At 70.6% G+C, this 55,921-nt stretch carries 54 protein-coding genes, 3 tRNA genes and 2 pseudogenes (2 of these 59 only partly in view); 35 read left to right on the top strand and 24 right to left on the bottom strand.

Annotation, left to right across the window (positions count from 1 at the left end; all coding sequences use genetic code 11):
• Positions 1-1,111, top strand: the 3' portion of a protein-coding gene (locus tag ACGFK0_RS23875) for an amidohydrolase family protein (RefSeq protein WP_392908219.1). 335 nt of this gene lie to the left of the window's left edge; only the last 1,111 of its 1,446 coding nucleotides appear in the window; its start codon lies beyond the left edge, outside the window; the stop codon is at positions 1,109-1,111.
• A gap of 120 nt (positions 1,112-1,231) precedes the next feature.
• On the opposite strand, the gene ACGFK0_RS23870 is transcribed toward ACGFK0_RS23875, so the two are convergent.
• Both ACGFK0_RS23870 and ACGFK0_RS23865 read right to left on the bottom strand, forming a co-directional pair.
• The gene (locus tag ACGFK0_RS23870; RefSeq protein WP_392908217.1) at positions 1,232-2,068 is read right to left on the bottom strand and encodes an undecaprenyl-diphosphate phosphatase; all 837 of its coding nucleotides are present in this window, start codon (positions 2,066-2,068) and stop codon (positions 1,232-1,234) included.
• A gap of 258 nt (positions 2,069-2,326) precedes the next feature.
• A complete protein-coding gene (locus tag ACGFK0_RS23865) occupies positions 2,327-3,442 on the bottom strand; it encodes a 5-methyltetrahydropteroyltriglutamate--homocysteine S-methyltransferase (RefSeq protein WP_392908215.1) in 1,116 nt (371 codons plus the stop codon).
• 359 nt (positions 3,443-3,801) lie between these two features.
• On the opposite strand from ACGFK0_RS23865, the gene ACGFK0_RS23860 reads away from it, so the two are divergent.
• The 5 genes and pseudogenes from ACGFK0_RS23860 (at position 3,802) to ACGFK0_RS23840 (ending at position 5,349) form a co-directional block, all read left to right on the top strand.
• Positions 3,802-4,080: a hypothetical protein gene (locus ACGFK0_RS23860; RefSeq protein ID WP_392908213.1), complete on the top strand. Its 279-nt coding sequence runs from the start codon at positions 3,802-3,804 to the stop codon at positions 4,078-4,080.
• Between the two features lie 87 nt (positions 4,081-4,167).
• A pseudogene (locus ACGFK0_RS23855) lies at positions 4,168-4,573 on the top strand (roadblock/LC7 domain-containing protein).
• Positions 4,570-4,758: a hypothetical protein gene (locus tag ACGFK0_RS23850; RefSeq protein WP_392908210.1), complete on the top strand. Its 189-nt coding sequence runs from the start codon at positions 4,570-4,572 to the stop codon at positions 4,756-4,758. Before ACGFK0_RS23855 ends, ACGFK0_RS23850 begins: the two are co-directional and overlap by 4 nt.
• 4 nt (positions 4,759-4,762) lie before the next feature.
• Positions 4,763-5,077 (top strand): annotated as a pseudogene (locus ACGFK0_RS23845) (ATP/GTP-binding protein); the annotation flags it as partial.
• Between the two features lie 11 nt (positions 5,078-5,088).
• Positions 5,089-5,349 carry a hypothetical protein gene (locus ACGFK0_RS23840; RefSeq protein WP_392908208.1) on the top strand — a complete coding sequence of 87 codons (261 nt, stop codon included), beginning with the start codon at positions 5,089-5,091 and terminating at the stop codon, positions 5,347-5,349.
• 243 nt (positions 5,350-5,592) lie between these two features.
• Here the strand turns inward: ACGFK0_RS23840 and ACGFK0_RS23835 are convergent, their stop codons facing one another.
• A complete protein-coding gene (locus ACGFK0_RS23835; RefSeq protein ID WP_392908206.1) occupies positions 5,593-5,985 on the bottom strand; it encodes a nuclear transport factor 2 family protein in 393 nt (130 codons plus the stop codon).
• 173 nt (positions 5,986-6,158) lie between these two features.
• On the opposite strand from ACGFK0_RS23835, the gene ACGFK0_RS23830 reads away from it, so the two are divergent.
• Positions 6,159-7,004, top strand: a complete 846-nt coding sequence (locus tag ACGFK0_RS23830; RefSeq protein ID WP_392908204.1) for an LLM class F420-dependent oxidoreductase — start codon at positions 6,159-6,161, stop codon at positions 7,002-7,004.
• Between the two features lie 13 nt (positions 7,005-7,017).
• On the opposite strand, the gene ACGFK0_RS23825 is transcribed toward ACGFK0_RS23830, so the two are convergent.
• The 4 genes from ACGFK0_RS23825 to ACGFK0_RS23810 all read right to left on the bottom strand — a co-directional run bounded on the left by ACGFK0_RS23825 (position 7,018) and on the right by ACGFK0_RS23810 (position 10,052).
• Positions 7,018-8,019: a S1C family serine protease gene (locus ACGFK0_RS23825; RefSeq protein WP_392908202.1), complete on the bottom strand. Its 1,002-nt coding sequence runs from the start codon at positions 8,017-8,019 to the stop codon at positions 7,018-7,020.
• Between the two features lie 86 nt (positions 8,020-8,105).
• Positions 8,106-9,041, bottom strand: a complete 936-nt coding sequence (locus ACGFK0_RS23820; protein ID WP_392908199.1) for a sigma-70 family RNA polymerase sigma factor — start codon at positions 9,039-9,041, stop codon at positions 8,106-8,108.
• 13 nt (positions 9,042-9,054) lie between these two features.
• The gene (locus tag ACGFK0_RS23815) at positions 9,055-9,492 is read right to left on the bottom strand and encodes an ATP-binding cassette domain-containing protein (protein WP_392908196.1); all 438 of its coding nucleotides are present in this window, start codon (positions 9,490-9,492) and stop codon (positions 9,055-9,057) included.
• Positions 9,489-10,052 (bottom strand): hypothetical protein, encoded by a 564-nt coding sequence (locus ACGFK0_RS23810; protein ID WP_392908194.1) that lies wholly within the window; start codon positions 10,050-10,052, stop codon positions 9,489-9,491. The genes ACGFK0_RS23815 and ACGFK0_RS23810 overlap by 4 nt, the downstream gene beginning before the upstream one ends.
• A gap of 431 nt (positions 10,053-10,483) precedes the next feature.
• On the opposite strand from ACGFK0_RS23810, the gene efeO reads away from it, so the two are divergent.
• Genes efeO through efeU form a run of 3 tightly spaced genes read left to right on the top strand, consistent with a single transcriptional unit; the run spans position 10,484 to position 13,744 of the window.
• Complete coding sequence (gene efeO, locus ACGFK0_RS23805; protein ID WP_392908192.1) at positions 10,484-11,626, top strand: iron uptake system protein EfeO; 1,143 nt, start codon at positions 10,484-10,486, stop codon at positions 11,624-11,626.
• Between the two features lie 10 nt (positions 11,627-11,636).
• Complete coding sequence (gene efeB / locus ACGFK0_RS23800) at positions 11,637-12,890, top strand: iron uptake transporter deferrochelatase/peroxidase subunit (protein WP_392908190.1); 1,254 nt, start codon at positions 11,637-11,639, stop codon at positions 12,888-12,890.
• Positions 12,890-13,744, top strand: a complete 855-nt coding sequence (efeU, locus tag ACGFK0_RS23795) for an iron uptake transporter permease EfeU (RefSeq protein WP_392908188.1) — start codon at positions 12,890-12,892, stop codon at positions 13,742-13,744. Before efeB ends, efeU begins: the two co-directional genes overlap by 1 nt.
• 66 nt (positions 13,745-13,810) lie before the next feature.
• On the opposite strand, the gene ACGFK0_RS23790 is transcribed toward efeU, so the two are convergent.
• Positions 13,811-14,794, bottom strand: a complete 984-nt coding sequence (locus ACGFK0_RS23790; protein ID WP_392908186.1) for a phosphoglycerate dehydrogenase — start codon at positions 14,792-14,794, stop codon at positions 13,811-13,813.
• Between the two features lie 85 nt (positions 14,795-14,879).
• Between ACGFK0_RS23790 and ACGFK0_RS23785 the strand changes: the two genes are divergently transcribed.
• The 7 genes from ACGFK0_RS23785 (at position 14,880) to ACGFK0_RS23755 (ending at position 22,751) form a co-directional block, all read left to right on the top strand.
• Positions 14,880-15,614 carry a GntR family transcriptional regulator gene (locus tag ACGFK0_RS23785; RefSeq protein ID WP_392908184.1) on the top strand — a complete coding sequence of 245 codons (735 nt, stop codon included), beginning with the start codon at positions 14,880-14,882 and terminating at the stop codon, positions 15,612-15,614.
• On the top strand, positions 15,611-16,732 hold the full coding sequence (locus ACGFK0_RS23780) for a tartrate dehydrogenase (RefSeq protein WP_392908182.1): 1,122 nt from the start codon (positions 15,611-15,613) through the stop codon (positions 16,730-16,732). The genes ACGFK0_RS23785 and ACGFK0_RS23780 overlap by 4 nt, the downstream gene beginning before the upstream one ends.
• 239 nt (positions 16,733-16,971) lie before the next feature.
• Positions 16,972-18,084, top strand: coding sequence for an ABC transporter substrate-binding protein (locus ACGFK0_RS23775; RefSeq protein WP_392908180.1), 1,113 nt, complete (start codon positions 16,972-16,974; stop codon positions 18,082-18,084).
• A 100-nt stretch (positions 18,085-18,184) separates the two neighbouring features.
• Complete coding sequence (locus tag ACGFK0_RS23770; RefSeq protein WP_392908177.1) at positions 18,185-19,924, top strand: ABC transporter permease; 1,740 nt, start codon at positions 18,185-18,187, stop codon at positions 19,922-19,924.
• On the top strand, positions 19,917-21,011 hold the full coding sequence (locus tag ACGFK0_RS23765; protein ID WP_392908175.1) for an ABC transporter ATP-binding protein: 1,095 nt from the start codon (positions 19,917-19,919) through the stop codon (positions 21,009-21,011). The genes ACGFK0_RS23770 and ACGFK0_RS23765 overlap by 8 nt, the downstream gene beginning before the upstream one ends.
• Positions 21,012-21,022: 11 nt before the next feature.
• A complete protein-coding gene (locus ACGFK0_RS23760; RefSeq protein WP_392908173.1) occupies positions 21,023-22,411 on the top strand; it encodes an acyclic terpene utilization AtuA family protein in 1,389 nt (462 codons plus the stop codon).
• On the top strand, positions 22,404-22,751 hold the full coding sequence (locus ACGFK0_RS23755) for a DUF4387 domain-containing protein (RefSeq protein WP_392908171.1): 348 nt from the start codon (positions 22,404-22,406) through the stop codon (positions 22,749-22,751). Before ACGFK0_RS23760 ends, ACGFK0_RS23755 begins: the two co-directional genes overlap by 8 nt.
• Before the next feature lie 86 nt (positions 22,752-22,837).
• Here the strand turns inward: ACGFK0_RS23755 and ACGFK0_RS23750 are convergent, their stop codons facing one another.
• Complete coding sequence (locus tag ACGFK0_RS23750; RefSeq protein WP_392908169.1) at positions 22,838-23,374, bottom strand: gluconokinase; 537 nt, start codon at positions 23,372-23,374, stop codon at positions 22,838-22,840.
• Between the two features lie 33 nt (positions 23,375-23,407).
• Here ACGFK0_RS23750 and ACGFK0_RS23745 point away from each other — a divergent pair, with 33 nt between their 5' ends.
• Positions 23,408-24,115 (top strand): FadR/GntR family transcriptional regulator, encoded by a 708-nt coding sequence (locus ACGFK0_RS23745; RefSeq protein WP_392908167.1) that lies wholly within the window; start codon positions 23,408-23,410, stop codon positions 24,113-24,115.
• An 11-nt stretch (positions 24,116-24,126) separates the two neighbouring features.
• On the opposite strand, the gene ACGFK0_RS23740 is transcribed toward ACGFK0_RS23745, so the two are convergent.
• The 8 genes from ACGFK0_RS23740 to ACGFK0_RS23705 form a co-directional block, all read right to left on the bottom strand.
• Positions 24,127-25,518 carry a GntP family permease gene (locus tag ACGFK0_RS23740; protein WP_392908164.1) on the bottom strand — a complete coding sequence of 464 codons (1,392 nt, stop codon included), beginning with the start codon at positions 25,516-25,518 and terminating at the stop codon, positions 24,127-24,129.
• 169 nt (positions 25,519-25,687) lie between these two features.
• Positions 25,688-26,554 carry a discoidin domain-containing protein gene (locus ACGFK0_RS23735; protein ID WP_392908162.1) on the bottom strand — a complete coding sequence of 289 codons (867 nt, stop codon included), beginning with the start codon at positions 26,552-26,554 and terminating at the stop codon, positions 25,688-25,690.
• On the bottom strand, positions 26,551-28,230 hold the full coding sequence (locus ACGFK0_RS23730) for an alkaline phosphatase D family protein (RefSeq protein WP_392908159.1): 1,680 nt from the start codon (positions 28,228-28,230) through the stop codon (positions 26,551-26,553). Before ACGFK0_RS23730 ends, ACGFK0_RS23735 begins: the two co-directional genes overlap by 4 nt.
• A gap of 319 nt (positions 28,231-28,549) precedes the next feature.
• Positions 28,550-28,624, bottom strand: a tRNA-Val gene (locus ACGFK0_RS23725).
• A gap of 12 nt (positions 28,625-28,636) precedes the next feature.
• A tRNA-Cys gene (locus ACGFK0_RS23720) sits at positions 28,637-28,707 on the bottom strand.
• 27 nt (positions 28,708-28,734) lie between these two features.
• Positions 28,735-28,807, bottom strand: a tRNA-Gly gene (locus tag ACGFK0_RS23715).
• Positions 28,808-28,848: 41 nt separating this feature from the next.
• Complete coding sequence (locus ACGFK0_RS23710) at positions 28,849-29,814, bottom strand: CHAP domain-containing protein (protein WP_392908157.1); 966 nt, start codon at positions 29,812-29,814, stop codon at positions 28,849-28,851.
• Positions 29,815-29,985: 171 nt separating this feature from the next.
• Positions 29,986-30,801, bottom strand: a complete 816-nt coding sequence (locus ACGFK0_RS23705) for a universal stress protein (protein WP_392908155.1) — start codon at positions 30,799-30,801, stop codon at positions 29,986-29,988.
• Between the two features lie 173 nt (positions 30,802-30,974).
• Here ACGFK0_RS23705 and ACGFK0_RS23700 point away from each other — a divergent pair, with 173 nt between their 5' ends.
• The 13 genes from ACGFK0_RS23700 (at position 30,975) to ACGFK0_RS23640 (ending at position 44,454) form a co-directional block, all read left to right on the top strand.
• A complete protein-coding gene (locus tag ACGFK0_RS23700; protein WP_392908153.1) occupies positions 30,975-32,069 on the top strand; it encodes an LLM class flavin-dependent oxidoreductase in 1,095 nt (364 codons plus the stop codon).
• On the top strand, positions 32,066-32,710 hold the full coding sequence (locus tag ACGFK0_RS23695) for a CE1759 family FMN reductase (protein WP_392908151.1): 645 nt from the start codon (positions 32,066-32,068) through the stop codon (positions 32,708-32,710). Before ACGFK0_RS23700 ends, ACGFK0_RS23695 begins: the two co-directional genes overlap by 4 nt.
• A gap of 46 nt (positions 32,711-32,756) precedes the next feature.
• Positions 32,757-33,158, top strand: coding sequence for an ArsR/SmtB family transcription factor (locus ACGFK0_RS23690; protein ID WP_392908147.1), 402 nt, complete (start codon positions 32,757-32,759; stop codon positions 33,156-33,158).
• Positions 33,155-33,787 carry an SRPBCC family protein gene (locus ACGFK0_RS23685; protein WP_392908145.1) on the top strand — a complete coding sequence of 211 codons (633 nt, stop codon included), beginning with the start codon at positions 33,155-33,157 and terminating at the stop codon, positions 33,785-33,787. Before ACGFK0_RS23690 ends, ACGFK0_RS23685 begins: the two co-directional genes overlap by 4 nt.
• 133 nt (positions 33,788-33,920) lie before the next feature.
• Positions 33,921-36,212 (top strand): carbamoyltransferase HypF, encoded by a 2,292-nt coding sequence (gene hypF / locus ACGFK0_RS23680; RefSeq protein WP_392908142.1) that lies wholly within the window; start codon positions 33,921-33,923, stop codon positions 36,210-36,212.
• A gap of 151 nt (positions 36,213-36,363) precedes the next feature.
• Complete coding sequence (locus ACGFK0_RS23675; RefSeq protein ID WP_392908139.1) at positions 36,364-37,380, top strand: hypothetical protein; 1,017 nt, start codon at positions 36,364-36,366, stop codon at positions 37,378-37,380.
• A gap of 91 nt (positions 37,381-37,471) precedes the next feature.
• On the top strand, positions 37,472-37,945 hold the full coding sequence (locus ACGFK0_RS23670) for a carboxymuconolactone decarboxylase family protein (protein WP_392908137.1): 474 nt from the start codon (positions 37,472-37,474) through the stop codon (positions 37,943-37,945).
• Between the two features lie 286 nt (positions 37,946-38,231).
• On the top strand, positions 38,232-39,269 hold the full coding sequence (locus ACGFK0_RS23665) for a LacI family DNA-binding transcriptional regulator (RefSeq protein ID WP_392908134.1): 1,038 nt from the start codon (positions 38,232-38,234) through the stop codon (positions 39,267-39,269).
• Between the two features lie 62 nt (positions 39,270-39,331).
• Positions 39,332-40,552, top strand: a complete 1,221-nt coding sequence (locus ACGFK0_RS23660; protein ID WP_392908132.1) for an extracellular solute-binding protein — start codon at positions 39,332-39,334, stop codon at positions 40,550-40,552.
• 109 nt (positions 40,553-40,661) lie between these two features.
• Complete coding sequence (locus tag ACGFK0_RS23655; protein ID WP_392908129.1) at positions 40,662-41,849, top strand: ABC transporter ATP-binding protein; 1,188 nt, start codon at positions 40,662-40,664, stop codon at positions 41,847-41,849.
• On the top strand, positions 41,839-42,768 hold the full coding sequence (locus ACGFK0_RS23650; protein ID WP_392908126.1) for an ABC transporter permease: 930 nt from the start codon (positions 41,839-41,841) through the stop codon (positions 42,766-42,768). The genes ACGFK0_RS23655 and ACGFK0_RS23650 overlap by 11 nt, the downstream gene beginning before the upstream one ends.
• Positions 42,765-43,637: an ABC transporter permease gene (locus ACGFK0_RS23645; RefSeq protein WP_392908125.1), complete on the top strand. Its 873-nt coding sequence runs from the start codon at positions 42,765-42,767 to the stop codon at positions 43,635-43,637. Before ACGFK0_RS23650 ends, ACGFK0_RS23645 begins: the two co-directional genes overlap by 4 nt.
• A gap of 61 nt (positions 43,638-43,698) precedes the next feature.
• Positions 43,699-44,454 (top strand): SDR family NAD(P)-dependent oxidoreductase, encoded by a 756-nt coding sequence (locus tag ACGFK0_RS23640; RefSeq protein ID WP_392908123.1) that lies wholly within the window; start codon positions 43,699-43,701, stop codon positions 44,452-44,454.
• 66 nt (positions 44,455-44,520) lie between these two features.
• Here the strand turns inward: ACGFK0_RS23640 and ACGFK0_RS23635 are convergent, their stop codons facing one another.
• On the bottom strand, positions 44,521-45,597 hold the full coding sequence (locus tag ACGFK0_RS23635; RefSeq protein WP_392908121.1) for a DUF2637 domain-containing protein: 1,077 nt from the start codon (positions 45,595-45,597) through the stop codon (positions 44,521-44,523).
• A gap of 428 nt (positions 45,598-46,025) precedes the next feature.
• Between ACGFK0_RS23635 and ACGFK0_RS23630 the strand changes: the two genes are divergently transcribed.
• The 3 genes from ACGFK0_RS23630 (at position 46,026) to ACGFK0_RS23620 (ending at position 49,051) form a co-directional block, all read left to right on the top strand.
• The gene (locus ACGFK0_RS23630) at positions 46,026-47,438 is read left to right on the top strand and encodes an erythromycin esterase family protein (RefSeq protein WP_392908119.1); all 1,413 of its coding nucleotides are present in this window, start codon (positions 46,026-46,028) and stop codon (positions 47,436-47,438) included.
• Positions 47,439-47,482: 44 nt separating this feature from the next.
• The gene (locus tag ACGFK0_RS23625) at positions 47,483-48,271 is read left to right on the top strand and encodes a DUF427 domain-containing protein (RefSeq protein WP_392908117.1); all 789 of its coding nucleotides are present in this window, start codon (positions 47,483-47,485) and stop codon (positions 48,269-48,271) included.
• A gap of 75 nt (positions 48,272-48,346) precedes the next feature.
• Positions 48,347-49,051, top strand: coding sequence for a Crp/Fnr family transcriptional regulator (locus ACGFK0_RS23620; protein ID WP_392908115.1), 705 nt, complete (start codon positions 48,347-48,349; stop codon positions 49,049-49,051).
• Between the two features lie 16 nt (positions 49,052-49,067).
• Here ACGFK0_RS23620 and ACGFK0_RS23615 read toward each other — a convergent pair whose 3' ends face one another.
• Positions 49,068-50,285 (bottom strand): RNA polymerase sigma factor, encoded by a 1,218-nt coding sequence (locus tag ACGFK0_RS23615; RefSeq protein ID WP_392908113.1) that lies wholly within the window; start codon positions 50,283-50,285, stop codon positions 49,068-49,070.
• Entirely contained in the window at positions 50,282-50,620 is a 339-nt protein-coding gene (locus ACGFK0_RS23610) for a YciI family protein (protein ID WP_392908111.1), read from the bottom strand. The genes ACGFK0_RS23615 and ACGFK0_RS23610 overlap by 4 nt, the downstream gene beginning before the upstream one ends.
• 115 nt (positions 50,621-50,735) lie before the next feature.
• Here ACGFK0_RS23610 and ACGFK0_RS23605 point away from each other — a divergent pair, with 115 nt between their 5' ends.
• The gene (locus tag ACGFK0_RS23605; RefSeq protein WP_392908109.1) at positions 50,736-51,293 is read left to right on the top strand and encodes a TetR/AcrR family transcriptional regulator; all 558 of its coding nucleotides are present in this window, start codon (positions 50,736-50,738) and stop codon (positions 51,291-51,293) included.
• A gap of 24 nt (positions 51,294-51,317) precedes the next feature.
• Here the strand turns inward: ACGFK0_RS23605 and ACGFK0_RS23600 are convergent, their stop codons facing one another.
• From ACGFK0_RS23600 to nrfD, 4 genes are all read right to left on the bottom strand, one after another.
• Positions 51,318-53,000: a cytochrome bc complex cytochrome b subunit gene (locus tag ACGFK0_RS23600; protein WP_392908107.1), complete on the bottom strand. Its 1,683-nt coding sequence runs from the start codon at positions 52,998-53,000 to the stop codon at positions 51,318-51,320.
• 230 nt (positions 53,001-53,230) lie between these two features.
• On the bottom strand, positions 53,231-53,872 hold the full coding sequence (locus tag ACGFK0_RS23595) for a hypothetical protein (protein ID WP_392908105.1): 642 nt from the start codon (positions 53,870-53,872) through the stop codon (positions 53,231-53,233).
• A 163-nt stretch (positions 53,873-54,035) separates the two neighbouring features.
• Entirely contained in the window at positions 54,036-55,649 is a 1,614-nt protein-coding gene (locus tag ACGFK0_RS23590) for an alpha-amylase family protein (RefSeq protein WP_392908103.1), read from the bottom strand.
• A 162-nt stretch (positions 55,650-55,811) separates the two neighbouring features.
• Positions 55,812-55,921, bottom strand: the 3' end of a protein-coding gene (nrfD, locus tag ACGFK0_RS23585; protein WP_392908101.1) for an NrfD/PsrC family molybdoenzyme membrane anchor subunit. The gene runs 934 nt beyond the window's last position; 110 of the gene's 1,044 nt are visible here — the last part of the coding sequence; the start codon falls outside the window, past its right edge; its stop codon occupies positions 55,812-55,814.

Here is a 55,921-nt window from a genome sequence, read left to right as displayed (position 1 = left end):
CGCGGGCAACGTGCTCGCCGCGCTGGAGGCCGTCGACGCCGGCGTCACCACCGTCGTCGACTGGTCCCACGGCCTGCAGACCCTCGACCACGCCGACGCCGCGGTGGACGCGCTGCGCTCGGTCCCCGGACGCTTCGTCCTCGCCTACGGTAACATCCAGGCGCCGCCCGCCGAATGGACCGGGACGCCGGAGTTCCGCGACTTCGCCGGCAGGCTCATCGGCGGCGACCTGCTCGGCTTCCAGATCGCGTTCGACGTGACCGGCGACCCGTCCTTCCCGGAGAAGCCCGCCTTCGAGGTCGCCCGCGACCTGGGCGTCCCCGTCACCACCCACGCCGGCGTGTGGGGCGCGACCAGCGACGACGGCATCAAGCTCATGCACGACCACGGGTTCATGACGCCCGAGACGGTGTACGTGCACGCCGCGTCCCTATCCGCCGACTCCTACCACCGCATCGCCGCCACCGGCGGATCCATCTCGGTCTCCACCGAGAGCGAGCAGAGCGCCGGGCAGGGCTACCCGCCCACCTGGGTCCTGCGCGCCCACGACATCCCGGTGTCGCTGTCGATGGACACGAGCGTCTGGTGGAGCGGCGACCTGTTCTCCGCCATGCGGACCACGCTCGGCGCCGACCGCTGCCGCATGCACCTGGAGGCGCACAACAAGGGCGAGACCGTCACGCACTGCAACCTGCGCGCCGACCAGGTCGTCGAGTGGGCCACGCGCGGCGGCGCCCGGACGATCGGCCGCGACGACCTCGGCAGCCTCGAACCCGGCAAGAAGGCCGACGTCGTCCTGATCAAGAACGACCACTCGCCGGTTTCGTTCCCCGTCCTCAACCCCTACGGGCACGTCGCGTTCCAGGCGCAGCGCGGCGACGTCCACACCGTGGTCGTGGACGGGCGCGTCGTCAAGCACGAGCACCGCCTGGTGGACGCCGACCTCGCCGCAGCGCGCCGCGAGGTCGAGTCGACGGTCGAGTACCTGCGCTCGTCGATGGGGGACGAGGAATGGGCGGCCGGCATGAACCCGGACGTCCCCGAGACGAAGGTCCTCGACAACCCCTACACCTACACCGACTACCGCAGCGCTTCGACCCACACCCGCTGACCCGGTTCTCCAGATCCGCGGGTCTGCGTCACCGGCTCCGTGCCCTCGGAGGGGAGGTCACGGGGCCGGTGGCATGCCGGGCGAGACCCGTCCCGGCCCTCACCGCCACGGCCACGGAGCTCAGGCGTTCAGCGTCCCCGCGCCGAGGAGACCGAACAGGAGCAGCCCGATGACGATCCGGTAGATCACGAACGACGTGAAGCTGTGGCCGGCGACGAACTTGAGAAGCCAGGCGATGGACGCGTAGGCGACGATGAACGACACGGCGGTTCCGACGATCAGCGGGAGGGCGCCCGCACCCGACGTCAGCGCGGTGGGCAGCTCGTAGATCCCGGCGCCGGTCAGCGCCGGGATACCCATGAAGAACGACAGCCTCGTCGCGGCGACGCGGTCCAGGCCCAGCAGGAGGCCGGTGGAGATGGTCGCCCCCGAGCGGGAGAAGCCGGGGAACAGCATCGCGAGGATCTGCGAGCCGCCGATCAGCATCGCGTCGGTGAGAGACGTGTCGTCCTCACCGCGCTTGTGCCTGCCGTACCGGTCGGCGAGCCACATCACGACGCTGCCGCCGATCAGCGACCCCGCGACCACCCACAGCGAGGCGAGCGGGCCGTGGATGAGGTCGTCGGCGGCGACACCGACGGCGACGACGGGGATCGTGGCGTAGATGACCCACCAGCCGAACTTGTAGTCGTGGTGGTACCGCTCGTCCTTGTCGACGACGCCGCGTCCCCAGGCCTTGACGATGCGGACGATGTCGGAGAAGAAGTACACCAGCACCGCCGCGATCGCCCCGGTCTGGATGACGGCGGTGAACCCGATCACCGCGCGGTCCTCCACCGGGATGCCCATCAGGCCCTCGGTGATCTTCAGATGGCCGGTCGAGGACACCGGGAGGAACTCGGTCAGGCCCTCCACGATGCCGAGAACGATGGCCTGCCCGACGTTGATCCCGCTCAATGACCCGGTTCCTCTCCTGACCTGCACCCGTCCGCGGCGAGCCTACTGCGCGTCCGCGATCACGTTCGGTCATGGAGAGGAGAACTTCACCCGCCGTTAACCGGATGGCCGGCGTGCGGTGGTCCGTCCGCAACGGGAAACGCCGGCCGGCGCGTCGTGCCGGCCGGCGTGTCGGCCCGGGAGTGGCCCGCGGGGGAAGGTCGACCGGGGGAGTGGCCGACCGGAATGGCCTATCCGGAATGGTCCACCGGAGTGTGCTCAGCCCCAGACGTCCTCGGCGGTCTCGGCGATGAGGCGGAGCTTCGCCGCCTGCTGCTCGGCGGTCAGCACGTTGCCCTCGACCGTGGAGGAGAACCCGCACTGCGGCGACAGGCAGAGCTGCTCCAGCGGGACGTGCCGCGCCGCCTCGTCGATGCGGCGCTTCAGGTCGTCCTTGGACTCCAGTTCGCCGCGCTTGGTCGTGACCAGGCCCAGCACGACCATCTTGCCCGGGGGGACGAACCGGAGCGGCTCGAACCCGCCCGACCGCTCATCGTCGAACTCCAGGAAGAACCCGTCCACGTTCAGCTCGCCGAACAGGGCCTCGGCCACGAAGTCGTAGCCGCCCTCGGCCGTCCAGGACGACCGGAAGTTGCCCCGGCACATGTGGGTGGTGACGTTCATGCTCTCGGGCCGCCCGGCCAGCGCCGCGTTGATCTGCCGGATGTAGCGCAGGTGCAGGTGCTCGGCGTCGTCCCCGCGCTCGGAGATCATGGCCCGCTGCGCCGGGTCGTTGAGGTAGGCGAGGCTGGTGTCGTCGAGCTGCAGGTACCGGCAGCCCAGGTCGCCCAGCCGGCGCACCTGCTCGGCGTAGGCGGCGGCCAGGTCGTCCCAGAACTCCTCGATGTCCGGGTAGACCTTCGGGTCGATCGACGCCGGTCCGCCCCGGTAGTGGACCATGTTCGGCGACGGGATGGTCAGCTTCGGCGTCACCCCGTCCCCGGCGACGCTCTGCAGGTACGAGAAGTGGTCCGCGAAGATCGTGTGCTCCAGCCGGACCTTGTCGTGCACGCTCAGCGCCGCCGTGGTGAACTCGATGTCCCCGGCGTCGCTGTGGAACTGGACCTTGATCTTCTCGTCCGCCGGGCTGATCCCGCCGAGCTGGTAGATGAAGTCCATGTGCCACGAGGTGCGGCGGAACTCCCCGTCGGTGGCCGACCGCAGCCCGGCCTCGCCCTGCATCCGCACCACGTCGCGGATGGCGGCGTCCTCGATCTCGGCGAGCCGGGCGGCGTCGATGCGGCCCTGCGCATGATCCTCCCGCGCCGCCAGAAGCTCGGCCGGACGCAGGAGACTGCCGACATGGTCGGCCCGAAACGGTGGCTTGGTTCGCACGGACAAGGCTTGCTCCTCTTGCGGGCGGGACTTGGACGATGCCAATCTAGGCACTGTCGCGACGGCAATCAATAAGCTGCCTAAGATGCGGCGCGACCTCCCACGACCCCGTCCGCGCCGGGCGCCGGGCACGGGAACCGGTGGATCGCGCCGGCTCGCCCGCAAGCACGATCTGCGGGTCAGCTTCCGGCCGTCCTCGCGCGGCGGCATCGGCGTGATCGTGCTGATCCCCGCCAAGCTCGTGATCTACTCCCCGCAGCCCGACCCCGGGCACGCCCCCGACGGACGGGGCCACACGCGGCCCGGCCGTCGCCGTCCCCGCCGCGCGCCGCCCGGTGGCGCCACGGCAGGCGGCGGCGGTGGCCCCGCCGGACGACGCGGAGTCCGACGATCTCGTCCTGCCCAAACGCAACCGCGGCGCCGCCCTCGCGAACGCGCCCGCCGGGCCGCCCGCGGCTCGGGACCGCCTCCCCCGTGACACCGGGAGCCGGTTCGCCGCGTTCCGCCGGTCCGCGGCAGGGCATCCCCCCGTGTCCGCGCCCGGACCGGAGGACACCGGGACGGAGCGGACCGCGACCCGGGAGACCGCGACCCGGGAGACCGCGACCGGGGAGACCGGGCCCGGCGACACCGGCTGACAGTGCACGGACCCCGCGGGATCGACAACCAGCAGGAATCACAGATGGGAGGAGGGGCGTCCGGGCCACCGGCCGCCCCGGAAACCGATGAGCACCGATCAGCGTGATCTCGATTGGCTACTCGCGGGCCTCGTGGACCGCGCCGGGTGTCCGGCACGTTCTGGTGCTGTCCAGGGACGGCCTCAAGATCTGCTACACCGCCGGGCTCGACGAGGACAGGGCCGACCAGCTCGCCGCCGTCGCGTCCGGCATCCACTCGCTGAGCGCCTCCGGCGAGTTCGGCGACGCCCTGGGCACGGGCCAGTCGATGGTGGAGTTCCCCGGCGGCGTGCTGCTCATCGTGCCGGCGGGCGAGGGCGCCCACCTCGCCGTCGTCGCCGACGACATCGCCGACGTCGGCCTGGTGGGGCACTCCATGAACGAGCTGGTCGAGCAGATCGGCGGCTATCTCACGGCCGCACCCCGCAGATCCGAGCACGACGTCAGCGCATGAACTCCCGCCCTCTCGGCCGGGAGGACCCCGACCGGCTCTACACCGTGACCGGGGGCGGCCGCAGCGAGGCCGCCGACGACACGCTCGACCTGGTGGCGCTGATCGTCGCCGAGGACGAGCCGGTGTCCGGCATGCAGTCCGAGCACGCCGCGAACCGGACGCCGGTGCGCAGACCGGCGGGCTGATCGCTTCGGCCGCATCTCCCTCGACGAGCAGAAGGTGCTCTACCTGTTCGGGGCGCCGGGCCAGGAACGGTTCTGGTTCCTGTGGGACCAGTTGTTCTCCGGAAGCCTGGGCGCCATCGTCCTGGTGGACACGCGCCGGCTGGAGGACTGCTTCTACAGCCTCGACCGCCTGGAGGCGCACGCGATGCCGTTCGTCGTGGCGGTCAACCGGTTCGGCGACGGCCGGCGGCCGGCGCTCGACCGGGTCCGGGACGCGCTGTCCCTCGACGAGGGCGTCCCGCTGATCGACTGCGACGCCCGCGTCCGGGACTCGACCAGGCGCTCACCCAGGTGCTCTGGGAGGACACGCCGACGCAGAACTTCATCGGCCGCTGGGCCGTGCACGCCTGCCGGCTCGGCGGCCGCGACATCCGCTCCGGCGACCTGCTGGTCATGGGGCTCGCTGCGGCCAACACCGACCCGCAGGTCCGGCCGGCGGACCGCGGCGACATCGGCAACCGCGCCCACCTGTCGTTCGGGCACGGCGAGCACGGCTGTCAATTGACGGATGATCAAACTCGAAAAAGTCCATGCATCCCCTCGTGCCAGTGAAGCGGAGCCTTCTCCCGCAGGACCTCGTAGCCGCTGAAGGGGTCGGACGCGAAATCGTCCGACAAGATTTCGGGCAGCTCCGTACTCGTGGTCATGACACTCCCTGGAAAGCGATTCGGTGACTTCCGCCGAACCTGGGAATGAGCGGAGGGAAGGTCCAGGTACCCGCGGTTTCGGACATGTCAACTGACCGAACCGAAACATAAATCAACGCCGTAAATGCCAGGGAATGGCCGATCGCGGTCAGCCCGCCGCCAGTTCGCGCTCGACCTGCTCGAATTCCACGGCCATGGCGTCGGCCAGTGCCCGGGCCGCCGACAGCGGCCGGACCATGACCGTCAGGTCCTCGATCAGGCCGTCGTCGTTCGTCCTCAGGAAGTCGCAGCCGCTGATCGTCAGGTCGCCGACCCTGGCCTCGAAGAGCAGCGCGTGGTCGCGGCCGTCCACGTCGTTGATCTCCCGGACATAGCGGACGTCGGTGAAGACCCGCAGGACGGCGCGCAGGATCGCCGCCGTGACGGGCTTGCCTGAGTACGGCTTGAAGACGACCGGGCTGGTGAAGACGACGTCGTCGGACAGCAGGGCCTCGATCGCGTCGTGCTCGCCGGCCTCGGCGGCGGCTCGGAACGGATGCATGCGCTCACCTTGATAGTCATATTGTTGACTAGCCAGTAACCAGAATACTGGCGGGCCGCGACGCCGGGGACCACTAGCCGCGAAGAGTGCGTTCGTTCTCCCCCGGGTGAGCGTTCACCGTCCGCGGGGAGGGTCCTGGTCTGCCCCCTAGAACACGTTCTAGTATCGGGGGCATGCGCCATGGCATCGTGCTCTTCACCAGTGACAGGGGCATCACGCCCGCCGCCGCCGCGAAGGCCGCAGAAGAGAACGGGTTCCACACGTTCTACGTGCCTGAGCACACCCACATCCCGGTCAAGCGCGATGCCGCGCATCCCGGTACGGGTGACGAATCCCTCCCGGATGACCGCTACATGCGCACGCTGGACCCCTGGGTGTCGCTGGCGTCCGCGGCCACCGTCACGTCCTCCATCCGGCTCGCGACGGCCGTGGCGCTCCCCGTGGAGTCGGACCCGATCACCCTCGCCAAGGCCATCGCCACGCTCGACCACCTGTCGGGCGGCCGCGTCACGATCGGTGCGGGGTTCGGCTGGAACACCGACGAACTCGCCGACCACCACGTCCCGGCCGGCAAGCGCCGCACGGTGCTGCGCGAGTACGTGGAGGCGATGCGGGCGCTGTGGACGGAGGAGCAGGCGTCCTACGCCGGTGAGTTCGTGTCCTTCGGCCCGTCCTGGGCCTGGCCCAAGCCGGCCCAGCCGCACATCCCGCTGCTGATCGGCGCCGGCGGGGGCCCGAAGACGTTCGCGTGGATCGCCGCCAACGCCGACGGCTGGATGACCACCCCCATCGAGCAGGACATCCTGCCCAAGGCCACCGCCCTCCGGTCCGCCTGGGAGGACGCGGGCCGCGCCGGACGGCCGGAGATCTCCGTCCTGGCCGCCGCGCGCCCGTCGGCCGAGGACATGGCGGCCTGGGAGCGGGCGGGCGTCACCGAGATCATCTGGGGCCTCCCGGACAAGCCCGAGGAGGAGGTCGTCGCCTTCCTCGGACGCCACGCCGGCCGCCTCGGCCTCTGACCCGGCGGACGGGTCAGCGCAGGAGCCGCCGGGCCCCCTCCCGCGCCCGATCCGCGGGGATCGCGAAACCGATGCCGATCGAGCCGCCGCCCCCGCCGCGCATCAGCGTCGCGATCGCCGTGTTCACGCCGATGACCTCGCCGCGCGCGTTGACGAGCGGCCCGCCCGAGTTGCCGGGGTTGATGGACGCGTCGGTCTGCACGGCGGTGCCCGCGCCGCGGCCCTCGCCCAGCCGCACCTGGCGGTTCAGCGCGCTGACGATGCCGCCGGTGACGGTGCCCTGCAGGCCCAGCGGGGAGCCGAGCGCGATGACCGGGTCGCCGACCCGCACGTCCGAGAAGCGGCCGAACGCCAGCGGCTCCGGACCCCGCCCGGCGGGGATCGCGATCACGGCCAGGTCGAGGGCGCTGTCGGAGCCCACCACGCGCGCCGCGACCCGGCGCCGGTCGGCCAGCACCACGGTGACGCGGCCGCCGTCCTCGACGACGTGCGCGTTGGTCAGCACGTGTCCCTGCCGGTCGATCACGAACCCGGACCCGGTGCCGCTCGCGTTCCCCGCCTCCACCTCGATCGACACCACGCTCGCCTGCACCCGCGCCGCCACGTCGCTGAGGTCGCCGGACCCGGCGTTCACCGGCCCGGCGGTGGACTGCGCCGGGCCCGTGAGCGGGCCGCCGGCGGTCACCCGCCCGGCGACGGCCCCGGCCAGGCCGCCGGCCAGCAGCGCCGCGAGCACCGCGGCGACGACCGCCCGGCCGGAACCGCCCCTGCGGTCGCGGCGCGGCTCGTCGTAGCCGGGCGGCACCCAGGGGTCGGCCGGCGCCGGCCGCCTGAACGGATCGTCATGCGGCCACGTACGAGGGGGCGGAGGCGACAGGAAGTCGGTCCCGTGCGCATCGCCCAGGCCGTACCGGACGTCGTCGCCCAGGCCGTACCGGACGTCGTCGCGGAGACCGTACTGGGCAGTGTCCCGCCCCATGCCGTACCGGGAATCCGCCTGCGGTGGATAGCTCATGAGGCTCCTCACGCTCTTCTCTCCCCAGTGAGTACTCCGCTGCCCTGCGTTTCGTTCAGGAAGGGAGCCGGGGAAGGCGTGCGAAGTCAGCTGACCCAGGTGAGCAGCGGCTCACCGTGGCGCGGGTCGCGCAACTGCGCCAAAGCCTGCTTCTCGAGCTGGCGGACCCGTTCGCGGGTGAGACCGATGCGGTCGGCGATGTCCTGGAGGGTGTGCGGGCGGCCGTCGCCGAGGCCGTACCGCAGGGTGAGGATCATCGCCTCCCGGGGCGGCAGCCGGTCGACCATCGACCTCACCTCCACGGCCAGCTGCTGGAACTCCACCAGGTCCGGCGCCGCGATGGCGCTGGTGTCGGCGATCAGGTCGCCGACCCTGGTGTCCTCGTCCTCGCCGACCACCGTGTCCAGGCTGATGGCGTCGCGGCCCACCCGACGCAGCGCGACGATCTTCTCGACGGACTCTCCGGCCTCGGCCGCGACCCGCTCGTCGGTCGGCTCCGTGCCCGCCAGCTCCAGCCCGCGTTCGATCCGGGCGAGCTTGGACAGATCCTCGACGACGTGCGCGGGCAGCCGCACGATACGGGCCTTCTCGGCGAGGCCGCGTCCGATGGCCTGCCGGATCCACCACATCGCATAGGTGGAGAACTTGTAGCCCCTGGCGTAGTCGAACTTCTCGACCGCGTGGATCAGCCCGATATTGCCCTCCTGGACGAGGTCGAGGAACGACAGCCCGCGATGGGGGAACTTGCGTGCGGCCGCCACGACCAGCCGCAGATTCGCCCGGATCATGTGATCCTTGGCCAGCGTCCCGTCCCGGGCGATCGCCTCCAGATCCGCACGCCCGGCTCGTGTCTCCTCGCCGTCCAGCAGGTGACGGGCGTACACCCCCGCCTCGATCCGCCGGGCCATCTCGACCTCCTCGTCGGCGGTCAGCAGCGGCGTCCGGCCGATCTGGTTGAGGTACTGGCCCACCAGGTCGGCCTCGTTCTCCGGCCCCCGGGGCTCGGAACGGTGCCTCTTCATGATCTCAGCCGCCTCATGGCCTCCCCCTACGGCCGATGCGTCCGGCAGGATCAACCCCATACCCAATGGGACCGGTGACAATCCCGGCCGCGGCGTCACGGCCGCCTCGGAAGCCGTCCGTTCGCCTGCCGGGACGCCGGTGGAGCTCACAGGTCGCGGCGGCGCAGGAGGAGGCCCGCGGCGAGCGACCCCGCCGCGCCGCCGGGCAGCCACGCCTGGAGGGCGTCCACCCGGTCCAGCAGCGGCGCGGCCAGCCCCCAAGGACGCTGAGCGAGCCCGCGGTGGGGCGGACGAGCCCGAGCAGCATGCGCAGCGTCGTGGTCTTCCCGGCGCCGTTCGGGCCGAGGAACCCGTAGACCTCGCCGGTCCGCACGTGCAGGTCCAGGCCGTCCACGGCGACGAGGGAGCCGTACCGCCTGGTCAGCCCGCTGGTGGTCAGCGCCGTCGTCATCGGGGTCCGCCTCCCTTGCGGGCGACCCGGATCCGGCCCCACGGCTTGGCCACGGCGAGCACGGTCGCGAGCGTCAGCGTCGTCAGCGACACCGCCGGCGGGAAGAACAGGCCCGAGACGTCCAGTGGCTCGGGCACGCCGGTGCCGAGGCTGCGGCCGTACTCGCCGACCTCGTCCATCCCCGGTCGCAGCACCACCAGGATGAGGACGCACAGAGTGAGGTTGAGGGCGAGCTTGACGGCGACCCACCAGTAGCGCAGCAGCCCCCAGCGTGTGCCGAGCCCCAGGACGATCCCGGTGACCAGGCAGACCAGCCCCGAGGTCAGCATCGGCCAGACGACGAAGGTCGCCAGCGCCTCGTACGCCAGGCCGCGTACCGCGTCGGTCGTCCCGAACCGTCCCGTGAGGACCAGGACCGCCACCATGACGTCGATCCCGATCCAGGCGCCGGCGGAGACGATATGGACGATGAGCGTCGCCTTGCGCCACTTCTTGCCGAGCCGGAACAGGCCCTCCTGCCGCCGGGTCGCGGACGACGATCTGGTCGGTGCGGTGGTCATGATTCCCCCTGAGGTGAGAGGACGGTCATGGTCCGGGATCCGCACGAGCCCGGTCCGTTCACACGAAGACGATCCCGCTTCGCCGCCCGGATGCCGTCCGTTGCGCGTCGACACTTCGGGTACGCCACGTGGTGCACGCCGCCGCCCGCCCATACGGTGCGCGACGTAACGCCGGCCAGGTGGACAAGGGTGGCGGCGGTATCGGCCGGATGGCCGCCGCGCCACCGGGGCCGGGAGTACGCCCCCGGGCGTATGCCCGAGTACCTCCGGCAGCGGACGCCGCAGCCGGGAGGAACCCCGACCGTGTGGTCATGGAGCCGGAACGCCGGGTTCGGCGGGGGTACCTAGATGACTTAGGCAAAGCTAAGCTAAATTAGGCCTGCCTAATTTCTCGGCGAGGTGTTCCTCGCCCGACCGTCCTGGAGCCGAGCATGAAAGCCGTCCGTCATCTCCGAAGCTGCGCGGCCGCGGTGGCCGCTCTCGTGGCGCTCGTGAGCGTCCCCGGCTGTGCGGAGAAGGACGGCGGCGGATCGGACGCGATCCAGGTCACCGCCGGCGATACCGAGTGCGAGGTGTCGCGCACGGAGTTCCCTGCCGGGAACGTCCGGCTGCACGTGGAGAACAAGGGCTCCAAGGTCACCGAGGTCTACATCTACGCGCCCGGCGACCGGATCGTCACCGAGCGGGAGAACATCGGGCCGGGCACCACGGCCGACATCACCGCCGAGGTCAAGGCCGGGTCGTACGAGATCGCCTGCAAGCCCGGCATGAAGGGCGACGGCATCCGCCAGAAGGTGACGGCCACCGGCCAGGGCTCGGTCAAGCCGCAGGACCCGCGCCTGGACCACGCCGTCGCCGAGTACCGCAAGTACGCGCAGGCGCAGGCCGACGAGACCCTCCCCAAGGCGGAGAAGTTCGCCGCCGCCGTCAAGGCGGGCGACATCGAGGGCGCCAAGAAGACCTACGCGCTGTCCCGCATCGGCTGGGAGCGTACCGAGCCGGTCGCGGAGTCGTTCGGCGACATCGACCCCAAGGTCGACGTCCGCGAGGACGGCCTCGAACAGGGCCAGAAGTGGACCGGCTGGCACCGCCTGGAGAAGGCGCTGTGGCAGGACGGCGAGATCGGTGACGAGGAGAAGAATCTCGCCGACCAGCTCGTCACCGACCTGCGGGACTGGCAGAAGCGCGTCGGCACCGCCGAGATCACCGCCACCGGCATGGGCAACGGCGCCAAGGAGCTGCTGGACGAGGTCGCCACCGGCAAGGTCACCGGCGAGGAAGAGCGCTACAGCCACACCGACCTGGTCGACTTCCACGCCAACGTGGAGGGCGCCAAGAAGGCCTACGACCTGCTCAAGCCGGTGGTGACCGAAAAGGACCCGGCGCTCGCCAAGGAGCTGGACGAGCAGTTCGCGGCGCTGTTCGGGCTGCTCGACAAGTACCGCGATGAGGACCGTCCCGCCGGCTTCGTCGCCTACGACACCGTCGGCGACGACGACCGCAAGAAGCTGTCGGACGGGGTCAACGCCCTGGCCGAGCCGCTGTCGAAGCTGGCCGCCGCCGTCGCGAAGTGAGGGAGGCCCGATGAGCCCCGAGGACAAGGGCGAGTCGAAGACGTTCTCGCGCCGGGCCCTGCTCGGCTGGGGCGGGGCCGGCCTGGCCATCGGCGTGACCGCCTCCGGCGGTGCCGCCGCGGCCGCGATCGGCATCACCGGCGACGCTCCGGCCGGGGAGGCCGTCCCGTTCCACGGCTCGCACCAGGCGGGGATCGCCACACCCGTCCAGGACCGGATGCACTTCGCCGCGTTCGACGTCACCACCGACGACCGCGACGAGCTGATCGCCCTGCTCAGGAAGTGGACGCGGGCCGCGGAGCAGATGACGGCCGGGCGGGCGGCCGGCGACGGCGCGGTCGGCGGGCCGCCCGAGGCCCCGCCCGACGACACCGGCGAGGCGCTGGGGCTCAAACCGTCCCGGCTGACCCTCACCGTCGGCTTCGGGCCCACCCTGTTCACCAAGGACGGCAAGGACCGGTTCGGGATCGCCTCCCGCCGCCCGCCCGCGCTGATCGACCTGCCGGCGTTCGCCGGCGACAACCTCGACCCGGCGCGCAGCGGCGGCGACCTGTGCGTCCAGGCGTGCGCCGACGATCCGCAGGTCGCCGTGCACGCCGTGCGCAACCTGGCGCGCATCGGCTTCGGCGAGGTGACGGTGCGCTGGTCGCAGCTCGGGTTCGGCAAGACCTCGTCGACCACCCCCGAAGCGCAGACCCCGCGCAACCTGCTGGGCTTCAAGGACGGCACGCGCAACGTCTCCGGAACCGACACCGCCGCGCTGAACGACCACGTGTGGGTGTCGCCGGAGGACGGCCCGTCCTGGATGGCCGGGGGCTCCTACCTGGTCGCGCGCCGGATCGCGATGCGCATCGAGACCTGGGACCGCACCTCCCTCAGGGAGCAGGAGGACATCTTCGGCCGCACCAAGGGCGAGGGCGCGCCGATCGGCGGGAAGCGCGAACACGACGAGCCGAACCTGAACGCGATGCTGCCCGACGCGCACGTGCGGCTGGCGCACCCCGACGCCAACAACGGGGCGCGGCTCCTGCGCCGCGGCTACTCCTACACCGACGGCACCGACGGTCTGGGACGCCTCGACGCCGGGCTGTTCTTCCTGGCCTACCAGCGCGACATCCGCCGCGGGTTCCTGCCGGTGCAGACCAGGCTCGCGCGGATCGACGCCCTCAACGAGTACATCCAGCATGTCGGCTCGGCGGTCTTCGCGGTCCCGCCCGGGGTCCGGGACGCGGCCGGCTGGTGGGGCAAGGAGCTGTTCTCCTGATGTTCGCCAACTACCTGATCGGACTGCGGGAGGGCCTGGAGGCCAGCCTCATCGTGTGCATCCTGGTCGCGTACCTGGTCAAGACCGGGCGGCGGGACGCGCTGCGTCCCATCTGGGCGGGCGTGGCCATCGCGGTCGGCATCAGCCTCGCCTTCGGCGCGATCCTGCAGTACGGGACGACGACGCTGACGTTCGAGGCGCAGGAACTCCTCGGCGGCACCCTGTCGATCATCGCGGTGGGTCTGGTGACCTGGATGGTGTTCTGGATGCGGCGCACCGCCCGGCACCTGAAGGCCGAACTGCACGGCAAGCTGGACCAGGCGCTGGTGATGGGCACCGCCGCGCTGGTGATGACGGCGTTCCTGGCGGTGGGCCGGGAAGGGCTGGAGACCGCGCTGTTCATCTGGTCGGCGGTGCAGGCCACCGGCGACGGCGTGCGCCCTCTGGCCGGCGCGACCCTCGGGCTGGCCACGGCGGTGCTGCTGGGCTGGCTGTTCTACCGCGGCGCCCTGAAGATCAACCTGGCCCGGTTCTTCACGTGGACGGGCGCGATGCTGGTGGTCGTGGCCGCCGGGGTGCTCGCCTACGGGTTCCACGACCTCCAGGAGGCGCGTTTCCTGCCGGGCCTCGGCACCAAGGCGTTCGACGTCAGCGACGCGATCCCGCCGGGCAGCTGGTACGGCACGCTGCTCAAGGGCACGATCAACTTCCAGCCCGACCCCACGGTGCTGCAGGTGGTCGCGTGGACGCTGTACGTCGTCCCCGTCCTGACCCTGTTCCTGCTCCCGAGCAGGAAGAAACCCGCCCCCGCGCGGCCGGCGCCCGCCGCCGACGCGACCCCGACGAAGCCGTGAGGGACGCCTGAACCGGGCCGACGGAGTGGCGGATGACGCACCGGCGGACGACGTGCCGGTTCGCGATCACCGGCGCGATGCCGGGGACAGCAGGTGCGCGTTGAGCGAGGATCGGGGGCGTCCCCGCAGGGCGGCCACCAGTTCACGGACGCCGTCGAGCCCGGCGGCCCGACGGGCGTCGGCGGTCTGCCCCGCCAGGTGGGAGTAGACCGTGATGCCCGGGACGTCGCGCAGCGGGCTGCCGTCCGGCAGCGGCTCGGTGCCGGTGACGTCGAGGGCGGCGCCGGCGATCCGGCCGGTGCGCACCGCGGCGGCCAGTGCCGGCTCGTCGACGATGGCGCCGCGCGCGGTGTTGATCAGATGCGCCGTCGGTTTCATCCGCGCGAGCGCGGACGCGTCGATCAGGTGCCGGGTGGCCGGAGTGAGCGCCGTGTGCAGGGAGACGAAGTCGGCGCCGGCCAGCAGTTCGGGAAGAGCCACGAACTGTACGGAGGCGTCACGCCGCTCGCTCGCCGGCACACCGGTCGTGCAGAGAACCGACAGTCCGAAGGCCCGGGCGAGAGGCACCACGGCCCGGGCCGCCGCACCGTATCCCACGACCCCGAGCGTCTTGCCGCGCAGCTCATGACCGTCCTCGCGCGGCCAGCGGCCGGCCGCGACTCCGGCGGCGACGGGCACCAGCCGGCGGGCCTGGGCCAGCAGCAGGGCCATCGTGTACTCGGCCACGGCGTTGGCGTTGACCCCCGGCAGATTGCTGACCGAGACACCCGCGCGGGTCGCCGCCGCGACGTCGACGGAGTCGTGGCCGACGCCGGTGCGCACCACCGCGCGCAGGGCCGGAGCCTGCGCGAACACGTCGGCGGTCATCGGCTCATTGGCGATCAGCGCGCCCACGGCGCCGTCCAGGATCGCGATGAGCTCGTCGATGTCCCGGGTTCCCCGCAGCGGCCGGTGCCGGGTCGTGAATCCGGCGTCGTGGAGGTGGCCGTCGACCTCGTCGCCGGGGAGCAGGTAGTCGGTGGTGATGAGGACGATGGGCGACGTGCTCACAGAGGGGCCCCTCCCGTTTTTGCCATAGCAAAGATAGCAACATACACCATCCTCCCTTGCCATTGCCTCTGTTATCATGCAACCCATGATGGCCAAGTCGACGACGGACCGGTCCGGTGCAAACGGCGAGACCCGAGCGGATCTCGCATATCAGAGCCTCAGGGAGGCGATCGGGTCCGGCACCCTGCAGCCCGGCCAGAAGGTGACCGAGCGGGGCCTGGCCGAACAGCTCGAGGTCAGCCCCACCCCCGTGCGCGAGGCGCTGCGCAGGCTTGAGCAGGACGGCCTCATCCAGCGCACGGGGCCCCGGACCGTCGTGGTCGCCGACATCGCCGAGCGCGCCATCGACGACCTCGCCGAGGTCGAGATCGGCCTGCGGGGCCTGGTGGCCCGGTTCGCGGCCCGGCACGCCACGCCCGAACAGCTCGACGCCCTCGACGCGATCCTCGACGACGCCGACGACCTCCTGATCGTCATCACCGCCCGGCACCGGAACGGCGAGGACACCGAACGGCACATCACCGCGCTCCTCGACCGGATGCGGGAGTTCAACGAGGCGGTGAACGCGTGTGCGGCCAACCCGGTGCTGATCCGGCTCCTCGAACAGTCCCGGGTCTTCTCCCAGCCCGAGCGCCGGGCCCTGCGCCTCGAGACGATCGCTGAGGACGACCGCTTCGGACTGGACCGCTACTCCATTCACCGCGCCCTGGTGCGCGCCCTCCGGGAGGGCGACTCGGCGACCGCGGAACGGCTCGTCATCGAGGACGCCCAGGGCGGCCTGGCGGCGCTGAGGGAACGCTCCCGCAGGAGGACGCGATGACGGCGCCCTCGTACCGGATCGCCGTCATCCCCGGCGACGGGATCGGCGCCGAGGTCGTCCCCGAAGGACTCCGGGCGCTGGAGGCGACCGCCGGATCGTTCGGTCTCGACCTGCGGTTCGACCACTTCGACTTCGCCTGCGCCGCCTACTGGCAGCGCCATGGGGCGATGCTGCCGCCCGACTGGCAGGAGATCCTCCGCTCCTACGACGCCCTCTTCTTCGGCGCCGTGGGCTGGCCGTCGATCGTCCCCGACCACATCTCGCTGTGGGGCAGTCTCCTTCAGTTCAGGCGCACGTTCGACCAGTACGTCAACCTGCGGCCGTGCCGGCTCATGCCGGGGGTCCGGAGCCCCCTCGCAGGCCGCGCGCCCGGCGACATCGACTTCCTCGTCGTCCGGGAGAACACCGAAGGCGAGTACTCCAGCGTCGGCGGCCGGATCTTCGAGGGCACCGAGCGTGAGACCGTCCTGCAGGAAACGGTGATGACCCGCGTGGGCGTCGACCGGGTGCTGCGGTACGCCTTCGAACTCGCCCGGCAGCGCCCGGCCGGGCACCTGACCTCGGCCACGAAGAGCAACGGCATCTCCATATCGATGCCCTACTGGGACGAACGCGTCGAGGAGATGGGGAAGCGGTTCCCAGGCGTCGCCCATGACAAGCGGCACATCGACGCGCTGGTGGCCGACTTCGTGCTGCACCCGGACCGGTTCGACGTCGTGGTGGCCAGCAACCTCTTCGGCGACATCCTCTCCGATCTGGGGCCGGCCTGCACCGGCACGATCGGGATCGCCCCGAGCGCGAACATCAACCCGGACCGGACCCATCCGAGCCTCTTCGAACCTGTCCACGGCTCCGCACCGGACATCGCCGGCCGCGGCATCGCCAACCCGATCGGGCAGATCTGGTGCGCCTCGATGATGCTCGACCACCTCGGGCACCCGGACGCCGGCGCCCATCTGCTGGGAGCGATCGAGGACGTCCTCAAGGCAGGCCCCGATGAGGCGCCACTGACTCCGGACCTCCAGGGCCGGGGCACCACCGTGGAACTGGGGCGGGCGATCGCCGAGCGGGTCGTGGAACGCGGGCGGTCCGCGCGCACCCCCGGCGCAGCGAACTGATCACGGCGCACACCCGGCGCCCCGCCACCGCATGCGGGTGGCCCGTCCGAGCATCGAACCCGTCCAGCGCGAGGGCCTCGCCATCGCGCCCGGACGGGTGTCCAACTATCCATAGCACAACATCATCTGCACTCTTTAGCTCTTTTGCTATTGCATCCACCGTGTGGTGTAGCCCATACTCCTGGAAGCAACCTGGCCTGCGCACCAGCGCAGCCTGACCCGCTGGTAAGGAGCACATGATGGGAGCCTTCACAGTACGTGCGGCCATGGTCGCGGTCGTCTGCGCCGCCGCCCTCGCAGGCTGCGGATCATCGGCGGACGTCGAGGGGGCCGGCGAGCCGACGGTGAAGTTCGACCCCGGAGAGGCCGCGCCCCCCACTCCCCTCAGCGACGAGATCATCAAGGCCGCGAAGGACGAAGGCGCCCTGCTGATCTACACCAACGGGGACGAGGAGAGCATGAAGCCGCTCGTCGACGGGTTCGAGACCGCGTTCCCCGGAATCAAGGTCAGCGTGATCAGCCTCGGCAGCGCGGAGGTCGTGCAGAGGTATCGCACCGAACGCGCGACCGGCACGCCGTCCGCGGGCGTCCTCATCTCCACCGACGGCGTCGCCATGCGGGCCCTCACGGAGGACGGCAAGATCCTCGACTACGAGGACCCCAACCTCGTGCACCTCCGCGACGATGCCGAGCTGGCCCCGGGAGTCGTCGCGTTGTCGATGGACCCCATGATCGCCATGTTCAACAAGGCCCTCCTGCCCGTCGAGAAGCAGCCCAAGAGCCTGGCGGAGTTCGCCGAGATGGCACCGTCCATGAAGGGGAAGATCGGGACGACCGATATCAGCAACCCCGTCCAGCTGGCGGCGACGTCCGGCTACATCGACGCCACCGGCGACAAAGGCTGGGAGACCCTCGGGAAGCTGGGCTCGAACGCCGGCGTCGAGTCCGGCAACGCCGCCGTGACGCAGAAACTCCTGAAGGGCGCCTACACGGCGGGCTTCTTCCTGTCCGGGACCCTGCGACCGCACATCACCGGCGACGTCGCGAAGGTTCTCAACTACACCTACTTCTCCGATGTCGCGATGGTGATCCCGCGTGGCATGGGAATCACGGCGGACGCCCCGGCGCCGAATGCGGCGAAGTTGTTCGTCAACTACGCCCTGTCGGTCAAGGGCCAGGAAGCCGGGTGCGCCGGCGGCTTCACGCCCTACCGCAGCGGTGTGAAGTGCGAGTACGCGCTTTCCGCGGTCCGCGCGGATGAGGAGAGCCTGAAGGTCGCCGGCTGGGCCTCGGACTTCTCCGGCAAGAAGAAGGCGACCGTGTCGCGCTGGAACGCGGCGTTCGGCCGATAGACCAGGCGAGAAGAGCGCCGGTGCCGGCGGCCGCACACACACCGACCACGTCTCGCGGTGCGCCGGCGGGTTGCCCGCCCGAAATCAGGAGTCAATGAGAATGTTGGAGAAGACCCGCGGCGAGCGGTATCTCGGGATACTTCGCACGCGGAGAAGGCAGAGACTGGGGGAGACGGCCAGTCACTACGTGTTGTGGGCTCTCCTGCTCATCGTGACGGTGGGGTCGCTCGTCCCGGTCGCCGTCGCCTCGCTGTGGTCGACTCCCCTGTACGAGTCCGGTGGCCACTTCACCCTCCAGAACTATCGTGACCTGCTGTCCGACTCTTCCTGGTGGACCGCGGTGGGCAACAGCCTGCTGTTCGCGTCGCTCACGACCGCCGGATCCCTGGTGATCGGCGTCTTCTTCGCGCTGCTGTTCACACGGACGAACCTGCCGGGCCGGCGGACCCTCGCCGGGATGTTCGTCCTTCCCGTCCTGCTTCCCGGAATCGTCCTGGTCCTCGGGTGGACCCTGATGTGGGCCCCGTCGGGCTTCGCCGCGTCATGGCTGGAAGAGAACACGTTCCTCGGGATGCCACTGGACCTCCACAGCGTGCCTGGAATGGCGCTCGTCGGCGTGAGCGTCGCCGCACCCGTCGTGTTCCTGTTGTCCCGGGGCACCCTTCTGTCGATCGATCCGTCGCTGGAGGACGCGGCGAGGAGTTCGGGCGCGTCGCCGGTCTTCGCCCTGGTATCGGTCAGCGTTCCGCTGCTGCGGCCGGCCGTCATCAATTCGGCGATCCTGATCTTCGCGCTGCTGATGGAGGTGCTCGGCCTGCCGCTCGTGCTGGGCTTCTCGAAGAACATCGACACGGTCTCCACGTACCTCTACAACAACTGGACGAACGAGGCGCCGCCGCGGACCGGACTCGTGTCGTCGGGGGCCATGATGCTTCTGCTCATGGTCACGGTGCTGCTGATCCTGCGGAACCGCGTGGTCGGCAACGTGAGCCGGTACCACACCGTGGGCGGAAAGCCCGCCGGTGACCGGGTGGTGCAGCTCGGGCCGGTCCGGTGGGCCCTGAGCGCCGTCGTCGCGCTGGTCCTGGTCGTCTTCGTGCTCGTCCCGCTGGCGGGCGTCGTTCTCGCCGCGTTCACCACCGTGCTGACCCCGTTCATCAGCCCGTGGAGCGTCCTGACGCTGGACAACTTCTCCTCGATCCTGGACAACCCGCTCTATACCAAGTCGATCGTCAACAGCCTGCTGATCGCCGGCGTGGGCGGCGCTCTGACGACCGCGGCGATCGCGATGCTCTCGGTCGTCGCCCATCGATCGCGGTTCCGGTTCCGGGGCTCCCTGCAGCAGAGCATGCTCTGGCCCCGGATGATCCCGGGCCTGATCACGGGCATGGCCTTCTTCTGGTCGTTCGTGATGCTCGATCCGTCGGGGGCCGTGCGCGGATCGCTCTGGGGAATGGGACTGGCGTTCGCGGTGCGGAACCTCGCGCTGGGCTACAGCGCCTTCTACCCGGCCCTCGCGAGCATCGGGGAGTCGCTCGACAACGCCGCCCGGACCTCCGGAGCCACCTGGTGGCAGGCGATGCGGACGGTCGTCCTCAGGTTGGTCACGCCGGCGATGGCCGCCTCGTTCATCCTCCTTTTCGTGGCCATGATGAACGACGCGGAACCCGCGGTCTTCCTCGTCACGGAGAACACGCCCGTCCTCGGGCTCACCATGCTGCAGCTCGCGGCAACGTCCATCGGCGGCTCGGTCGCCGCACTGGGAGTCATTCAAATGATCATCACCCTTGCCGTGCTCGGCATCGGCCGAGGCCTGTTCGGGGTGCGTCCGCGTGCCTGACCTGAACATCACGGGGCTGACGAAGAAGTTCGGCGACAACGTCGTGCTGCGCGACCTGTCGCTCACGGTGCGGGACGGCGAGGTGCTCGCCCTGCTCGGTCCCAGCGGATGCGGCAAGTCCACGACGCTGTGGTCGGTCGCGGGTCTGCACCGGCCCGACGGCGGGCGGATCGCCTTCGGCGACCGGGTCGTGTACGAGGACGACAAGATCGATGTGGCGCCGGAGCGCCGCAACTGCGGGGTGGTGTTCCAGTCCTACGCGATCTGGCCGCACATGTCGGTGTTCGACAACGTCGCGTATCCGCTGAAGCGCCGGAAGGTCAAGGGCGACAGGCGCCGGGCGCGAGTGCGGGAGGTGCTCGACCTGGTCGAACTCGGCGATCACGCCGACCGTTACCCCCACCAGCTCTCGGGTGGCCAGCAGCAGCGTGTGGCGCTCGCCCGGGCGCTCGCCCACCCGCCCGACATGCTTCTCCTGGACGAGCCGTTCTCCAACCTCGACGCCAAGCTGCGCGAGCGGTCACGTGAATGGCTCAAGGCGCTCCAGCAGCAGGTCGGCATCACCACCGTGTTCGTCACCCACGATCAGGACGAGGCGCTTTCCATCAGTGACCGGGTCGCGGTGATGGACAAGGGCGTCATCCGGCAGACCGGGACTCCGACCGAGGTGTACCAGAACCCCGCCGACCTGTTCGTCGCCGACTTCGTCGGGACGGCCAACGTCCTGCCGGCAGAGATAGTCGAGGTGGACGGAGCCCGAGCCGTCGTGAGGCTGCCCGGAGCCCCCGGAGTCCTCTCGGTCCCGCACGACGGTTCCGACGTCGGAAAGGCTTTCCTTTCCATTCGCCCCGAGGCGATCCAGATCGTTCGGGATGTCTCCAAGGGAACCCCGGAAAGCGCCATCGCGGCAAAGGTCGAGTCCGTGTCCTATCTGGGCGACCACTACCGGTACGTCGTCCTCATCGGAGACGAGCGGGTCGTGGTGACGACGACACGCCCGGCCGACGACTCCGAACTGACCATTCGGTTGCCGTCCGAAGATCTTCGGCTCTTCTACCCCGTATCCACCATCGACCGAGTTCTGTAGGGGAGACGTACGTGAACAAGTCAGCCGGAACCATTGAGCGAGTCGGTGTCCTGACACCGCTCGGCATGCTCGGCGCGGGCTTCGACCCGGCCACCGTCGAGCGGGGTCTGTCCCTTGGGGCGGACGTCATCACGGTGGACGGCGGCTCGACCGACTCAGGCCCCTTCTACCTGGGCGCCGGACGAGCGAAGACCGCCGCGGCGGCGGTCTCCAGGGATCTGCGCATCCTGCTGACGGCCTGCGCGACGGCGGGAATCCCGCTCGTCATCGGCTCATGCGGCACGTCCGGCACCGATTCGGGCGTCGACTGGGTCGGCGGAATGGTGGACGCGATCATGCGCGAAGAAGGGCTGGACCTGAAGGTCGCCCGCATCTACAGCGAGCAGAAGGCCGGCTTCCTCAAAAAGCAACTGGCCGCGGGGAAGATCCACCCCCTGGCGCCCATGGGGGAGCTTGACGCGTCAACGCTCGACGAATGCGCGCACATCGTCGGGATGATGGGCCACGAGCCGTTCGTCGAAGCGCTGCGAGCCGGCGCCGACGTCGTCCTCGCGGGGCGGGCGACGGACACCGCGGTGGCGGCCGCCGTTCCCCTGATGCTGGGCATGCCGGCCGGACCCACCTGGCATGCCGCGAAGATCGTGGAGTGCGGGGGGCAGTGCACCACCGATCCGAAGTCCGGCGGGGTGTTCGCCACGATCGACCGGAACGGGTTCGAGATCGAGCCGCTCGACCCGGACACCTCGTGCACGCCGATCTCGGTCGCGGCCCACATGCTCTACGAGACGGTCGACCCGTTCGTCATGAGGGAGCCCGCCGGCACGATCGACGTCACCGATGCCACCTACACGGCGCTCGACTCGCGTCGCGTGAGGGTCGGCGGTTCGCGATTCATCGACGCGGACCAGCACACCATCAAGCTCGAAGGCGCCAAGGTCGTGGGCTACGAGACGATGTCCTTCGCCGCGATCCGCGACCCGCACATCATCGGTCGTATCGACGAGTGGGTCGCCTTCATGAACAAGATCCTCACCGAACGGGTCGCGCACACACTCGGACTCGAACCGTCGGAGTACGAGTACGACCTTCGCCTGTACGGACACAGCGCGATCCTGGACGACATCGAGCCGGCCGACGTTCCCTGCCGCGAGATCGGAGTCATGTTGCTGGTGCGCGCCGGGGAGCAGGCGACGGCGACGTCGATCGCGAAATTCGCCAATCCGCTTCTTCTGCATCTGCCGCTGCCGGACATGAAGTACCTTCCGAGCTTCTCGTTCGCCACGTCGCCGGCGGAGGTCGAGCGTGGTCCCGTGTACGAGTTCGCGCTGAACCACGTCGTCGACGTCGATTCGCCGACGGGAATGTTCCGCGTCACGCAACTGGAGGCATCGAGTGCCTGATTCAACGCAGCCGAAACTCGGGGACTTCGCGATCGAGATCCGTTCGAAGAACGCGGGCCCCTTCTGGATCACCTTTGAGACGTTCATGAAGGATGAGCTCTGCTATCGCATCGCCTCTGACCGGAGCTTCCTGAACGAGGACGTGATCGGTGAGATGTACAACGTGGACCCCGCGACCGTTCAGATATTCCGGATCCCGTCGCTCAACGTCGTGAAGATCTCGTTCCCGCGGCCGGTTCCCCAGGCCGGCCTGCGCGACCGCGACGTTCACGCCGGGCAGCACCACGTCCCGCTGGCGATGCTCAGGGTTCCGGACCGGCTCCTGCCGGAGAGCGCCTAGGGCCGCGGCGGAACCGACGCGTCGAGCCGGGACCGCCCAGGCTGATCAGAGCGGACGTCGGCTCTGGTCAGCGCCGGTTCCGCCGGTCAGGCCCGTGTCGTGCCGGGCCCGGCGGGGATGAGCGGCCTGATGAGCCGCACCGCCTGCCGGGCCAGCTCATCGACGGCCGGCGCGACGTCCAGTGCGGCGCCGTGCTCGTCCGGCTGGAGGGCCTCCAGGGTCTCGAACTGGGAGCGGAGCAACGCGGGCGGCATGAAGTGGTCGCGGTTTCGCATCCGCTGGTGTAACAGGTCCTCGGCACCGTGCAGGTGGAGGAAGAAGGTGTCCGGCACGGGGTGTCGGAGCACGTCGCGGTAGGACCGCTTGAGGGCCGAGCAGGCGAGGACCGTGGACGTCCCGGTGGCCTGCCGATCGGCCGTCCACCGGGCGAGTGCCTCAAGCCACGGCCACCGGTCGTCGTCGGTCAGCGGGTCGCCGCCGGACATCTTCGCGATGTTCGCGGGCGGATGGAAGTCGTCGGCCTCGGCCATCCGCAGCCCGAACTCGTCCCGGAGGTGCCGTGCGATCGTGCTCTTGCCGCAGCCGGCCACTCCCATCACCACGACGTGGAAGCCTGCGATCAAGGGATTGCTCCGTCCGCGGGTACGCTGGCGGCCATGTCGACTCTGCACGAGGAGGTCCTCGCCAAGCTCGGGCCATTGATCATCTCGGGGTCCCTCGTGCCGGGTTCGAAGGTCAACTTGGAGTGGGTGCAGCAGGAGTTCGGCGTGTCCCGGACGGTCGCCCGGGAGGCGGTTCAGGTGCTCGCGTCGATGCGGCTGGTCACCAGTCGCCGGCGGACCGGCGTCACCGTGCTGCCGAAGGACGAGTGGGACTCCTACGACCGTGCCGTGATCAGGTGGCGGCTCGACGGGCCGGAGCGGGGCACGCAGTTGCACCAGCTCTCGCAGCTGCGTACCGCGATCGAACCGCCCGCCGCCGCGCTGGCCGCCCGGTACGCGGACGGCCGCCAGCGGGACCGGATCGTCGAGCTCGGCGCGGCGATGGAGTCGGCGGGCGCGGCCGGCGACCTGACCACGTTCCTCGAACACGACATCGCCTACCACCGGTTGCTGCTCGAAGCTTCGGGAAACGTGATGTTCGCCGGCCTCGCCTACGTCGTGGAGGAGGTACTGCGCGGGCGCACGCTCCACCACCTGATGCCGCCGCAGCCCAAGCCCGAGGCGCGCCGGCTCCATCTCGTGGTCGCGGAGGCCGTCGCCGGCCGCGAGTCCGAGGTCGCCAGGGCCGCGATGACGGCGATCTGCGTCGAGGTCGCCGACGAGATGGGCCAGGTGGCCGGGGACGGTGCCCCGGCCTCCTGACCCGGCCGGACTCAGGTGACCAGCCACAGAAGGTAGGCGATCACGAACACCGACAGCCCGAGCGTCGTCTCCATGACGGTCCAGGTCTTCAGCGTGGTCTTCTCGTCCATCCCGAACAACCGGCTCACCAGCCAGAAGCCGGAGTCGTTCACGTGCGAGAGCACGGTGGCGCCCGCCGCGATGGCGACCACGAGGAGAGCCAGCTTGAAGTCGCTCAGGCCCGCGTCGCCGACCGCCCCCGCGATCAGCCCGCCGGTCGTGGTGAGCGCGACGGTGGCGGAGCCCTGCGCGACCCGCAGCAGGGTCGCGATGATGAACGCTTGCAGGATCAGGGAGATGCCGAGATCGGACAGGCTCCCGCTCAGCGCGTCGCCGATGCCGCTGAGCTCCAGCACCCCGCCGAACATGCCGCCCGCGCCGGTGATCAGGATGATGGCGCACACCGGCCCGAGGGCCTGATCGACGATCCTGCTGACGGTGGCCATCGACGCGTTGGGCCGGCCGAGCACCAGGATCGCGACGATGACCGTGATCATCAGGGCGACCGGTGTGATGCCGATCAGGCTCAGGAAGCCGACCCAGTCCTGCCCCTCTTCGAGCACGCCGCTCTCGACCAGCGTCGAGAGCACCGTGTTGAAGGAGATCAGCACCAGCGGGATGAGCAGCAGCATGAGGACCGTGCCGAAGGACGGCGCGCGCCAGTCGGGCTCCTCCGCGTCCTTGCCGTCCTGCACCTCGCCGAAGATCACGTCCGACACGGACACGTCGAACCTGGCGGCGAGGAAGCGGGAGACCAGCATGACGCCGACATACCACGCCACCACCGCGATCGGGATGCCGACGAGCAGCGTGAGCCCGACGTTGGCGCCGATCAGGTTCGCCGCGGCGACGGGCCCGGGGTGCGGCGGGACGACCGCGTGCATCGCGGCGAACGCGCCCGCCGCGGGCAGCGCGTAGTAGAGGACCGACCCGCCGAAGCGCCGCGCCACGGTGAGGATGATCGGGACGAAGACGACGAGCCCGGCATCGAAGAAGATCGGGAACCCGAACAGCAGGGACGCGATGCCCAGCGCCAAGGGGGCCCGTTTCTCACCGAACCGGCCGATGAGGGTGTCCGCCAGCGTCTGCGCGCCGCCGGTCACCTCCAGCAGTCGGCCGAGCATGACGCCGAACGCGACCAGCAGGGCCACCGAGCCGATGGTGTCGGCGAACCCGAACATCAGCACGTCGGGGATGTCACCGGGCTCGAATCCGACGGCGATGGCCGTCAGCACGCTCACCAGGACGAGGGATATGAAGGCGTGCAGCTTCACCTTCATGATCAGGAACAGCAGTACCGCCACAGCGCCGGCCGCTATCAGCAGCAGCGTGACGGTCCCGAATTGGGGTTCGATCGCTTCCACGGGCGACTCCGATACGTTCCGGCCCGGCCGGTCTCGGGCGAGTACGCACACCTTGCCGCAAAGGTAGTACCTTTACAAGACCCGTCGCGGAAGACTCTTCGCAGGCCGTGGCGGGGTCGACGATCGCCGACCCCGCGACGGCCGGCATCACGTGGGCGAACGGCGGCCATTACGAGTCCTGATAGACCTCCAGCTCGACGATGCGGGAGTAGTCGCCGCTGTTGGACGCGAGCGCGACGACGCGTACCGACGTGGCGGAGACGACCGGATCGGGCGAGATCTCCAGCCGGCCCGTGGCGTTGCCGCGGACGCTCGACACCGTCGTCCACTCGCCGCCGCCGAGCACCTGCACGTCGAAGTCCCGCAGGCCGTAGCGAGCGGCGGGATAGCGCGCGGAGTCCAGGGTGTACAGGACGATCCGGTCGATCGGCTGCGGGGCGCCGAACTCGACCGTGTAGGTGTCCGGGAACACCGTGCGCGTGCCGTCGTTCCAGCCGGTGCGCGTGGACCAGGCCTCGGAGTCGGTGTTGCCGTCCACAGCGCCGCACACGTGGAAGTTGCCGTGCGTGGACGAGGCGTTGACGGGACCGCCGAGGGCGAGGTTGGCGCCCGGCCCGGACGGCTTCGGCGTGACCGTGACGGAAGCGTCCTGCCGAGGCCCGTGCGGACCCAGCCGCAGCGACACGTCGTGGGTCCCTCCGGCGGAGCCGAGCGGCGCGGAGACCTGTACCCGGACGACGACGTCGCCGTCAGGCGGCACGTAGGTCGATATGACGTCATGCGAGGTGACGAGGGGACGCTCCGGCGTGATGAACACGTCGGCGTAGGCGCCCTCGGGGCCGGAGTTGGTGAGGGCGACCACCAGCGGCTCGCCTCCGCACGGGGCGGCGAGCACGTCCAGCGGCCCGGACTGCAGCGTCATCGTGACCGACCCGCGCCCCTGTTCGGCGGCGGAGGCCGCGCCGGCGTGCAGGACGACGCCGGCGACCGCCGTGAGCGACACGGCCAGCAGGGCGATGATCTTGCGAACGCTCACTTGCGGTTCCCCTTCAGCGGCTCGGGAGGATCGACCTCGGAGGCGGGCAGGTAGCTCGTGCCGCGTGCCGCGCTCTGCGAGTCGGCCTGCAGGCCGGGCCTGCCGTCCTCGACGGAGAAGCTCGCGCGGGTGAACACGGGCGCGCCGCGCTCCCGGACGTACGGCACGACACGGTAGGACGCGTTCCATGTGCCGGGCGTGACGTTGAACGTCATGTATCCGCGCTGCCCGTTGTAGAAGCGGATGTGGTCGTTGGCCGCGAGGAACTGCGAGCCGTACTCGTCCATGTCCGCCCCGTCCATGCCGGACGAGATGGACGAACCGAGGAACTCCGTCGCGATCGTGGGGGACGCGGGGTCGTCGAAGTCCTGCTTGACGTTCGCGGCCATGCTGCGGTGGAAGTCGCCCGACAGCACGATCGGGTTGCTCACGTTCCGCTCGACGATCCCGTTCAGCAGCCGGTCCCGGGACGGCTTGTACCCGTCCCACAGGTCCATCCCGAACGCCTGCCCGGGATCGGTGTTGAAGTCGACCTGCGACACCATGATCTGCTGCGCCAGAACGTTCCACGTCGCCTGCGAGCGTCCGAGGCCGTCCAGCAGCCACGCCTCCTGGGCGTCGCCGAGCATCGTCCGGGACGGGTCCAGCCGCTGGGCGCAGTCGGTCTCCAGGCCGTCGCCGCACGCCTGGTCACTGCGGTACTGGCGGGTGTCCAGGACGCTGAACTCCAGCAGCCGGCCGAAGGTGAACCGGCGGTACAGCGACATGTTCTGGCCGGCCGGCTCCAGCGCCCGCAGCGGCATGTGCTCCCAGTACGCCCGGTAGGCGTTGGCGCGGCGGACCAGGAAGTCCTCCGGCGGCGCCGACGGGTGGGCGAGGTCGGCGTAGTTGTCGACGACCTCGTGGTCGTCCCACGTGACGAGCCACGGTGCCATGGCGTGCGCGGCCTGCAGCTCCGGGTCGAGCTTGTAGAGCGCATACCGGTCGCGATACTCCGACAGGTGCACGGTGGGGGTGTGGAACTTGTCCGGCACCGGTGTGTCCGGTCTGCCGCCGTTGGTCTGCACGCCGTATTCGTACAGGTAGTCGCCGAGATGAACGACCAGGTCGAGGTCCTCCTCGGCCAGGTGGCCGTACGCGGTGTAGTAGCCGTCGAACCATGCCTGGCACGACACCATCCCGAAGGTGAACGCGTTCGCCGTCGCCCCGGGGGCGGGGGCGGTCTTGGTCCGGCCCGCCGGTGAGATCTCGTTGCCCGCCTGGAACCGGTAGAAGTACTCCCGTCCGGGCTGCAGGCCGCGCACGTCGACGTGCACCGAGTGCGCGTACTCCGGCCTCGCGGTCGCCGTCCCCTCCCGGACGATCCGGCGGAACCGCGCGTCCTCGGCGACCTGCCAGCGGACGGGGACGCGATGCGGCTCCATGCCGCCGAGCGATGCCAGCGGTTCCGGTGCCAGCCGCGTCCACAGGACGACCGAGTCGGGCAGCGGATCGCCGGACGCGATGCCGAGGCTGAACGGATTGTCCTTGAACCGGGTCACCTCACGGATCAGGGTCGACGGCTCCGCCCGCAACGGCCCGAACGCCAGTGCCAGCGCCCCGATCCCGGAGTACCCCAGGAAACGTCGCCTGCCCGGATCACCCAGAGCAGGCCCGGTCTCTACGTTTCTGCCCACCTATGCGCTTCCCTTCCCGTTCGTCATCCTCATTTGAGAGTGAGTCCATCTCAGGATTACCTGATAGATTCACGTCAAGATAACGCCCAGACTGAGAAATGTCTCCCCCCGGCTTAACATTCGGGGGCGCGGAACCGGCACGGGCCGTGAGCGGTCCGGCGACGCGGCGCGCGCGGGACGTCCCATCGACCGCAGGGCACGGAGAGCAGAGGGACAAGCGCGACGGGTGTAGGCGGAGCAGCGTGCTCCGGTTTCGCGTCCTACCGGGTCGAAACGACGAAGCCCAGGTCGGCTTGTGTGTGCCTGACCTGGGCTGGTGTGGTGGGCGATACTGGGATTGAACCAGTGGCCTCTACCGTGTCAAGGTAGCGCTCTCCCACTGAGCTAATCGCCCTTGTGTGCTGCGAGGTGGAGACGGGATTTGAACCCGTGTACACGGCTTTGCAGGCCGTTGCCTCGCCTCTCGGCCACTCCACCAGAGCGAGGCCTGACCGGGGGCCTCAGAGCGGACGACGGGATTCGAACCCGCGACCCTCACCTTGGCAAGGTGATGCTCTACCAACTGAGCCACGTCCGCGTGCCGACCGGAGGTCGCCCTCCGGGCTTGCACGGACAACTCTAGCGGAATCCAGGGGTGCTTGCGTACAGGGCGGGTGTGGTCTCGCTGACTTCGTCGTGCAGGGAGTTCCAGAAGGCGAGTTCGCTGTCCTCTTCGAGGTGGGCGATGCGGCCCCAGAACTCGCGGTCCTCCGCCTCGTGGGCGGCGGCGAGGGAGAGGACGGGCATGACGGCGGTGCCGGCGTCCGCGGACTCGAGGTCGGCGGGGGTGAGGTCGGCGGGCAGGGCGACGGGGGTGGAGGGACGGTGGTGCTTGCCGCGCTTGCGGACGCGGATGGGCGGTGTGGTGGGGGTCTTGGCGGCGGCGGCACGCCCGGCGGCGAGGGCGACGCTGCCGCACAGCACGAAGGCGAGGATGCCGCCGAGGACGACCTCCTGGGTGGGGAGCTGCTCGGGGGCGGCGTGCTCCTGCTCGTGGGTGTTGGTCGAGGTGGTGCGGGTGCCGACCTTGTCGACGGTGGGGGCAGCGGCGGCGTGTTTCGGGGTGTACTTGGCCTCGACCTTGACCTTGGAGGGGTAGCCGAAGCCCACGACGGTGCCCATGTCGCGGGTCTTGCGCATGAGCTTGTAGCCGTCGGCGTTGCCCTCGATGGTGTGGAGGGTGTGCCCGTCGACCTTCTCGACGATGCCGACGTGGTCGATCCGGTCGATGTCCTTGGAGCCGTTCCAGTCGTAGAAGACGATGGCGCCCGGTTCGGGCTCGCTGCCCCAGGCGTCGTGCTTCTCGAACCACTTGGCGTGGTCGACGGTGGCGGCGAACTGCCCGACCTGCTCGGTGACGTCGGCCTTGTCGGCGGCCCAGGCGAGGAACATGTCGCACCAGGGGGCCGTCGTGAAGTAGTCGTCGTGGTCGCCGTCGACGTTCTCGGTCCACCAGTTGCCGAACTTGGTGTAGCCGTCGCCCTTCTCGGTGTATCCGAGTTCGTTCTCGGCGATGTCGAGCAGCTTCTTGCCGATCGGGTCCATTGCGCTCCCTGCCGCCTCGCTCGTCCGGGCAGGGTGGTGCCCGACCGGGGGGGACGGACCATGCCGTGCCGCACGGGCACGTTCCAAGGTCACGTTCTGATCTCGACGGAATGTAGCCGAGGTAAACCCTGGGCGGCAACCTGTTCCGTGAAACCGGTCAAATCGGGCTACTCAGAAGTAGCCCCTGGGCAGGACGGTCACGGGGCACGATGCGGCGCGCAGAACCTTGAGAGCGACCTCGCCCAGGAACACGCGGTGGGCGGCGGCGTCCTCGCTGGACGCGAGGACGAGGATCTCGTCCTCGGGCCAGTCGACGTCGTCCAGGGCGTCGGCGACGTCGTCGCCCTCGGCGAGTTCCGCGGAGACGTCCTCGGGGGGCAGGTCGGCGGAGTCCACGGCGAGGCGGATGGCGAGGGCCAGGTCGTCGCGGAGCCGTTCGGCGCCGTCGTCTCCGCCGACGTCGCCGACGGCGAGCGTGACCAGGCGCAGGGGGACGTCCAGGCGCTCGGCGGCCTGCGCCGTGCGGATGACCGCGTCGTCGCACTGCGGCCGCCGGACGTACATGACCGTGATGCGGCCGAGGTCCTCGGGCGGTGTGTAGCCGGCCGGGGTGAGCATCACGGCCTCGGTCGCCGAGTGCAGCAGGTGGTCGGCGGCGGCGCCGACGCCGATGCGTCCGCGCGCGCCGCCCTCGGGGGAGCCGACGACGATCAGGTCGGCGCCGATCCGGCTGGCGAGGACGGTGAGCCCGCGGGCGACGCTGCGCCCCTCCTGGGTGAGGAGGTCGGCGGGCTGGCCGTCCAGCAGGTCGGGAACCTGGTCCAGCAGCGCGCGGGCCTCGCCTGCGGCCGCCGGGAGGTCCGGGGGATGGACCGTCGCCACGCTCAGCCGCCCGCCGGTCAGTGCGACGATCGCGGACGCCAGGTCGACCGCCTCCCTGCCGCCGCCGTCGTTGACGTATCCCGCCAGGACGTGATCCCCGATCATGTGATCCGCGCTCCGATCATGGGACCAGCATTCCCCCGAGGCGGCCGATCAGACCAAGGGGCTTCAGGGTACCCGGCTCGGCCGTCCGGGACCTGCGGGACGGCCAGGAATATGATCTCCGCCTGCGGCGTTCGATAAGGTGATTGAAAGTTCTACTATTTTTGGAGCCCGGCATGCAGTTCGGAATCTTCACCGTCGGTGACGTGACCCCGGACCCCACCACCGGACGCGTCCCGTCCGAGGCCGAGCGGATCCAGGCGATGGTCGCCATCGCGGCGAAGGCCGAAGAGGCCGGGCTCGACGTCTTCGCCACCGGCGAGCACCACAATCCGCCGTTCGTCCCGTCGTCCCCGACGACGATGCTCGGCTACATCGCGGCCCGCACCGAGCGGCTGATCCTGTCCACCGCGACGACGCTGATCACCACCAACGACCCGGTGAAGATCGCCGAGGACTTCGCGATGCTCCAGCACCTGGCCGGCGGCCGGGTGGACCTGATGATGGGACGCGGCAACATGGCGCCCGTCTACCCGTGGTTCGGCAAGGACATCCGCGACGGCATCCCGCTCGCCATCGAGAACTACCACCTCCTGCACCGGCTCTGGCGCGAGGACGTCGTCGACTGGGAGGGCAGGTTCCGCACTCCGCTGCAGTCGTTCACCTCGACGCCGCGCCCGCTGGACGGCGTCCCGCCGTTCGTGTGGCACGGCTCCATCCGCAGCCCCGAGATCGCCGAGCAGGCCGCCTACTACGGCGACGGCTTCTTCGCCAATCACATCTTCTGGCCCAAGGAGCACTTCCAGCGGCTGATCGGCCTCTACCGGCAGCGCTACGAGCACTACGGTCACGGCTCCGCCGACCAGGCGATCGTCGGCCTCGGCGGGCAGGTCTTCATGCGGAAGAACTCCCAGGACGCCGTCCGCGAGTTCCGTCCCTACTTCGACAACGCCCCGGTGTACGGGCACGGCCCCTCGCTGGAGGAGTTCACCGCCGAGACGCCCCTCACCGTCGGCAGCCCGCAGCAGGTCATCGACAAGACCCTGACGTTCCGCGACAACTTCGGCGACTACCAGCGCCAGCTGTTCCTGATGGACCACGCCGGGCTGCCGCTGAAGACCGTCCTGGAGCAGATCGACATGCTGGGGGAGGAGGTCGTCCCGATCCTGCGCAGGGAGTTCGAGGCGCTGCGCCCGGCGCACGTCCCCGCGACGGCCCCCACCCACGCGTCCCGCGCCGAGGCGCGGCGGAACGCCGAGGAGGTTCGATGAGCACGCTCGCCGTGGTCTCCGCCGGGCTCGGGCAGCCGTCGTCCACCCGGCTCCTCGCCGACCGGCTCGCCAGGGCGGCCGCCGCCGCCCTGCGCCCGGACGCCTCCGGGCGCGACGCCGCCATCGAGGTGATCGAGCTGCGCGACCACGCGCACGCGTTGGTGGACGCGGCCCTGACCGGCTTCCCGGCCGGGGCGTTCCGCGCCGCCGTCGAGGCGGTCGCGACCGCCGACGGGCTGATCGCCGTGACGCCCGTCTTCAACGCGTCCTACAGCGGCCTGTTCAAGACCTTCTTCGACGTCGTCGGACGCGATTCCCTGGACGGCAAGCCGGTGCTGCTCGGCGCGACCGGCGGGACCGAGCGGCACTCCCTCGCCATCGACTACGCCATGCGCCCGCTGTTCGCCTACCTGCGCGCCGCGGTCGTCCCGACCGCCGTGTACGCGGCGTCCGAGGACTGGGGCGGTGCCGGAGGGTCCGAAGGCGGCGCGGCCGGCGATGCCGGCCCCCTCGCGGAGCGGGTCGCCCGTGCCGGCGTGGAGCTCGCGGCGCTGATGAACGCCCGCCCCGCGCCGGCGAAGCCCGACCCGTACGACACCCCTGTTCCGTTCGAGGATCTCCTGTCCGCGGCCAGCCGGTAAGTATTTAAGACTTGGCTTATATAAGTTGAGGCTGTAGCTTGGTCGCGTGCACGCATTCGATGTGCTGGGTGATCCGGTCCGACGCAGGATCCTGGAGCTGCTCGCCGACGGCGAACGGTCCTCCGGGGAGGTGTCGGGTGTCATCCGGGAAGAGTTCGGGATCTCGCAGCCCGCGGTGTCGCAGCATCTGAAGGTGCTGCGGGACACCGGGTTCGCGGTCGTGCGCGCGGAGGGCACACGGCGCCTCTACGCCGTCGACTCCGGGCCGCTGCGGGAGGTCGACGCGTGGCTCGACCGCTTCCGCCGGTTCTGGACGCCGCACCTGGACTCCCTGGCGACGGAGATCGCCCGTGGTAAGCGCGCACGCCGCCTGGACCGCCGGACACCGGACGAGCAGGCGCCAAGGGACGAACAGCCACCAGGACGGGAAGCAGGGAGCCAGCCATGATCGAAGTGACCGGTCAGATCAACGCGGTGCGGCGCCGGGTCGGCGAGCGGGTGCTGGAGGCCGGAGCCGCGCGGACCACGACGGTCAGCCAGATCTACGACACCGGCGTCGAGGACCTGTGGGACGCCGTCACCACCCCCGAGCGCATCTCGCGCTGGTTCCTGCCCGTCTCCGGCGACCTGCGGCTCGGCGGCCGCTACGAGCTGGAGGGCAACGCGAGCGGGACGATCGAGCGCTGCGACCCGCCCAAGGAATTCTTCGCGACGTGGGAGTACGGCGGCCAGACCAGCTGGATCGAGGTGCGGCTGACCCCCGAGGCGGACGACCGGGCCCGCCTCGAACTGGAGCACATCGCCCACGTCGACGACGACATGTGGAACCAGTTCGGACCCGGCGCCGTCGGCATCGGCTGGGACCAGGGACTCCTCGGCCTCGCCCTGCACCTGGGGTCCGGCGAGGGCGTCCCCGAGGGGATGGGCCCGGAGTGGGCCATGACGGACGAGGGCAAGGAGTTCACGCGGCAGAGCGGCGAGGCGTGGCGCGAGGCGCACATCGCGTCCGGCACCGACGCGTCCCTCGCCCGGGCCTGCGCGGACCGCACCATCGCCGCCTACACCGGATCGGAGTGACCTCCGCCGCGTGACCCCGCTGCGGGGCCCGGCCGCGACCGACTCGCGCCGGCCCCGCGGCACACCGCGGCCCGGACACGCCCTCCGCGCGGGCCTTCCCGTTCAGGGGACGTCGACCAGGCAGAATGGCGGGATGGACGTCAGGGTCGGCGTCCGCGTCGAGGGGGTCGTGCAGGGCGTCGGGTTCCGTCCGTTCGTGCACGGGCTCGCGATCGGCCTCGGACTGTCCGGGCTGGTCGGCAACGACGCGGGCGGCGTGTTCATCGAGGTCGAGGGCGCACCCGACGTGGTCGGGCGGTTCCTGGACGGCCTGCGCACCCGCCCGCCGCGGCTGGCCGTCGTCGAACGCGTCACCACGCGGAACCTCGACGCACAGGGACGCGGCGGCTTCGCGATCGTGCGCAGCGAAGCGTCGGGGGACCAGCGCGCACTGGTGTCCTGGGACTCCGCGACCTGCGACGACTGCCTCCGCGAACTCCGCGACCCGGCCGACCGGCGCCACGGGTACCCGTTCATCAACTGCACCGGCTGCGGGCCGCGCTTTACGATCGTGACGGACGTCCCGTACGACCGCCCCAACACGACCATGGCGGGTTTCGCGATGTGCGGCCCGTGTGCCGCCGAGTACGGCGACCCGGCGGACCGCCGGTTCCATGCCCAGCCGGTGTGCTGCCCTGACTGCGGTCCCTCCCTGTCGCTACTCGCATCCGCACCCACGTCGGAGTGCGCAGGGATCGCCGGCCCGGCGCGCCCTCCTGCGGGCCACGCTGCGGCGGACCCGATCGCGGCCGCTCGGGCACTGCTCGCGGACGGGGCCGTCCTCGCCGTCAAAGGACTGGGCGGCTACCACCTGGCGGCGCGGGCCGCGGACGAGGACGCGGTGGCCGCACTGCGCGCACGCAAGCACCGTGCGGACAGGCCGTTCGCCGTCATGGTGCCCGGCCTGCCGGCCGCCCGCGCGATCTGCCTGCTCGACGACACCGAGGAGGGACTGCTCACCGGGCCCCGGCGTCCGATCGTCTTGGCCCGCCGGCGCCCCGGCGTGCCGTGCCGCGGGGCACGGCTGGCGGCCGCCGTCGCGCCGGGCAACGACTTCGTCGGCCTCATGCTGCCCTACACCCCGCTGCACCACCTGCTGGTGACCGAACCACTCGTCCTGACCAGTGCGAACGTCTCCGATGAGCCGATCGCCTACCGGGACGACGACGCCTTCGAACGGCTCAGCGGCATCGCCGACGCGTTCCTGTTCCACGACCGTCCGATCCACACGCGCACCGACGACTCGGTGGTGCGGGCCTTCCGAGGCCGTCCGCTGCCGGTGCGGCGCTCGCGCGGGTACACCCCGGAACCCGTGCCGATCGCGCGGGGACGGTCCGTCCTGGCGTGCGGGGCCGAGCTGAAGAACACGTTCTGCCTGACCCGCGACGGCCGGGCCTTCATCTCCCACCACATCGGCGACCTGGAGAACTACGAGACGCTCCGCGCCTTCGAGGAGGGCATCGGGCATTTCCGGCGGCTGTTCGACATCACCCCCGAAATGGTCGCCTGCGACCCGCACCCCGAGTACCTGTCGACCAAGTACGCCCACGACCGGTACGCCCGCGACGGGGACCTGCCGCTGATCGCCGTCCAGCACCACCACGCGCACATCGCGTCCTGCCTGGCCGACAACGGTGCGGCCGGCCCGGTGATCGGCGTCGCCTTCGACGGCACCGGCTTCGGCACGGACGGCACGCTGTGGGGCGGCGAGTTCCTCGTCGCCGACCTGCGCGGCTTCGAACGGGCCGGACATCTGGACCCGGTACCGATGCCGGGCGGCGCGGCGGCGATCCGCGAGCCGTGGCGGATGGCGGCCGCCTACGGAGTCCCGGACGACCTGCCGGTCGCCCGCCGGCCCGGCTGGGCCGCGGTCGACGCGATGGCGCGCCGCCGTGTCAACGCACCGCTCACATCCAGCATGGGACGCCTGTTCGACGCGGTCGCAGCGGTCGTCGGCGTCCGCGACGTGGTCAACTACGAGGGACAGGCCGCCATCGAACTGGAACAGCGCGCCGACCCCTCGGAGCTCGCCGCATACCCGGCGTCCATCGACGGAGCGGAAGGTTTCACGGTGCGGGGCGGTGACCTGCTCGACGCGGTGGTGGCCGACGTCCAGGCCGGCGTCCCCGTCCCGCTGATCGCCGCGAGATTCCACAACGGCGTGGCCTCCCTGATCGTGGACGGCGCGACCCGCATCCGGGCCACGACAGGGCTCGGCACGGTCGCGCTGTCCGGCGGCGTGTTCCAGAACATGTTCCTGCTGGACCGCGCCGTGTCCGGCCTTGCTGACGCTGGCTTCGACGTGCTGACCCACCACCGCGTCCCGCCCAACGACGGCGGTATCAGCCTCGGGCAGGCCGCCGTGGCCACGGCCCGATCGTCCTGAACGAGCCCGCGGCGGCGCCGCGGCACGGCATGATCATCAGATGCCGGACGAATGGGACGAGCCACACGACCGCGACCCGCTGTCATGGCGGATACGACGATGGGCGGCACCGGTCGCGATGGCGTTGTCCGTCGCAGCCTCCATCGGCGCCGTGCAACTGCTGGCCGACGAACACGCTTTGTCCACGACGCCCTACGGTGACCACCGGAAACCGCGCTTTATCGTCACCGTTGGGCCAACCGGAGGTCCCTTACAGGACAACGGACCTGAACCATGGTTCCAGGTGCATTCGCTGCAGAGCGGACGGAAACGTCTGACCGACTCCGTCCAGCCGCCTTCGCCTTCCGCTGGTAAAGCACGAGAACTCCTCGCAGGCCCCGAGGGGACATTCTTGGTGGCCTCGTCCCGCGACAAGCCGTGCGAGTCGCGCATCCACCGGTTCCGGCTCGCCGGCGACGGCCATGCGACCGATATCGCGCCATTGCACGAAGGCGTCATCCCGTCCCGTGTCGCGGGCCTGGCGATGAGCCCGGACGGCGACCGGATCGCCTTCGCGACAACTCCGTGCATGGACGTCCCCCAGCCGTCGCGCGCCGCCTTGACCGTTCTGGACATCGACTCGGGCAGCCGCCGCACATGGAGAACGATCGGGCCTTCCGTCATCGGCGAGATCGTCTGGGCGAGCGACAACGACACCCTCGGCTACACGCTCGGAGACGTCCGCCGAAATGCGCCGTCCGCCGACGGCCCCGTCAACCCGGGCTTTCCGGACGCGGGCAGAGTCGTGAACGTCGCCGTCCACGCTCTCGACACCGATGAGCAGGGCACCGACCTGCGCGCGGCCCGCCGCCTGTTCCGTCAACCGGACGACTCCGGATGGATCACCTCCGCGGTGATGGCCCCGGACGGCCGCACCGGCTACGGGGTGATGAAGAAGGGACGGCCGCCGGCCACCATCATTTTCACCTTCGCCGAGGACGAGCCGATGCGCGTCACCGACACGATCGCGTCCAAGCCGAACACCGTGATGCTGTTCTCCTTCTCCAGCGAGGACGAACCCCGCTACGCCTGCCTGGGCGGTATCGACGCCTTCGGCAGAGCGGTCGACGGCGAATTTCTGATGATCTCCAGTAGCCGCCTGACCTGCGGATCGACCTACGCCTATTAAAGGCGGACGAGATGACGAGACCAGCCGGGTCACATCTCGCCCGCCTGTTCCGTCATCGAGGTGTCACAACCGACACGGCAAGGAGATCGACATGGACGCTCGATTCGACTACTACGGCACCTCTGTCGCGGCCAAGTACATGAAGTACCTCCAGTCGGCGGGCAAGGCGCTCGCGGACTCGACGCTGCCCGCCGCCACACAGGAGCTGGTGAGGCTCCGCGCCAGCCAGATCAACGGCTGCGGCGTCTGCGTCGACATGCACACCAAGGATGCCGCGCACGCAGGGGAGACCTCGGTGCGGCTCAACCTGGTCGCGGCGTGGCGGGAGGCGACTGTCTTCACCGAAGCCGAGCGCGCCGCCTTGGAACTGACCGAACAGGGCACCCGCATCGCGGACGCCGCCGGCGGTGTCACCGACGAAGCGTGGGCGAACGCCGCCAAGCACTACGACGACGACCAGCTTGCCGCGCTGGTGTCCGGCATCGCCCTCATCAACACCTGGAACCGCATGAACGTCATCACCCGGCAGCCCGCCGGCGCCTACCGGCCCGGCCAGTGGGGGTGACCGGCGAGCCCTGCCGCCAGGACCGGCAGGACGCCGGACACGGCGACTGAATCGGACGCCATAACCACCAAGCCATCGACCACCAAGCCGTCGACCACCAAGCCGTCGACCAGCTCGCAAGGCCCCGCCGACATCCGGCGGGGCCTTCTCGCGCTCCGGCTCCCTCGCGATGCGCACCCGAGCCGCTGCGCAGGCCAGGCGCGCCCGGGTAACGGGTCGGTCACGGGCAAGGGTTCTTGGCGCCGGCCATTGACACTGTTCCGCAAACGTTTTCATAATCGTCGGCATGAGCGCGGACAGCACCCGGGCCTCGATCCGGGCCGTGGCGAGCCTCGCAGGGGTATCGCCTTCGACGGTCTCGCGTGCGCTGAACTCCCCGGAGCTCGTGAACGCCGAGACCCGGCGGCGCGTGCTCGAGTGCGCCGAACGGCTGGGCTACCAGCCGAACCGTGCGGCGCAGTCGCTGGTCCTCGGGCGGACCCGCAACGTCGGGCTGATCGTCCCCGACATCGCCAACCCGTTCTTCGCGCCGTTCATCAAGGGCGTGGAGGCCTACTTCAGGGACACCGAGTTCGCGGTGTTCCTGGCCGACACCGACGAGGACACGGCGACGGAGGTCAGGCTGGCCGAGGCCATGGTCGAGCGGGTGGACGGGCTGATCCTGTGCGCGCCGCGCATGTCGGGGACGCGGCTGCGGGCCGTCGCGTCCAAGACGACCGTGGTTCTCGCCTACCGGACGAGCCGGTCGGCGCCGTCGATCGTGTCGGACTTCCAGTCCGGCATGGATCAGGCGGCGGCGCACGTCCACGCGCTCGGCCACCGGCGGTGCGCGTACCTGTCCGGCCCGGCCAACTCGTGGTCGAACCGGCAGCGGCGCAAGTTCATCGGCGCCGCCTGCGCGGAACGCGGCATCGAACTGGTCGATCTCGGCCCGTACGAGCCGCGCTTCACCGGCGGCTTCCGGGCCGCCGACGAGGTCCTCGCCGCCGGCGTGACCGCGGTGTTCGCCTACAACGACCTGGTCGCGCTCGGGGTGCTGTCACGGCTCACCGCGCGCGGCGTCCCCGTGCCCGGCAAACGCGTGCCCGGTGAGCCCGATGGATCCGAAGGGATCAGCATCGTCGGGTTCGACGACGTGCCGATGGCGTCCATGACCAACCCACCTCTCACGACGGTGGCCATGCCCGTGAACGCGCTGTCGCGGGCGGCGGCCGCCACCATGCACTCGATGCTCGACCCCGGGGCGCCGAAGGCGCCTCCCCTGCCGCCGGCCGCGGAGCTGGCGACCCGACTCCTCATCCGAGGCACCACCGGGCCGGTGTGAGCCCGGCCCGGCCATAAGGAACAGACGTCTGAGACCGGACGTCCTGCCAGGAGGCCCACCCCATGAGAACTCCTCGATCCGCCCTCCTCACCCTCGCGACCGCCGCCGGACTGCTGCTGGCCGGCTGCGGAGCGCCGGGCTCGGACGGCGGCACCGCGTCCGAGCCGTCCGCGGCGGACGTCACGATGCCGTCCGACCCCGTCACCCTGAACGTCATCGACGTCGCCGGGAACCTCCAGCTCACCCAGGAGATCTTCGAGAACTACAAGAAGGAGCACCCGGAGCTCATCAGCAAGATCACCTACACGAAGGCGACCTCGCCGGAGCTGGCCGGCAAGGTCAAGGCCCAGCAGGACGCCGGGCAGATCGACATCGACCTGGTGCTGACCGGCACCGACGGGCTCGCCGCGGGCCTGGAGCAGAACCTGTGGGTTGACGTGCTCGGCAAGTACTCCGGCAAGCTCCCGGACCTGAAGTCGCTGTACCTGGAGCCGGCGTCCAAGATGCAGGACCTGGCGCAGGGCAAGGGCGTCGTCGTGACGTACTACCCGTCCGGGCCGCTGCTGGAGTACAACCCGAAGAACGTCTCCGACCCGCCCACGACGGCGGACGAGCTGCTGGACTGGGCCAAGGCGAACCCGAACAAGCTGATGTACGCGCGCCCGTCCAACTCGGGGCCCGGGCGGACGTGGCTGATGGGCCTGCCCTACATCCTCGGGGACAAGGACCCCATGGACCCGGCGAACGGCTGGGCCAAGACCTGGAAGTACCTCAAGGAGCTGGACAAGTACATCGAGTACTACCCGACCGGCACCACCCAGACGATGAAGGAGCTGGGCGAGGGAACCCGCGACATCGTCCTCAGCACCACCGGCTGGGACATCAACCCGCGCGTCCTCGGCCAGGTGCCGAAGGACGTCAAGATCCAGCCGCTGGAGGGCTTCACCTGGGTCACCGACGCGCACTACATGGTCGTTCCCAAGGGCGTCTCGGGCGAGAAGCTGGCCGTCCTGCTCGACGTGATGAAGTTCGCGCTCCAGCCCAAGCAGCAGGCGGTCACGTTCGACAAGGGCTACTTCTACCCCGGTCCGGCGGTCAAGGGCGTGACGCTGGACATGGCGCCGGCGGAGAGCCGGCAGGCCATCGAGGAGTTCGGACGTCCCGAGTACGACAAGCTCATCGCCGACAACCCGAAGGCCCCGCCGCTGGACGCCAAGGCCCTCGTCGCCGCGTTCGACCGCTGGGACCGCGAGATCGGCGGGCAGAAGGTCAAGAAGCAATGACAGGTGAGGACGGCGTGACCCGCCGAACGGTCATGCCCGCGCACCAAGGCGACCGGACGCACGAGATCAGCCGGACGCGAGAAGAGCCGGCGTCCTCGGGAGGTGCGTCATGAAGGCGGAGACCGTGCTGGAAAAAGACGCGCGCGCCGGGTTCGGGCATCTGCGCCTGGACGGTGTGACCCGGCATTTTGGCAAGGCGACCGCGCTGGACGGTTTCGACCTGCGGATCGAGGGCGGCGAGTTCATCGCCCTGCTCGGGCCGTCCGGATGCGGCAAGTCGACCGCGCTGAACTGCCTGGCCGGGCTGCTGCCCCTGTCGGACGGCGCGATCTGGCTGGACGAGGAGCGCATCGACACGCTGCCGCCGGAGCGCCGCGGGTTCGGGATGGTGTTCCAGAACTACGCGCTGTTCCCGCACCTGTCCGTCCGCAAGAACGTCGCGTTCGGGCTGTCGGTCCGGCGGGTCGGCAAGGCCGAGACGGCCCGCCGGGTGGACGAGGCGCTCGCGACGGTCGAGCTGACCGAGCACGCGGGCAAACTGCCCGGCCAGCTGTCGGGCGGGCAGCAGCAGCGGGTGGCGATCGCCCGCGCGATCGTGCTGCGGCCGAAGCTGGTGCTGATGGACGAGCCGCTGTCCAACCTGGACGCCAAGCTGCGCGTGCAGATGCGCACCGAGATCCGGCGGATCCACCAGGACCTCGGCCTGACCACCGTGTACGTCACGCACGACCAGGAGGAGGCGCTCGCGCTCGCCGACCGGGTCGTGGTGCTGCGGTCCGGCCAGATCGAGCAGATCGGGACGCCGGAGGAGGTCTACACCCACCCGGCCAGCGCCTACATCGCCGGTTTCATGGGGTACCGGAACCTGCTGGAGCTGCCCGTCCTGGCGGGCGGCGGCTCGGTGAACGGCGGTGCCGGCGGCAGGGTGTCGCTCGGTGAGAAGGGCGGACTCACGCTGACCGGGCTGAGCCGCCGGCCGGTCACCGGGGCGCGCGCGGTCGCCGCCGTCCGCCCCGAGGACTTCCGCGTCGCCGAGCCGGACGGTTCGGCGACGGGGGAGAACCTCGTGACGGTCCGGGTGGAGGTGTCGGAGTTCCACGGACGCGAGGTCGCCGCCGAGGGCGTGATGGACGACGGCCGCGTCGTCCACTTCAGGTCGCCGGAGCGGATCGCGCCGGGGGAGCGGGTCACGCTGACCGTCCCGCCCGAACGTGTGCTCGTGTTCGGGGACGGCGCCGGGGACGCCGCGGACGCGTTCGACGACCCCGCGGAGATCGGGGTCCAAGATGGCGGTTGAGGCTCCCGCCCGTCCACCGAAGACGCCGGTGCCGCGGCGCAGCGGTCTGCGGCACCGGCTCGCCGAACGCGGCGTCGACCGGGTGCTGCTCCTGCTGCTGCCCGCGGTGCTGGTCGTCGGGCTGCTGTTCATCTACCCGATGGCGTACGGGGTGGGGCTGTCGCTGCAGCCGAAGAACGGCGGCGGCCCGCTCGGCAACTACGCCGACTTCTTCCGCGACTCCTACGAGCGCAGCACCGTCTGGAAGACGCTGCGGCTCGCCCTCCCCGCCGCGCTGATCAACGTCGGCGCGTCGGTGCCGATCGCGTACCGGCTGCGCGGCAGGTTCCGGGGACGCCGGCTGCTGACGGCGGCGCTCGTCCTTCCGGTGACGCTCGGCACCGTCCTCGTCGCGGACGGGCTCCTGCGCTACCTCGGCCCCAAGGGCTGGTTCAACCGGGTCCTGATGGACATCGGCCTCGTCGACGAGCCCGTCCGGCTGATCTACAACTACTGGGGCGTGCTGTTCTCGCTGCTCATCACCGGGTTCCCGTTCGCGTTCCTGCTGGTGCTCGCCTACATGTCGGGCATCGACCCGACGCTGGAGCGGGCCGCGGCCACGCTCGGCGCCGGGCCCTGGCAGCGGATGCGGCGGATCATCCTGCCGCTGCTGGCGCCGGGCCTGGCCACCACGTTCGTGCTCGCGTTCGTGCTGGCGTTCTCGGTGTTCCCGTCCGCGAGCCTCGTCGGTGAACCGGCGGGGGAGACGCGGGTGATGGCGATCGCGGCCTACCAGGCGGCGTTCGAGAAGTACGACTACTCGATGGCCTCGACCATCGCCGTGCTGATGGGCGTGTTCGAGCTGCTCGTCATCTCGGTGACGCTGCTGCTGCGCGGCCGCCTGTACACCGGGCCCGCGATGGGAGGTAAGGGATCATGACCGCTGCCGTGGCGGGCAACGCCCCGATGCGCAGGAGGCGGCTGCCGAAGGGCCGGCTGAGCGGCTGGTTCGTCTGGGCCTGCGTCGCGTTCTTCCTGGTCAACCTGGCCGGGCTGATCCTCTCGGTGATCGTCAACTCTTTTGGTACGAAATGGTTCGCCGACTGGCTGCCGCAGGGCTTCACCACCGCGTGGTACTCCAACGCCTGGTCGGAGTTCGCGCTCGGCGACGTGCTGACCGTCACGCTGGAGATCACGCTCATCGTGGTGGCGCTGTCGCTGCTGATCGGCGTGCCCGCCGGGTACGCGCTCGCGCGGCGCGACTTCCCGGGCAAGCGGATCGTGATGTTCCTGCTGCTGCTCCCGGTGCTGCTGCCGCCGATCACCTACGGCATCCCGCTCGCCACCGTCCTGTACAAGGTGCACCTGGCGGGGACGATGACGGGCGTCATCGCGGCGAACCTCGTCCCGGCGCTGCCGTTCGTCATCCTCGTGATGACGCCGTTCGTCGAGCAGATCGACACCAACGTGGAGTCGGCGGCGCGGATGTGCGGCGCCCGCACCCGGCAGGTGTTCACGCGGGTGCTGGTGCCGCTGCTGCTGCCCGGCATTCTCGCCGCGGGGATCCTGGTGCTGGTCCGGACCGTCGCGATGTTCGAGCTGACCTTCCTGGTCGCCGACGCCGACAGCCAGACCCTGATCGTCGCGCTGTACAGCGCCGCGTTCACGCCGGGCATCCGCGCCGCGCAGGCCATCGACGCGATGGCCGTGATCTACATGGCGTTGTCGGCGCTGCTGTTGATCATCGCGTTGATGTTCGTCAATCCAACACAGATCGTCGCCCAGGTGAGGGAGGCTCCCAGCGAATGAACCTCAGGTATGTGAGGCACATGCACGGTCAGGCAGGGCCCGGCCGAGTGAGCATGACCCTATGAGCGCGGTACGGTTCGACTTCTCGGGGGAGCGGGCGCTGGTCACCGGTGCCGCGGGCCTGATCGGGCGCGCGCTGGTGCACCGGTTCGCGGACGCGGGCGCCGCCGTGCTCGCCGTGGACGTGGACGCCGAGGGGCTGAAGGTCTTCGACGCGATGCCCCGGGTCGCCACGATGGCCGGCGACCTGGCCCGCGAGGACGTCGCCGACGCCGTCTTCGACAGGCTCCGCCGAGACGGCGGCCTGGACGTCCTCGTGAACAACGCGGCGATGACGGAGGTGCGCACCCCGTTCATCGACATCGACGCCCCCGTCTGGGACGCGGTGATCGCCGCGAACCTGCGCTCGGCGTATCTGCTGTCGGTGCGCGCCGTCCGGTACTGGCGTGACGGCGGGCGCGGCGGGGCGATCGTCAGCATGTCGTCGCCGGGAGCCTCCCGCGCGCACGATGACCAGAGTGCCTACGACGTGACCAAGGCGGGCATCGAGGCCCTCAGCCGCGCGATCGCCGTGGAGCTCGGCGGGCTCGGCATCCGCGCCAACTGCGTCGCGCCGGCCAGCGTCGTCGGGGAGGTACGGCCCGCGACCGATCTCCCGGCGGGCCGCACGACCGCCCCCGAGGAGGTCGCCGACGCGACGCTCTTCCTGGCGTCACCGGCGGCGGCGCAGCTCAACGGGCATGTCCTGCGGGTGGACGGCGGCCTGCACGCCCGGCTGCGCACCGACCCGTCCCAGGAGCAGCAGCGCGACGCGTAGGACGTACGGTCCCGCCCCGGCATGTGCGGGGCGGGACCGGTTCGGCGGCCTCGCGGCTCGGGTGGATCAGACGCGCCAGGAACGGACGAGTTCGTCCAGCATGGTCGGGTCGTAGATGATGCCCTGCGCCCGGAGCTCCCCGGCGACCAGTTCGCCGTCGCCGTGGTGCTTGGCCAGCAGCCGGTACACCGCGTACGGGAACCAGTGGTTGTCGCTGATCCGCTGGATCTCGGCCTCGTCGCAGGTGTGGCCCTCGGCCCTGACCTCGGCGAGCGTTCCGGCGACGTCCCCGTGGCGGCGCTCCAGGACGTCGATGACGAGGGCGCGCAGGCCGTCCGGGTCGGGTGCGGGGACCACGGCGGGTGCGGGCTCCTCGGTGGCCGTGCCGTAGCCGCTGCGGCCGTTGAGGCTCCCGCGCGCGGCGGCGCTGACGACGGCCAGTTCCGGCTCGGGCTCAGGCGCGGGGGCGGGCGCCGGGGCCTGGGCGCGGGCCGGTCGGGCGGGCGCGGCGGGTTGAGCGGGCAGGGTCTCCGAGGCCGTTTCGGCTCCGGCGTCCGCCTTGGCCGCGGTCTCCGTCGCGGTGGCCGAGCGGCCGGGCTCGATCGCCTTCCCGGAGTGGCCGGGAACCTGGATCTGCGGGAACGGGCCGGTGTTCCGCAGGGGCATCAGCGTGATCTGGTTCAGGGTGACGGGCCCGGCGATGGCGCGCGTCTGCGGCTCCGGCTGCTTGGGCGGCTCCTCCTCGTCCTCCTGCTGCGCCACGTACCGGTGCAGCGTCCGCAGCAGGACGAACAGGCCGAGCATCGACACGATCGGCGGGACGGCGGCCGTCGCCTGGTACGAGAACGTCTTCTGCCCGACGTGGCCCACGTTGAAGACGAGGCTGGCCGTCCAGCCGGCGAGGGCGATGGTCAGCGGCAGGAAGAAGTCCAGCCAGCTCATCAGGGCCCGGCGGCGCAGCACGAAGGCGTCGATGGCCAGCAGGAAGAGGCCGAGTTCTCCCACGATGATGAACAGGTCGACCAGGAGCGGGAACGATTCGGCCTTCCAGCCCCGCAGGCCGTGTTCCATCGCCCAGTGGTAGAGGCCGGCGTAGGACTGGGCGAAGCCACCGGCGGTGGCGGTCAGGACCGCTGCCGCCATGAATGCGATGGCCCCCCACCGTGTGATGACCTGTGCCCGGTTGGCAACGCTCATGCGGGGTGTGCTCCAGATTTGCTTACCAACTGAAAGTTATCGGGGGGAGACTATCCATTCCTTTGGCGTTTCGTAGGGGATTCGCATCACGTCTCGGTCCCATTCCCGTGGGAGGCCGGATGGGACGGCGTGCCAATAAATGGTGCGAATTACGCTTTTCGGACGACATATGGCCGGCGGCGCTGTGCGCCGCGCCGGTCGGGTGCCGGAGGGAAGGCCGGTCGCATCGATGCCCGGAACCTGGGAAGGGCGTGGGGAGGAAGACGACAAAGGGGGATCGTCGATATGCCGCGCCCAGAAAGTCACAAGTACGACATCAAACGCGCGAAGAGCGGACGGGGCGAAGGCCCGGAGGGCGAGCGGAGGGGATCGCAGTGAGCCCTGGAGCCGTCCCTGGAGCCGTCCCTGGAGCCGTCCCTGGAGCGGGCCCTGGCGCAGGCTCTGGAGCGGGCCCGGCCCCGAGCGACGCCGAGGACGTGCTCGGGGCGGTGCTGCCGCTGGAGTACGAGGAGGACCTCGACCCGCTTCTGGACCGGATCGGGGACGCCCGCTGCGTGCTGATCGGCGAGGCCAGCCACGGAACGCACGAGTACTACGCGTGGCGGGCGGCGCTGACCAGGCGGCTGATCGCCGAGCGCGGGTTCTCGTTCGTCGCGGTCGAGGGGGACTGGCCGGACTGCCGCAGGGTCGGGCGCAGCGTGACGCTGGCGCCGGGTTCGCCCGAGGATCCGCGGGACGCCCTGGACGCCTACGAGCGGTGGCCGACCTGGATGTGGGCCAACCAGGAGACCGTCAAGTTCTGCCGCTGGCTGCGCGACCACAACGCGGGTCTGCCGCCGGGCCGACGCGCCGGCTTCTACGGGCTGGACGTCTACAGCCTGTGGGAGTCGCTCCGGGCGGTCGTCGACTACCTGGCGGAGCAACGTCCGGAGTATCTGGAGGCGGCGCTGGAGGCCTACCGCTGCTTCGAGCCGTACGGGGAGGACCCGGAGGCGTACGGGTGGAACACCGCGCTCGTCCCGGACGGGTGCCAGGACGAGATCCTGGCCCTGCTGACAAGGCTGCGCCGGCCCGTGACCCACGGCGACACCCGTGACCCCGTGGAGGAGTTCGACGCCCGGCAGAACGCCGAGGTCACGGCCGGGGCCGAGCGGTACTACCGCGCCATGATCAATGGCGGCCCGGAGTCGTGGAACATCCGGGACGTCCACATGGCCGACACCCTCGACCGGCTCATGGAGTTCCACGGGGGCGGGGCGCTCCCCGGGGACGGGACCGGCAAGGCGGTGGTGTGGGCGCACAACTCGCACATCGGCGACGCGCGGGCGACCGACATGGCCGCCGCCGGGATGGTCAGCCTCGGCCAGCTCGCCAGAGAGCGGCACGCCGATCGGCCGGGCCGGGAGGGGGTCGTGCTGATCGGGTTCGCCGGCGGTCACGGCGAGGTGATCGCGGCCCCGCGCTGGGGTGCCCAGATGGAGAACATGCACGTCCCGCCGCCGGTGCACGGGTCGCTGGAGGCGGTGCTTGCGGAGTCGGAGCTGCACCGCGGGATGTTCATCGTGCCGCCCGAGCCGGACAAGCCCGACTTCCTCACCCGGACGCTCGGGCACCGTGCGATCGGCGTGGTGTACGACCCGGACCGCGACCGGCGCCAGTACGTCCCGACGAGGCTCGCCGACCGGTACGACGCCCTGTGCTGGTTCCGGATGACGTCCGCTCTGGAGCCGCTGCACCGTGAGGCGGCGCGCCGTGGTGAGCTTGAGACGCTGCCGACGGGAGTATGAGCCGGCGGGGCACGAGGAGCCAACGGGAGCGTTAGGAGCACGGCATGTCGCTGACCATGCGGCCGGGACCGCTCGCCGGTTCGCCGGGAGACGAGGTCAATTTCAGCCTCGACGGGCCGAAGCACAGATTGTTCATGCACGGCTTCCCGCGCCGGGTCCGTGCCCGGTTCGCGGGCGAGACCGTCCTGGACACCGAGCGCGGACGGCTCCTGCACGAGACGGGGCTGCTGCCCGTCCTGTACGTCCCGGAGGAGGACGTGCGGACCGATCTGCTGGAGCAGACCGCCCACTCGACCTATTGCCCGTTCAAAGGCGACGCCGCGTACTGGACGGTCCGAGTCGGCGGCCGGGCGGCGGAGAACGCGGTGTGGGCCTATCCGGAGCCGAAGCCGGAGTCGGAGTGGCTGCGCGGGCTCATGGCGTTCTACTGGGGCCGGATGGACGCCTGGTACGACGAGGACGAGGAGGTCCGCGGGCATCTGCGCGACCCGTTCCACCGCGTCGACGCCCGCGCCTCGTCCCGCCGTGTCCGGGTGCTGCTGGACGGGGAGGTCGTCGCCGAGACCGAGCGGCCGAAGGTGCTGTCGGAGACCGGGCTGCCCAACCGCTTCTACATCCCCGCCGGCGACGTCCGCCTCGGCCTGCTCAGCGAGAGCACGAAGCGGACCGTCTGCCCGTACAAGGGCGAGGCGACGTACTGGTCGCTGGACGGCGCGGAGGACGCCGCGTGGTCCTACGAGGATCCGCTGGAGGCCACCGTCAAGGTCGGCGGCCACCTGTGCTTCGACCATGAGGCCCTCACGATCGAGACCGAGCCGCCGCCGGGCACATGACTTCCGGTTTACTGTTCAGGTGACTGCGGGCATGTCAAGGATTCAGTGAGCACGCCGGAGGCAAGGAGGAGGCTGGTGGCACCCTACGCGGCGACCTCTCCGCGCCCGGAGTTCTGGGCCGCGCTCGACGCCGCGCAGCAGTCCGCGCTGCGCGCCGCCGGGCGTCCCCGCCAGTTCCCGGTGAAATCGCCCCTGGTGTACCAGGGCGACGAGTCCGACCACGTGATCATCATCGAGCGGGGCTGGGCGAAGGTGACCTCGTCGACCGAGGACGGCCACAACGTGGTGCTGGCGGTCCGGGGCCCCGGCGACCTGCTCGCCGAGAGCGCGGTGCTCGGCGGCCGGACCCGGTCGGCGACGGTCACCGCGCTGTCGCCGATCCGCGCCCTGGTGGTGCCCGCCGCCCGCTTCACCGGCTTCCTGGACGACCATCCGAACGTGTGGATGCTGGTGACCGGGACCTTCGTCCAGCGCATCGACGCCATGGACCGGCGCCTGAAGGCCCACGTGACCAGCCGGGGCACCCGGCGCCTCGCGATGCTGCTCGCCGAACTCGCGGAACGGTCCGTCCACTACGCTCCGCCCGCGCCGGACGGGTCGATCGAGATCGGGCCGCCGCTGTCGCAGGAGGAGCTGGGCAGCTGGATGGACGCGTCCCGCGAGACGGTCGCGCGCGCCCTGAACGGCCTGCGCCGCGAGGGCCTGATCCGCACCGGCTGGCGCAAGATCACCGTCATGGACCTGCCAGGCCTGCGCGAGTACGCCAAGGAGAACGACTAGCCGCGATCAGCCGCGGCTAGCCCCAGGTAAGGCGTTCTTCCAGGAGGGCCTGCTGGGCGCGGTTGGCGGTCAGGCGCAGGGCGCGCGCGTCGGACTCGCGGGCCTCGCCGGGACGGCCGAGGTCGCGCAGCAGCTCGGCCCGGGCGGCGTGGTAGAGGTGATGGCCGTCCAGGTCGCCGGCGAGCGCGTCGAGCTCGGACATGGCGGCGGACGGCCCCGCGTGGTGGTGCAGCGCGACGGCCCGGTGCAGCCGCGTCACCGGGGACGGGGCGAGCCGCAGCAGCATGTCGTACAGCACGACGATCTGGTGCCAGTCGGTGTCGTCCCAGGTGGGGGCGTCGGCGTGGCAGGCGACGATGGCGGCCTGAAGCTGGTAGGGGCCGGGCCTGCCCTTGCGGGCGGCGCGGGCCAGCAGGGCGGTGGCGTCGTCGATGGCGGCGTGGTCCCAGCGTGACCGGTCCTGGTCGCGCAGCAGGACGAGGCGGCCGGCGGCGTCGAAACGCGCCGCGGCGCGTGCCTGGTGGAGCCGGATCAGCGCCAGCAGGCCGGTGGCCTCCGGGTCGGCGGGGACCAGCCACGCCAGCAGTGCGGCCAGCCATTCGGCGTCGTCGGCGAGGTGGCGTTCCTGGTCGGGGGTGCTCGACAGGTAGCCCTCGTTGAACAGCAGGTAGATGACCGTGAGGACCTCGGCGAGCCGCTCGGGCATCTCGGCGTCGCGGGGGATCCGGTAGGGGATCCCCGCGTCGGAGATCTTGCGTTTGGCCCGGGTGATCCGCCGGGCCACCGTCGGCTCCGGGACGAGGAACGCGGCGGCGATCTGCGCGGTGGTGAGCCCGCACACGACCCGCAGGGTGAGCGCGATCTGGGCGGTGCGCGGCAGCGCCGGATGGCAGCAGGTGAAGATCAGCCGGAGCCGGTCGTCGGGTTCGTGCGGCGGGGACCAGTCCAGCATCGCCAGCTTGTCGCGGTAGCGCGCCTGGCGGCGGAGCACGTCGAGGCCCCGCCTGCGGGCGACGGTGAACAGCCAGGCGTCCGGACGGTCGGGGATGCCCTCGGCCGGCCAGCGTTCGAGCGCGACGCACACCGCGTCCTGGACGACGTCCTCCGCCAGGGAGAAGTCGCCGAGGACCCGGACCAGGGCCCCGGCGAGCCGGCCCGAGTGCTCGCGCACCACGCGGGCCAGTTCGGCCGCGGCCTCCTTCTCCGGGACGCTCCGCTCGCCGCGCGTGGTCACAGCGCGGGACGGATCTCGACGATCGGGCAGGACGGCCAGGCCTTCGCGATGGCGAGCGCCTCGTCCAAATCCGCGACCTCGACCTCGACGTAGCCGCTGACGACCTCCTTGCCCTCCACGAACGGCCCGTCGGTCACGACCGGGTCGCCTCCGCCGAGCCGGACCGTGGTCGCGGTCTCGCGGCTCTGAAGCCTCGTCCTGTGCACGATCTGCGCCGAGTGGTCGGCCAGCCACTTCTCGACCTTGCCGAAAAGCTCCTGCCGCTCGTCCTCGGGCCTGGCCTCCCAGTCCTTGGCGTACTCCTCGTTCTCCACGAACATCAGCACATACCTCATGTGCGTCACCTCCTGCCCTTGAGACGATCGGCGGCTTCGCCGATCCGACACCGCAGTACATCAATTCTCCGCGACCCGGCCATGAACTTGTCAATGGCAAGATAGGATCGCGGTCATGAGCGGCGACACCTACCATCACGGCAATCTGCGGCGGGCGATCATCGATGCGGCCGTCGGGGCGATCGCCGAATCCGGCCCGGCCGCCTGGAGCCTGCGCGAGCTGGCGCGCCGCGCCGGGGTCTCGCACGCCGCGCCCGCCCACCACTTCGGCGACCGGGCGGGAGTGCTGACCGCCGTCGCCGCCGAGGGCTACACCCGGTTCGCGGACGCTCTCGAAGCCGCCGGCGACGACCTGCACGAGGTGGGCCTCGCCTACATCCGCTTCGCCGTCGACCACCGGCCCTACTTCGAGGTGATCTTCAGGCCGGAGCTGTACCGGCCGGACGACCCCGAGGTGGCCGCCGCCCGCGACCGCGCCGGCCGGGTCCTCACCGCGGGCGTCCGCGGCGCCGCGCCGGGCCGCCCGGACGACGACCGGACGGCCCCGATCGCCGCCTGGTCGATCGTCCACGGCTTCGCGCACCTCTGGCTGAGCGGCGCCCTGCCCGCCGAACTCGGCGAAGACCCCGTGGCCGCCGCCCGCCCGGTCATCCGCCACCTCTTCGACCGCTGACCCGGGTCGGCGTCCGGCCCGGGGTCAGCGTGACGGCACGGACTCCGACTCGGAGCCGGTGATCTCGCGCCGGTCCCCGTCGCCCTCGGCCGGGGGACGTTCGGGGACAACGGCCAGATCCGCCCTGAACCGGCGGTTCAGGGAGGCGCGCACCCGTCGCACGGCGCTGCGGGCGCGCGGGCTCTCGATGCCGTCGACCGGCGGCGGGACGTCCAGGTCGGCGGCGGCCGCCGGGCGCGGATCGGTGATCGCGGCGATCGCCTCATCGGGCAGGGGCCGCTCGACCTCGCTGAACCCGCCGTCCGGCGACTGGCGGATGATGCCGGTCTCCAGCCCGTGCCGGACGAGGCCGAGGTCGCGGCGCTGCAGGCCGAGGCAGATGCGGTAGGCGACGACGTAGCCCAGCACCGGCCCGAGGATGATCAGGCCGCGGAAGAACCAGGTCGTCCAGAACAGCGGGATGTCGAACCGCTCGGCGAGGATGTCGTTGCCGCCCGCGAGCCAGAGCGTCCCGTAGAAGATCACGCCGCCGACCCCGATGCCGGTGCGGGCGGGGACGTCGCGGGGACGGTCGAGCAGGTGGTGGATCTGGTCGTCGCCGGTCACCCAGCGTTCGATGAACGGGTAGAGGGCGAGACCGGTGAACAGCACGCCCGGGACCACCAGCGCCGGGACGATGACGCTCATCGTGACCGTGTGGCCCCACGCGCTGATCTCCCAGGCCGGCATGATCCGCAGCGCGCCCTCCAGCCAGCCCATGTACCAGTCGGGCTGCGATCCGGAGCTGATCGCGCCCGGGTCGTACGGGCCGAACAGCCATACGGGGTTGATCTGTATGAACGCCGCGAGGAGCGTCGACACCCCCAGCACCCACAGAAACAGCGCCGTGGTCTTGGCGATGAAGACGGGGAAGAACGGGTAGCCGTACTGCGCCTTGTTGGAGCTGCCCTTCCCGGGGAACTGGGTGTGCGTCTGCCGCCACGTCAGCACGATCGCGTGCAGCGGGATCAGCGCCGCCAGGATGCCGGGGATCAGCAGTACGTGGACGACGTACAGCCGCGGGACGATGTCGGTCCCGGGGAACTCCCCGCCGAACACGAACATCACCGCGTACGAGCCGACCAGCGGGATCGACGCGAGGACGCCCTCCAGGATGCGGAGGCCCGTGCCCGACAGCAGGTCGTCCGGCAGGGAGTAGCCGAACAGGCCGTTCAGCATGACGAGCATGAACATGGCGATGCCGATCAGCCAGTTCAGCTCCCGCGGCTTGCGGAACGAGCCGGTGAAGAAGTGGCGCAGCAGGTGGACGAGGATCGCCGCCATGAAGATGAGCGTCGACCAGTGGTGCAGCTGCCGGACGAGCAGCCCGCCCCGCACATCGAAGCTGATCTTGAGGGTGGAGGCGTACGCCTCGCTCATCTCCACGCCCTGCAGCCTGGTGTAGGAGCCGTCGTAGATGACCTCCTGCATGCTCGGCTTGTAGAACAGCGTGAGGAACACCCCGGTCAGCAGAATGATCACGAACGAGTACATCGCGATCTCGCCGACCAGGAAGCTCCACTGGTCCGGGAACGCCTTGCGCATGGCCCTGCGGGCGAATCCGGTCGAGCCGAACCGCTCGTCGAGGGCCCGCGCCGTCGCGTCCACGGACTTCGGCGCCCTGCGCTCGCCCGGCCGTCCTCCGCCGGCCGTCCGACTCCCCGCCATCGTCAACGTCCTCTCGTCGCACGTCGTCGCCGCGCGACTGCACATGCCGAACGACCGCGCATGTCGCGCTTGTGCGCATAAGACCGATCCAGTGCGGCGAGATGTGACATCACGCGGATGTGGACCCCGTCACACCCGGGAGTCCGGCGGGCGGGATCCAGAAGGCGGGGTTCAGCAGGCGGGGGTTCAGAAGGCCGGGGGTTCAGAAGGCGCGGTTCAGCAGGCCGGGTTCAGCAGGCCGGGACGGCCAGGCGGCTGCGGCGCCGATAGCGGGGACGCCAGCTCGTCCGGTAGAAGAGCCGGATCGGCGGCGGCAGGAGGTGCAGCACCGCGCGGCGGGTGGCCTCCGGGGCGTCGTCCAGCAGCCACGGCAGGAAGACGCCGAGTCCCCGGATGCCGAGCTCGCGGCGGAACTCGACGTCGAACGTGCCCCACTCGAACGCGGTCAGGGTCCCGGAGATCAGCGGGAGGACCTCCGACTCCTTGAAGGCCAGGAGCGTATCCACGGACGTGTGAAGCTCCTGCGCGTACCGGGCGAACATGAGCCGGTCACGGTGCTCCAGCGCGGCGTCCAGGGCGTCGATCAGCGAGACGACCCGTATCGCCTGGAACGCCATGGAGTCGAGGACGATCCCGAGCCGCCCCGGGGCGCCGGCGTCCTTGGCGTACATCACCGACCAGAGGGCGCTCTTCTCCGTGATGTCCTGGACGCGCCAGTGGAACCGGAACAGGGACCAGGTGTTCGCGACCGCCGGGGCCGCCGGCGTGCCGCCCAGGTCGGCCGCGGCCTCGATCCGGGCCGCGTCGCGGCGGAACGCGTCGTACGCGGCGTGCAGCATCGTCAGGTCGAACCGCCTTGGTTCGCAGCCCATGGCGCCTCCAAGCTCTCCGCCGGTGCCGCCGGACCGGGCACCCACACAGAAAGATGGATCGAAGTCCCCGAACGTGACGTGATCCGGAGACCGACCTTTGTGATCTGCCCCACGCCGCGCCCGATAATCGGGGCGGCGCGGGGCGGTGCCTGCCCGGGAGGGGCTAACTCCAGGTGTCGTTCCCGGTACGGAACGACGTGCCGGTGGTGGAGCCGCGGTTCGCGCCTGAGGAGGCCGTCGGGGTCGCGCCGGACATGGCGTCCGCGTGGACGGCGACCGCGCCGCGCGCCGGGATGGTCACGGTCGCGGTGCCGCCGGACACGGTGACGGCCGTGCCCGCGCAGCCGCCCGGCCCGGCCCCGCCGGTGATGACGTCGCAGTAGACGCCGTCCGCGAGCCCGGTCGGGTAGGACGCGGTGGACGGCCCGGACGAGTCGTTGAGGCCGATCCAGCCCCTCGACCCGCGGCGGAACCCGATGACGCCGCTCGCCGTCGCCGTGAAGTCGGACACGGTCGTGGCGGACGCGGTCGCGTTGCGCCAGCCGACCATGCCCTTGATCCCGATCGACTGGGTGATGCACTGCCAGCCGCTTGAGCAGTCCGTGCCGGTGACGAAGCCGCGCGAGTCGGCGGGCGGTGACTGCCCCCGGGACGACCAGGCGAACCCGGCGAAGATGGCCGGTTTCCCGTACGGGTAGGCCAGCAGGAAGTAGTTGGCCAGGGTGTAGTCGGAGCCGTTCTTGTAGCTGAGCGTCGAGCCGTCCCGCTCCGTGTCGTGGTTGGTGATCATGGCGTAGGTCTGCGAGCCGTCGGCGTCCAGCGACCAGGAGGGGATGCCAGACAGGTTCGCCAGCGTGCCGTCCTGGAACTGGGTCTTGAGGCCCATCGCGTAGGCGAAGCCGAGCACGTCGCCGTTCCGGGTGAACGCGGCCGCCTTCAGATCGGGGTTGGACGCCCCCGGGAAGATCTCCTGTGCGATGTAGGGCGGCCTGCCCTCGGCGGTCGTGGTGTTCAGCGCGCCCTTGACGGCGGCGAAGTCGTCCTGGTCGATGTGCTTGGCGGCGTCGATGCGGAACCCGTCCACGCCGAGCCCGATCAGGTCGTTGAGGTACCCGGCGATCTTCCCGCGGACGTGGCCGGACTGCGTCTTCAGGTCCGACAGCGACACCAGTTCGCAGTTCTGCACCTCGGACTTGTCGTTCCAGTCGTCGATGCCCGCGTCGTCGTCGTGGCAGTACCCGTCGTTCGCGTGGTGGAAGTCGCCGTGGCCGTAGGGGACGGCCGGGTAGGAGAATCCGGCCGGGTCGAACGCCGAGCCGCCGTAGGTGGTGTTCACCGTGTTGTTGTGGCCGGCCATGTGGTTGATGACGGCGTCGACGTAGACGCGGACGCCGGCGTCGTGGCAGGCGGCGACCATGGCGGAGAACTCGGCGCGCGTGCCGAGCCGGCTGGTCAGGCCGTAGGAGACGGGCTGGTAGACCTCCCACCACGGGTGGGCGCCGTCGCCGGTGCTCGCGAGGCTGACCGACTCGGCGGGCGGTGCGACCTGGACGGCCGCGTACCCGGCCGGCCCGAGATGGCCGGTGCACGCCTCCGCGACCGACGGCCAGTTCCATTCCCAGAGGTTGGCGGTCACGTCACCGGTGTTGAGCGATGCGGCGGAGGAAGGGGTGGCGCCGGCGTCGCCGGGGAGCAGGGCGGCGGATGCCGGCCCGCCGAGGACGAGGGCTCCTGCGGCGAGCAGGGACAGGCGGCGGGGGACTCTGGCGCGTTGCATGGGGGCGAACTCCTGTCACAGGGCGCCCGGGTGCCGGCGGTGTGGGCGCCTGAGGGGTGGGGGACGGCCGTCCGCGATGCACCGTGAGAATGCTCTCTTCTTGCAGCAAGGTCAAGAGCTTGCGCAAAATTTCAATGGAGTTTCAGAAAGTCGGCAATCGAGTCAGTCGCGGTCCGACACGGGTGTGGCGAGACGTTCCCGCTGGGGAACGACCGTGTACTTGGGGTCCCGGGCCGACTGGATCCCGGCGTGGAAGACACCGAAACGCGTAC

This window comes from Spirillospora sp. NPDC048823 (assembly GCF_043198445.1).
In the GTDB taxonomy this organism is placed as follows: Bacteria; Actinomycetota; Actinomycetes; order Streptosporangiales; family Streptosporangiaceae; genus Spirillospora.
Note: the sequence above shows the minus strand (reverse complement) of the source record. Positions and strands in the feature narration are given on the sequence as shown.

Bases quoted from the DNA above. Each gene is read 5' to 3' on its own strand.
- ACGFK0_RS23850 (WP_392908210.1), top strand. From the start codon at position 4,570: ATGAACTCCCGCCCTCTCGGCCGGGAGGACCCCGACCGGCTCTACACC.
- ACGFK0_RS23835 (WP_392908206.1), bottom strand. From the start codon at position 5,985: ATGCATCCGTTCCGAGCCGCCGCCGAGGCCGGCGAGCACGACGCGATC.
- ACGFK0_RS23830 (WP_392908204.1), top strand. From the start codon at position 6,159: ATGCGCCATGGCATCGTGCTCTTCACCAGTGACAGGGGCATCACGCCC.
- ACGFK0_RS23825 (WP_392908202.1), bottom strand. From the start codon at position 8,019: ATGAGCTATCCACCGCAGGCGGATTCCCGGTACGGCATGGGGCGGGAC.
- ACGFK0_RS23820 (WP_392908199.1), bottom strand. From the start codon at position 9,041: ATGAAGAGGCACCGTTCCGAGCCCCGGGGGCCGGAGAACGAGGCCGAC.
- ACGFK0_RS23815 (WP_392908196.1), bottom strand. From the start codon at position 9,492: ATGACGACGGCGCTGACCACCAGCGGGCTGACCAGGCGGTACGGCTCC.
- ACGFK0_RS23810 (WP_392908194.1), bottom strand. From the start codon at position 10,052: ATGACCACCGCACCGACCAGATCGTCGTCCGCGACCCGGCGGCAGGAG.
- efeO (WP_392908192.1), top strand. From the start codon at position 10,484: ATGAAAGCCGTCCGTCATCTCCGAAGCTGCGCGGCCGCGGTGGCCGCT.
- efeB (WP_392908190.1), top strand. From the start codon at position 11,637: ATGAGCCCCGAGGACAAGGGCGAGTCGAAGACGTTCTCGCGCCGGGCC.
- efeU (WP_392908188.1), top strand. From the start codon at position 12,890: ATGTTCGCCAACTACCTGATCGGACTGCGGGAGGGCCTGGAGGCCAGC.
- ACGFK0_RS23785 (WP_392908184.1), top strand. From the start codon at position 14,880: ATGATGGCCAAGTCGACGACGGACCGGTCCGGTGCAAACGGCGAGACC.
- ACGFK0_RS23780 (WP_392908182.1), top strand. From the start codon at position 15,611: ATGACGGCGCCCTCGTACCGGATCGCCGTCATCCCCGGCGACGGGATC.
- ACGFK0_RS23775 (WP_392908180.1), top strand. From the start codon at position 16,972: ATGGGAGCCTTCACAGTACGTGCGGCCATGGTCGCGGTCGTCTGCGCC.
- ACGFK0_RS23770 (WP_392908177.1), top strand. From the start codon at position 18,185: ATGTTGGAGAAGACCCGCGGCGAGCGGTATCTCGGGATACTTCGCACG.
- ACGFK0_RS23745 (WP_392908167.1), top strand. From the start codon at position 23,408: ATGTCGACTCTGCACGAGGAGGTCCTCGCCAAGCTCGGGCCATTGATC.
- ACGFK0_RS23710 (WP_392908157.1), bottom strand. From the start codon at position 29,814: ATGGACCCGATCGGCAAGAAGCTGCTCGACATCGCCGAGAACGAACTC.
- ACGFK0_RS23705 (WP_392908155.1), bottom strand. From the start codon at position 30,801: ATGATCGGGGATCACGTCCTGGCGGGATACGTCAACGACGGCGGCGGC.
- ACGFK0_RS23700 (WP_392908153.1), top strand. From the start codon at position 30,975: ATGCAGTTCGGAATCTTCACCGTCGGTGACGTGACCCCGGACCCCACC.
- ACGFK0_RS23695 (WP_392908151.1), top strand. From the start codon at position 32,066: ATGAGCACGCTCGCCGTGGTCTCCGCCGGGCTCGGGCAGCCGTCGTCC.
- ACGFK0_RS23685 (WP_392908145.1), top strand. From the start codon at position 33,155: ATGATCGAAGTGACCGGTCAGATCAACGCGGTGCGGCGCCGGGTCGGC.
- hypF (WP_392908142.1), top strand. From the start codon at position 33,921: ATGGACGTCAGGGTCGGCGTCCGCGTCGAGGGGGTCGTGCAGGGCGTC.
- ACGFK0_RS23670 (WP_392908137.1), top strand. From the start codon at position 37,472: ATGGACGCTCGATTCGACTACTACGGCACCTCTGTCGCGGCCAAGTAC.
- ACGFK0_RS23665 (WP_392908134.1), top strand. From the start codon at position 38,232: ATGAGCGCGGACAGCACCCGGGCCTCGATCCGGGCCGTGGCGAGCCTC.
- ACGFK0_RS23660 (WP_392908132.1), top strand. From the start codon at position 39,332: ATGAGAACTCCTCGATCCGCCCTCCTCACCCTCGCGACCGCCGCCGGA.
- ACGFK0_RS23655 (WP_392908129.1), top strand. From the start codon at position 40,662: ATGAAGGCGGAGACCGTGCTGGAAAAAGACGCGCGCGCCGGGTTCGGG.
- ACGFK0_RS23650 (WP_392908126.1), top strand. From the start codon at position 41,839: ATGGCGGTTGAGGCTCCCGCCCGTCCACCGAAGACGCCGGTGCCGCGG.
- ACGFK0_RS23645 (WP_392908125.1), top strand. From the start codon at position 42,765: ATGACCGCTGCCGTGGCGGGCAACGCCCCGATGCGCAGGAGGCGGCTG.
- ACGFK0_RS23640 (WP_392908123.1), top strand. From the start codon at position 43,699: ATGAGCGCGGTACGGTTCGACTTCTCGGGGGAGCGGGCGCTGGTCACC.
- ACGFK0_RS23635 (WP_392908121.1), bottom strand. From the start codon at position 45,597: ATGGCGGCAGCGGTCCTGACCGCCACCGCCGGTGGCTTCGCCCAGTCC.
- ACGFK0_RS23625 (WP_392908117.1), top strand. From the start codon at position 47,483: ATGTCGCTGACCATGCGGCCGGGACCGCTCGCCGGTTCGCCGGGAGAC.
- ACGFK0_RS23610 (WP_392908111.1), bottom strand. From the start codon at position 50,620: ATGAGGTATGTGCTGATGTTCGTGGAGAACGAGGAGTACGCCAAGGAC.
- ACGFK0_RS23605 (WP_392908109.1), top strand. From the start codon at position 50,736: ATGAGCGGCGACACCTACCATCACGGCAATCTGCGGCGGGCGATCATC.
- ACGFK0_RS23600 (WP_392908107.1), bottom strand. From the start codon at position 53,000: ATGGCGGGGAGTCGGACGGCCGGCGGAGGACGGCCGGGCGAGCGCAGG.
- ACGFK0_RS23595 (WP_392908105.1), bottom strand. From the start codon at position 53,872: ATGGGCTGCGAACCAAGGCGGTTCGACCTGACGATGCTGCACGCCGCG.
- ACGFK0_RS23590 (WP_392908103.1), bottom strand. From the start codon at position 55,649: ATGCAACGCGCCAGAGTCCCCCGCCGCCTGTCCCTGCTCGCCGCAGGA.